This is a genomic window from Schlesneria paludicola DSM 18645 (assembly GCF_000255655.1).
Lineage (GTDB): Bacteria > Planctomycetota > Planctomycetia > Planctomycetales > Planctomycetaceae > Schlesneria > Schlesneria paludicola.
The window spans coordinates 1,054,291-1,111,961 of sequence record NZ_JH636434.1 but is presented as its reverse complement, the minus strand read 5'-3'; the positions used below and the strand labels follow the sequence as shown (position 1 = coordinate 1,111,961).

General features: G+C 55.7%; 48 protein-coding genes (1 of these 48 running past the window's edge). 21 read left to right on the top strand and 27 right to left on the bottom strand.

The annotated features are described in order from the left end of the window. From OSO_RS0105430 to OSO_RS0105415, 3 genes are all read right to left on the bottom strand, one after another. Positions 1-827: the 5' portion of a M56 family metallopeptidase gene (locus tag OSO_RS0105430; RefSeq protein ID WP_010582468.1), read on the bottom strand. Its footprint begins 967 nt before the window's first position; 827 of the gene's 1,794 nt are visible here — the first part of the coding sequence; its start codon is at positions 825-827; its stop codon lies off the left edge, out of view. 12 nt (positions 828-839) lie between these two features. Continuing rightward, positions 840-1,214, bottom strand: a complete 375-nt coding sequence (locus OSO_RS0105425) for a BlaI/MecI/CopY family transcriptional regulator (protein ID WP_010582467.1) — start codon at positions 1,212-1,214, stop codon at positions 840-842. 165 nt (positions 1,215-1,379) lie between these two features. Continuing rightward, the gene (locus tag OSO_RS0105415) at positions 1,380-2,309 is read right to left on the bottom strand and encodes an OmpA family protein (RefSeq protein WP_010582466.1); all 930 of its coding nucleotides are present in this window, start codon (positions 2,307-2,309) and stop codon (positions 1,380-1,382) included. 549 nt (positions 2,310-2,858) lie between these two features. On the opposite strand from OSO_RS0105415, the gene prfB reads away from it, so the two are divergent. Continuing rightward, positions 2,859-3,984, top strand: a protein-coding gene (gene prfB, locus OSO_RS0105395; protein ID WP_157605049.1) for a peptide chain release factor 2 whose coding sequence is annotated in 2 segments (ribosomal slippage) — positions 2,859-2,927 and positions 2,929-3,984 — 1,125 coding nt in all. Because the reading frame shifts where the segments join, the coding sequence is not laid out codon by codon here. Between the two features lie 165 nt (positions 3,985-4,149). On the opposite strand, the gene OSO_RS0105390 is transcribed toward prfB, so the two are convergent. The 4 genes from OSO_RS0105390 to OSO_RS0105365 all read right to left on the bottom strand — a co-directional run bounded on the left by OSO_RS0105390 (position 4,150) and on the right by OSO_RS0105365 (position 9,476). Then, complete coding sequence (locus tag OSO_RS0105390) at positions 4,150-5,685, bottom strand: N,N-dimethylformamidase beta subunit family domain-containing protein (RefSeq protein WP_010582462.1); 1,536 nt, start codon at positions 5,683-5,685, stop codon at positions 4,150-4,152. 121 nt (positions 5,686-5,806) lie between these two features. After that, entirely contained in the window at positions 5,807-6,397 is a 591-nt protein-coding gene (locus tag OSO_RS0105385) for a hypothetical protein (protein ID WP_010582461.1), read from the bottom strand. Between the two features lie 341 nt (positions 6,398-6,738). Next, entirely contained in the window at positions 6,739-8,175 is a 1,437-nt protein-coding gene (hpnE, locus tag OSO_RS42255) for a hydroxysqualene dehydroxylase HpnE (protein ID WP_010582460.1), read from the bottom strand. A 302-nt stretch (positions 8,176-8,477) separates the two neighbouring features. Beyond that, on the bottom strand, positions 8,478-9,476 hold the full coding sequence (locus OSO_RS0105365; RefSeq protein ID WP_029246677.1) for a malate dehydrogenase: 999 nt from the start codon (positions 9,474-9,476) through the stop codon (positions 8,478-8,480). 297 nt (positions 9,477-9,773) lie between these two features. Between OSO_RS0105365 and OSO_RS0105360 the strand changes: the two genes are divergently transcribed. The 7 genes from OSO_RS0105360 (at position 9,774) to OSO_RS0105325 (ending at position 20,380) form a co-directional block, all read left to right on the top strand. Then, the gene (locus OSO_RS0105360) at positions 9,774-11,459 is read left to right on the top strand and encodes a permease (protein WP_010582458.1); all 1,686 of its coding nucleotides are present in this window, start codon (positions 9,774-9,776) and stop codon (positions 11,457-11,459) included. Between the two features lie 235 nt (positions 11,460-11,694). Further along, on the top strand, positions 11,695-13,671 hold the full coding sequence (locus OSO_RS0105355) for a hypothetical protein (RefSeq protein WP_157605048.1): 1,977 nt from the start codon (positions 11,695-11,697) through the stop codon (positions 13,669-13,671). A gap of 249 nt (positions 13,672-13,920) precedes the next feature. Beyond that, positions 13,921-15,276, top strand: a complete 1,356-nt coding sequence (locus tag OSO_RS0105350; protein WP_010582456.1) for a right-handed parallel beta-helix repeat-containing protein — start codon at positions 13,921-13,923, stop codon at positions 15,274-15,276. Positions 15,277-15,630: 354 nt separating this feature from the next. Beyond that, complete coding sequence (locus tag OSO_RS0105340; protein ID WP_010582455.1) at positions 15,631-16,050, top strand: ExbD/TolR family protein; 420 nt, start codon at positions 15,631-15,633, stop codon at positions 16,048-16,050. Next, entirely contained in the window at positions 16,050-18,323 is a 2,274-nt protein-coding gene (locus tag OSO_RS0105335; protein ID WP_010582454.1) for a prenyltransferase/squalene oxidase repeat-containing protein, read from the top strand. The genes OSO_RS0105340 and OSO_RS0105335 overlap by 1 nt, the downstream gene beginning before the upstream one ends. Before the next feature lie 268 nt (positions 18,324-18,591). Beyond that, the gene (locus OSO_RS0105330) at positions 18,592-19,791 is read left to right on the top strand and encodes a phosphoglycerate kinase (protein ID WP_010582453.1); all 1,200 of its coding nucleotides are present in this window, start codon (positions 18,592-18,594) and stop codon (positions 19,789-19,791) included. A 217-nt stretch (positions 19,792-20,008) separates the two neighbouring features. After that, on the top strand, positions 20,009-20,380 hold the full coding sequence (locus tag OSO_RS0105325; RefSeq protein ID WP_010582452.1) for a PilZ domain-containing protein: 372 nt from the start codon (positions 20,009-20,011) through the stop codon (positions 20,378-20,380). An 8-nt stretch (positions 20,381-20,388) separates the two neighbouring features. On the opposite strand, the gene OSO_RS0105320 is transcribed toward OSO_RS0105325, so the two are convergent. Continuing rightward, entirely contained in the window at positions 20,389-21,858 is a 1,470-nt protein-coding gene (locus OSO_RS0105320) for a CPBP family intramembrane glutamic endopeptidase (RefSeq protein WP_010582451.1), read from the bottom strand. A gap of 265 nt (positions 21,859-22,123) precedes the next feature. On the opposite strand from OSO_RS0105320, the gene OSO_RS0105310 reads away from it, so the two are divergent. The 3 genes from OSO_RS0105310 to OSO_RS0105300 all read left to right on the top strand — a co-directional run bounded on the left by OSO_RS0105310 (position 22,124) and on the right by OSO_RS0105300 (position 24,722). Continuing rightward, positions 22,124-23,617, top strand: a complete 1,494-nt coding sequence (locus OSO_RS0105310; protein WP_010582449.1) for an arylsulfatase — start codon at positions 22,124-22,126, stop codon at positions 23,615-23,617. 88 nt (positions 23,618-23,705) lie between these two features. Then, positions 23,706-24,119, top strand: coding sequence for a globin domain-containing protein (locus OSO_RS0105305; RefSeq protein WP_010582448.1), 414 nt, complete (start codon positions 23,706-23,708; stop codon positions 24,117-24,119). A gap of 60 nt (positions 24,120-24,179) precedes the next feature. Next, on the top strand, positions 24,180-24,722 hold the full coding sequence (locus OSO_RS0105300) for a macro domain-containing protein (protein WP_040591972.1): 543 nt from the start codon (positions 24,180-24,182) through the stop codon (positions 24,720-24,722). 44 nt (positions 24,723-24,766) lie between these two features. On the opposite strand, the gene lpdA is transcribed toward OSO_RS0105300, so the two are convergent. The 3 genes from lpdA to OSO_RS0105285 form a co-directional block, all read right to left on the bottom strand. Next, on the bottom strand, positions 24,767-26,185 hold the full coding sequence (lpdA, locus tag OSO_RS0105295; protein ID WP_010582446.1) for a dihydrolipoyl dehydrogenase: 1,419 nt from the start codon (positions 26,183-26,185) through the stop codon (positions 24,767-24,769). Between the two features lie 400 nt (positions 26,186-26,585). After that, complete coding sequence (locus OSO_RS0105290) at positions 26,586-27,647, bottom strand: AAA family ATPase (RefSeq protein ID WP_040591970.1); 1,062 nt, start codon at positions 27,645-27,647, stop codon at positions 26,586-26,588. A 90-nt stretch (positions 27,648-27,737) separates the two neighbouring features. Next, positions 27,738-28,982, bottom strand: a complete 1,245-nt coding sequence (locus tag OSO_RS0105285; RefSeq protein WP_193378328.1) for a PQQ-dependent sugar dehydrogenase — start codon at positions 28,980-28,982, stop codon at positions 27,738-27,740. Between the two features lie 543 nt (positions 28,983-29,525). On the opposite strand from OSO_RS0105285, the gene OSO_RS42250 reads away from it, so the two are divergent. Together OSO_RS42250 and OSO_RS0105270 are read left to right on the top strand one after the other, a co-directional pair. Further along, on the top strand, positions 29,526-30,344 hold the full coding sequence (locus tag OSO_RS42250) for an HAD family hydrolase (RefSeq protein ID WP_010582443.1): 819 nt from the start codon (positions 29,526-29,528) through the stop codon (positions 30,342-30,344). A gap of 256 nt (positions 30,345-30,600) precedes the next feature. Continuing rightward, the gene (locus OSO_RS0105270; protein WP_010582442.1) at positions 30,601-31,326 is read left to right on the top strand and encodes a hypothetical protein; all 726 of its coding nucleotides are present in this window, start codon (positions 30,601-30,603) and stop codon (positions 31,324-31,326) included. Between the two features lie 70 nt (positions 31,327-31,396). On the opposite strand, the gene OSO_RS52500 is transcribed toward OSO_RS0105270, so the two are convergent. The 3 genes from OSO_RS52500 to OSO_RS0105245 all read right to left on the bottom strand — a co-directional run bounded on the left by OSO_RS52500 (position 31,397) and on the right by OSO_RS0105245 (position 33,537). Then, a complete protein-coding gene (locus tag OSO_RS52500; RefSeq protein WP_029246673.1) occupies positions 31,397-31,789 on the bottom strand; it encodes a cyclic-phosphate processing receiver domain-containing protein in 393 nt (130 codons plus the stop codon). An 89-nt stretch (positions 31,790-31,878) separates the two neighbouring features. Continuing rightward, complete coding sequence (locus OSO_RS52495; RefSeq protein WP_157605045.1) at positions 31,879-32,118, bottom strand: transposase; 240 nt, start codon at positions 32,116-32,118, stop codon at positions 31,879-31,881. Positions 32,119-32,664: 546 nt separating this feature from the next. Continuing rightward, positions 32,665-33,537 (bottom strand): EamA family transporter, encoded by an 873-nt coding sequence (locus OSO_RS0105245; RefSeq protein ID WP_010582439.1) that lies wholly within the window; start codon positions 33,535-33,537, stop codon positions 32,665-32,667. 981 nt (positions 33,538-34,518) lie between these two features. Here OSO_RS0105245 and OSO_RS42240 point away from each other — a divergent pair. The 5 genes from OSO_RS42240 to OSO_RS0105195 all read left to right on the top strand — a co-directional run bounded on the left by OSO_RS42240 (position 34,519) and on the right by OSO_RS0105195 (position 42,695). Continuing rightward, complete coding sequence (locus OSO_RS42240) at positions 34,519-35,520, top strand: sigma-54 interaction domain-containing protein (RefSeq protein WP_010582438.1); 1,002 nt, start codon at positions 34,519-34,521, stop codon at positions 35,518-35,520. A 189-nt stretch (positions 35,521-35,709) separates the two neighbouring features. Beyond that, the gene (locus OSO_RS0105230; RefSeq protein ID WP_010582437.1) at positions 35,710-35,952 is read left to right on the top strand and encodes a hypothetical protein; all 243 of its coding nucleotides are present in this window, start codon (positions 35,710-35,712) and stop codon (positions 35,950-35,952) included. Between the two features lie 1,225 nt (positions 35,953-37,177). Beyond that, positions 37,178-40,153 carry a PVC-type heme-binding CxxCH protein gene (locus tag OSO_RS42235; RefSeq protein ID WP_162130511.1) on the top strand — a complete coding sequence of 992 codons (2,976 nt, stop codon included), beginning with the start codon at positions 37,178-37,180 and terminating at the stop codon, positions 40,151-40,153. 244 nt (positions 40,154-40,397) lie between these two features. Then, the gene (locus tag OSO_RS0105205) at positions 40,398-41,177 is read left to right on the top strand and encodes a class I SAM-dependent methyltransferase (protein WP_010582433.1); all 780 of its coding nucleotides are present in this window, start codon (positions 40,398-40,400) and stop codon (positions 41,175-41,177) included. 189 nt (positions 41,178-41,366) lie between these two features. After that, positions 41,367-42,695, top strand: coding sequence for an ABC transporter permease (locus tag OSO_RS0105195; RefSeq protein ID WP_010582432.1), 1,329 nt, complete (start codon positions 41,367-41,369; stop codon positions 42,693-42,695). A gap of 109 nt (positions 42,696-42,804) precedes the next feature. On the opposite strand, the gene dnaB is transcribed toward OSO_RS0105195, so the two are convergent. The 6 genes from dnaB to OSO_RS0105165 form a co-directional block, all read right to left on the bottom strand. Next, a complete protein-coding gene (gene dnaB / locus OSO_RS0105190) occupies positions 42,805-44,169 on the bottom strand; it encodes a replicative DNA helicase (RefSeq protein WP_010582431.1) in 1,365 nt (454 codons plus the stop codon). A gap of 155 nt (positions 44,170-44,324) precedes the next feature. Continuing rightward, a complete protein-coding gene (gene rplI / locus OSO_RS0105185) occupies positions 44,325-44,828 on the bottom strand; it encodes a 50S ribosomal protein L9 (protein WP_010582430.1) in 504 nt (167 codons plus the stop codon). A 170-nt stretch (positions 44,829-44,998) separates the two neighbouring features. Next, positions 44,999-45,508 (bottom strand): single-stranded DNA-binding protein, encoded by a 510-nt coding sequence (ssb, locus tag OSO_RS0105180; RefSeq protein WP_010582429.1) that lies wholly within the window; start codon positions 45,506-45,508, stop codon positions 44,999-45,001. Positions 45,509-45,537: 29 nt separating this feature from the next. Further along, positions 45,538-45,960 carry a 30S ribosomal protein S6 gene (gene rpsF, locus OSO_RS0105175; protein ID WP_029246669.1) on the bottom strand — a complete coding sequence of 141 codons (423 nt, stop codon included), beginning with the start codon at positions 45,958-45,960 and terminating at the stop codon, positions 45,538-45,540. Between the two features lie 99 nt (positions 45,961-46,059). Further along, complete coding sequence (gene pth, locus OSO_RS0105170; RefSeq protein WP_010582427.1) at positions 46,060-46,662, bottom strand: aminoacyl-tRNA hydrolase; 603 nt, start codon at positions 46,660-46,662, stop codon at positions 46,060-46,062. 75 nt (positions 46,663-46,737) lie between these two features. Then, entirely contained in the window at positions 46,738-47,397 is a 660-nt protein-coding gene (locus tag OSO_RS0105165) for a 50S ribosomal protein L25 (protein WP_010582426.1), read from the bottom strand. A gap of 384 nt (positions 47,398-47,781) precedes the next feature. Here OSO_RS0105165 and OSO_RS0105160 point away from each other — a divergent pair, with 384 nt between their 5' ends. Both OSO_RS0105160 and OSO_RS42230 read left to right on the top strand, forming a co-directional pair. After that, entirely contained in the window at positions 47,782-49,218 is a 1,437-nt protein-coding gene (locus tag OSO_RS0105160) for a BamB-related PQQ repeat family beta-propellar protein (RefSeq protein ID WP_010582425.1), read from the top strand. Positions 49,219-49,435: 217 nt separating this feature from the next. Next, on the top strand, positions 49,436-50,044 hold the full coding sequence (locus OSO_RS42230) for an NfeD family protein (protein ID WP_010582424.1): 609 nt from the start codon (positions 49,436-49,438) through the stop codon (positions 50,042-50,044). A gap of 24 nt (positions 50,045-50,068) precedes the next feature. Here the strand turns inward: OSO_RS42230 and metF are convergent, their stop codons facing one another. After that, positions 50,069-50,959, bottom strand: a complete 891-nt coding sequence (gene metF / locus OSO_RS0105150; protein ID WP_029246668.1) for a methylenetetrahydrofolate reductase [NAD(P)H] — start codon at positions 50,957-50,959, stop codon at positions 50,069-50,071. Positions 50,960-51,320: 361 nt separating this feature from the next. Here metF and ahcY point away from each other — a divergent pair, with 361 nt between their 5' ends. Beyond that, on the top strand, positions 51,321-52,709 hold the full coding sequence (gene ahcY, locus OSO_RS0105145; protein ID WP_010582421.1) for an adenosylhomocysteinase: 1,389 nt from the start codon (positions 51,321-51,323) through the stop codon (positions 52,707-52,709). A gap of 192 nt (positions 52,710-52,901) precedes the next feature. On the opposite strand, the gene OSO_RS42225 is transcribed toward ahcY, so the two are convergent. The 6 genes from OSO_RS42225 to OSO_RS51315 form a co-directional block, all read right to left on the bottom strand. Then, complete coding sequence (locus tag OSO_RS42225; RefSeq protein WP_010582420.1) at positions 52,902-53,987, bottom strand: hydantoinase/oxoprolinase family protein; 1,086 nt, start codon at positions 53,985-53,987, stop codon at positions 52,902-52,904. Between the two features lie 32 nt (positions 53,988-54,019). Beyond that, positions 54,020-54,325, bottom strand: a complete 306-nt coding sequence (locus OSO_RS50625; protein ID WP_010582419.1) for a hypothetical protein — start codon at positions 54,323-54,325, stop codon at positions 54,020-54,022. 214 nt (positions 54,326-54,539) lie between these two features. Further along, entirely contained in the window at positions 54,540-55,022 is a 483-nt protein-coding gene (locus tag OSO_RS0105125; RefSeq protein WP_010582418.1) for a hypothetical protein, read from the bottom strand. A 48-nt stretch (positions 55,023-55,070) separates the two neighbouring features. Next, a complete protein-coding gene (locus tag OSO_RS0105120; RefSeq protein ID WP_010582417.1) occupies positions 55,071-56,042 on the bottom strand; it encodes a Hint domain-containing protein in 972 nt (323 codons plus the stop codon). A gap of 426 nt (positions 56,043-56,468) precedes the next feature. Continuing rightward, positions 56,469-56,828 carry a hypothetical protein gene (locus OSO_RS0105110; protein ID WP_157605044.1) on the bottom strand — a complete coding sequence of 120 codons (360 nt, stop codon included), beginning with the start codon at positions 56,826-56,828 and terminating at the stop codon, positions 56,469-56,471. Positions 56,829-56,848: 20 nt separating this feature from the next. Then, the coding region (locus tag OSO_RS51315) for a polymorphic toxin-type HINT domain-containing protein (protein ID WP_010582415.1) at positions 56,849-57,671 on the bottom strand (823 nt) is incomplete at its 5' end.

Here is a 57,671-nt window from a genome sequence, read left to right as displayed (position 1 = left end):
CTGGCCCACCAGGCCAACGGGTGCCACCAGAAGACTCCTCGAACGAGGATCTCGAACCACCGCATCAGATGGTCACCGCGACGAATGTGCGCCAGCTCGTGGACCAGAACCGTGTGCAACTGCTCACGATCCAGCTCTCTCAGCAGGCGGGCCGGCATCAGTAGCAAATGGCGACGCCAACCGGCACAGACGAGCGGTGGAAAGTGGGCGTGAAGGACTCGAATCGATGGGTAACTCTGTAAACCCATCCGCTTCGCGAACATTCGAGTGTCGTCGAGAAGTTCGGCGTCGGCGTCGACCGCAGCAGAAAACAGTGTGCGGAACCGACCGAGCTGTCTCCAATGGATGATCGCCCCAACGATCAAACCTGCACCCCAGGTGGCGCACAGCCACGTCTGCCAGTTCGCCGCGATCAGGATCGCCAAACTTGACACAAGGGATGCCTGACGGCGGGACGTCGACATCGGTGTCACCTCGGCTGGCTCCGTCGTTGAATCGACCATCACTCGAATCGGCCCACCTTCCTGATGCATCGGCTCCGGCCGTGACATTGTTGGTGCCAATGAGAGGTCGCCGTCCCCCGGCCGCTGCAAGGTGTCCACATCGTCAGCGAGAATCGGTGCTGCTGCACGGCTGACAGAAAATAACCGGTGATCAGGCAGCGCGACCGAGAATAGAGGGGGCGTGATCAGCTTGGCGAGTACCAGAAACCAAAGGGCATGCGCGAGTTGTGGGTTGTGCCAGAACCGTTGGATGCCAGACGTGAAAAGTGCCAGTACGCCCGCCAGGACGGTATTCGAAACGACGCCGTTCAGAACGCTGTCCATGGCCGAGTCTTCCTATTGTTCCTCAAGCAGACGCCGCAACGCCTGCTTTTCTATTGGACTCAACCGCTCAGCCTGAACCATGTGCATGATGAACGGCGACAGTGATCCGTCCGACAATTTTGCGGCCAGTTCCTGCAACTGCATCCCTGCAACCGCGTCACGCGTCACACGGGTGGAGAAGCGATGTACCGGCTCGCGACGGTCGCGCAAGACGAGCTCCTTCTCCTCCAGTCGCTGAATCAGCTTCTGCACCGTCCCGATCGCGGAAGCGCTTTCTTCCCCATACAACCGGCTCGCGATCTCTCGGGCCGTAAGCGGCTGATCGCTCCACAAGACTTTGAGGAGGACCAGTTCGGTGTCGGTAATGAATGCTTTCGGGGCGGCCACGCGCGAGCTCCATTGACATCACGTCTATGCTGATCGTAGACATGATGTCAATGGACGTCAAGGGGCGCCGGCGAATTCGAGATCTCACCTCCAATGAAAAAAGGTTCGATCGCCGCGGAAGGGCAATCGAACCTTTTTTGTGAGTTCTTTTCTGGGAGGGAGTGCTTACTGGTATTCCGGGTCCCAGGCACTGGCCACTGGCATATCCGGGGCCAGCACATAGATTTCGACGCGGCGATTCTTCTGGCGGTTTTGTTCGTTGGAGTTCGGTTCAACCGGCTGGTACTGGGCGTAGCTTGAGATTCCCATTCGGTTCTCAGAGATCCCCGCTTTCGTCAATGCGCGCTCGACAGCCAAAGCTCGATGGGCTGACAGACCAAAGTTATCGACGTGTCGCTGTGCCGTGTTCTTGTTGGACACAGGTCGGTCGTCCGTATGACCCGAGACCAGAACCTTCAGGCCGCGGGCATCACCCTGATTCATGATATTGGCGAACTCTTGCAGCACCTGCTTGGCTTTGGGCTGCAGTTCGTCGCTTCCTGAGGCGAACAACAAATCTGTCGAGAACTTGCTGACTCCGGTCTGTGGGTCGAAGTCAAAGTCTTTGTACTTGCGTCGCAGTTCTTCCAGGCGTCGATTGGAATCGGGAGACAACGGATTGCTGCCAGGCTTGTTGCTGGTGAGTAGCGTCTTCATCTTCTCTTCCAACTGACTGTTGGATGAGGCGAGATTGTCGAGCCGTGCATTGGCGGCATCCAGACTTTGCTTGGCGGCAAAGTACTGTTGCTCCATATTGGCTTTCTCGGAGGCCAATTGACCGGCCGTGGCCGCCAGCCCATTACGCTCCATCGCCAAGGCTTTGTTCTGTTGATACAGCCTTTGGGCATGAAGCTGGCTTTGCTGAAGCGCAAATCGGGGCGGCCGCGTGCGGCATCCCGACGTCGTCATGACGGTGACTATCAGGCTCGTAATGGTGCAGACTCGTGCCAGGCGATACATCGAAAGCTCCTCGGTGAAGCGTGCCATGACGCGCTCACGAAATGGCAATTGACGTGTCGCGATCCACACGGGATGCGAACAATCAACAGCCACCATGCGCGAACGCCACGGTCACCGTACGATCAGAGGCAAATTGAATCGAATTGATTGAATCGAAAAGACAGGATGCTGACGGGTGGATCTCGGTTCTGACTGTCCGCCGTTCCCGCGACGAACAATCCTCAAGACCCATTCAGGACGGGTTTATAGTGACGACCGAAATGGGTGCCAAGGGGAACCTTGAGCGAAAGCCCCGGTTCGCCCGCTGTTTTTCCTGAACATTTCGTGCTCTTCGTTGATCTCTGGCGAAAAGTGCCGATGCGATCGATCGTCCTGGCGCGTGGATACTGCTCTGTTTGTTGGTTGAAGTTTGTGCAGTACTTGTTTTCGGAGGAATTCAGCACCGCAGGTCGAACTGTTGAAGCGATGTAACGGCATTGTTGAAAGAGGTTTGTGTAAAATTCGTCTTGAAAATTACCTCGCGGACGGGTGGTCCGCAGGGGGTGCAACCGATATACTGGGAAATTCGAAATTCACTCGTCTTGACGTTGCCCATGGCGGCGCACGGCGATGCCAATTCTGCTCACCAAGGACTGAAACGTCGTCATGGACACCGAACTCAAAGACCGCTGCCAGAATCTGATCGAACGAGTCCTCCAACTGCGGGGGTCTCTTTGACTGCGATTCCAAGAATCGCCGGATTGCCGAGATCAACGACGCCATGGGTGGGGCCGGTTTTTGGGACAATCAGGAAAAAGCTCAGAAGCAAGTCAATGAACTGAAGACGTTGAATGCCGCCCTGAAGCCCATCAACGAGTTGTTCTCGGGCTCGCAGGATTTGGGCGTGCTCGTTGAGTTTGCCGAGGCGGAAGACAGCCCGGAAACGATCGCCGAGATCAATGAAACCGTCGAGCGACTGGAACAGCAGTACCAGGAAGTGGAACTGCAGGCGATGCTGTCGGCGCCCGAAGATGCAAGTTCTGCGTACGTCGCCGTTCAATCGGGCGAAGGTGGAACCGATGCACAGGACTTTGCCGAAATGCTGATGCGAATGTATCAGCGTTGGGCCGAGCAACGCGGTTTCGCGGCCGAGATCCTCGAAGTGTCACCTGCGGAAGAGGCGGGAATTCACTCGGCCACGCTCGTCATTCGCGGCCCATATGTTTTCGGTCTCTTAAAAGGTGAAACAGGCAACCATCGGCTGATTCGGATGAGCCCCTTCGATTCGGCGCACCGGCGTCAGACGTCGTTCGCAGCGGTCGATGTGACACCGGAACTGGACGACAGTATTTCGATCGAGATCGAGTGGGATGATCCGAAAGTGATTCGCGAAGACATTTGTCGAGCGAGCGGTGCCGGTGGGCAGAAAGTCAATAAGACCGACTCTGCTATCCGCCTGACGCACTTGCCGACGAATGCCGTGGTGCAGTGCCAGAACGAACGCAGTCAGCATCAAAACCGGGCACTGGCTCGAAAGATGATGGTTGCCAAGCTGTATCAGATGGAGATGGACAAGCGCGAAGCAGAAACCGCTGCTCGCCGTGGCCAGAAATCTCGAATTGGATTCGGCGGAGAAACCATTCGAAGCTATGTCCTGCATCCGGAATCGTATTGCAAGGACAACCGATCGGACTACAAAACCTCGCATCCCCAGGCGACGCTCGACGGTGATCTTGATCCGTGGATTGAAGCCTATCTGCGCTGGTGCCTGGGTGTGACCCAGGGCAAGTAGACGCGCGTCAGTTCGTCATCTGGTCATTCCCCGATGATCCGTCACACGATGATCCGTCGAAGTCTTGCTGTATCCTTCGTGACTTCGTGGTAACGCGTCTTCATTTCGAATTGAAGAGATTTGCCATGAGGTCACGAGGAAGAGCAAATGCACTACGGTGTCGATTTATGACTGGCCCAATGCCCGGCGCATAAGGTTGTGCGTGATTCGCTGCACTCGCTCGTCTGGACCGTGCGGACGGCTCCAGTGCGACCAAGGGAGCATATGTCCCGGTGGACTGGACAGTCCCTGGCACCAGAAGATCGTCGATGCGTTGAAGACAAAGTTGCCCTTGGGGCCGGGGTAAATTGTTGACGTCCAGTGCTGAGGAGTCGTTCCGCCCACAAGTGCTGTTCCTTCGCCAAGAACCTCCAGGCCCGGAAGGTCTGTTGGCGGCTCGCCGTGGTACTCCCAGCCGACCAGTCCCGGGATTCGGTCCCCGCGCTTCATTCCGGTGCCCGCGAAGATCCAGTGATCTGGCTGAGTGCAGATCCAGTCGCCCCCGCCGTTTACCGGTTCGACATTCCTTGCACCGATCAGATAGCCCTCGTCGGGCCCGCGATGGGGAAAGGGGCCGTTTAGTTTCTCGCGCAGTTCTGCATACGTGTATTTCCCGCCGTAGGGACCGCCTCGGAACATGATCCGATTGGCGTGGCCGTCAGAACTTGAACGCAATGGCGTTACCCAGCAGACAGCATTGCCCGAGAAGAACATCAGGTTGACGCCCTCATCGCGCATTTTCACGACGCTTTCATACTGTCGAATGTCCCAGTATTCGTCGTGACCGACACTCAGAAACGCCTTGCATTTCAAGCCGCGATCCGGTGTTAACAAATCGCTGTTGGAGCAATACGTCACATCATAGCCTTGTTGTTCCAGCCAGTAAGCCATGGGAAATTCGAAGCACAGCCATTCGCCTGATCCAAGCGACTGGGGGTTCTCATAAATCTGAGGGTACTTGGCGTATGGGCGATCAAAGCTGACGTCGGCCCAGGGGCCCTGGTTCCCCTTGGGATGCGTGTACACCGAATAGTGGTTGGGCCATTGATTGTAGGCCTGCCAGGTGTTGTCAGAACATTGAATCAAAATATCGGCGGGCCGGTCGTCGCGAACGATGAAGACGACGTAGCTTTGCCAGTACCCGTCGCGCGCCTCGCCTTCGATCAGGCTCAGTCGTCCCAGGTAGACCCCGCTGACCCAGTCTGTCGGAATGGTGATGGATGTGGCCGGGGTCCAATGACATTCATGAAGGTTCTTTTCGCCAGGCGTGGGGGTTGGCTGTTTAATCCCTGCGAATGGACCCAGCGTCGTCATCAGGCGCGCGCCGCGTCCGCCGTAGTAGCCGGTCCGAAAAATCTCGATCTTGAATGGTCGCGGCGGATCGGTCGAGACCATGATGTCGATCGAATCGCCCGCGGCGACACTTTGCTTCGAACAATAGCCTTCGATCCAAGGAGTCCGAAAACCATGTGTGGAATCGAGGCGGACGCGTGTCAGTTGCCAGTCGGTCGCGCCAGGTTGCGCATTTTCGCGGGCAATCAGTTGCCGGTCGCGCTGTCCCCCTGCAGGCGGCTGTTGTTCTGCGCCGGCAGCATACAGGGGACCGGTCAAGGCAGCTGCAGATCCGGCGGCAACCGATTTCATCCAGTCACGACGATCCATACGAACTTCCTATGGCGAGTGGCACAGAACTCATCAACGCGGTTGTTTCAGGTTTAACTTGCCATGAGCTTGCTCGACGAATGAAGCGAGTTCAACGACGTTGCGGCACGCTTAACGCCGTCTAGTTCACTGGCGGGGTGGGGGCAGGCGCAATTCGAGCCAGCACGCGGTGACTTCCCAGCAATTGTCCTTCGCACACAATTTCGAGAGCGTACACGCGTTCTTCCCAGGCAACGAGTGGCAGCCGAGGCAATGGCAATGCGACTTCAATGGTTTGCAGCGGATCGTGACATTCGATGGGAACTTCGGCGTTGAAAAGGACTTGATTGCCCCGCAGTTCGACGTACCGAACTTCGAAGACCTTGCGCCCGGTCAGTTCCGTGACACTGAAGTACGCATAGGGCGACCCCGCCTGCATCAGAGTGTGCAGCGGCTGGTTCTTGAGCCCGGGGGATCGGGTTGCGATATCGTCGCTGCTTGGCAGTGCGGATTGAGGCGAATCCAGAGAGGAACTTCCCGAGCCACGACCAAGTCCGCCCAAGGAACTTCCATCACCCGCCATCGGTCGTTGATTCGGCTCGACAGGGGGCGGATCGGGGGAGGGGTTGGGGGTAAAGAAGATGGTCGAGAACACGCCACAGATGATGTGCTTGCCCGTTGCCTGGTCACGATAGATGTGATCTGCCAGTAACAACGATTGCAGAATTGGCATGCTCACAAACGATCTCCAAACCCTCGACACAATTCGAGACGACAACATCGAGCCGCGTCGTCCGTCTCTCGACCATTTATTTGGTCCGTTCATTCGAACAGCGTAACTATCTCACCAGTGAAGAAGAAGTATTGGCGTCGAATATGATCAGGTTGAAGTCCAACTTTCGTGGTTCGAGAGTTATCAGACTGGTTGCGCCGTTGTGGTGATGGAGTCCGTATTGCCCAACCAGCAGCTGCGTTCGCGGCCTGTTGAAGTCACGGGGACTCGCTCCGCACAGATCAATAGATGTCCTGATAGCGTGGGCACCTACGGACCCGCCACCCTGATTCAACTGGCCGCTAGAGCCCAAACAACAGTCGAGACCCCAAGGCGGTCTTAAGATCAGGTTGCACGAGCGAATCCGTTTGACCGCAACGTCGCAATACGTTCTCTGCGGCAAGGTAGCCACTGCGGACGGCGCCTTCCATCGTCGCGGGCCAGCCGGTGTGGGTCCAGTCGCCAGCGAGTTGCAGGTTTGCAATCGACGTTTGCTGCACAGGACGCAAGTTGTCGATCTCTGGCACCGGTGAAAACACCGCCCGATGCTCTGTGACCTGTCTCGCGTGAAGCAATTTGGCGTCCTTTGTGGCCGGCCACACCGCCGACAGCTCATCCAGCACCTGCTGCTGGATTTGTTCTTTGGACTGCCCCGCCAGATTGCGGCTCGCGCTAATCACGATCTGATAATAGTGGGCATTTTCTAAGGGATCGGTGGAACTCGACGTTGAAGATGTGCTCGCGTCATGGGTTCGCGCAATGGCCGTGCGATTGAACACCCACTGACACAGTCGTTCCACCAGGACCGCATGTCGAAGTTCCGTAATGGGCCGATCGAACCAAAGGTGGATGCTGGCGATGGGGGCGGCTTGTAGGGAATTGACGCCACGGAATTCCGGTCGGGATGCCAGCTCTGGTGGAAGCACGGACATTACTCGGTGAAATGGCAGGGCGATGACAAGTTCGTCGGCGTTGATGAACTCCTGTGACGTCAGCCGAACCCCGGTGACGGATCGATTACTTAATTCGACGCGTTCCCCGGCAGACTGCAGGCGAATCGTCGTACCGCGTGAGGTCAGCCAGTCGACGAGTTGTCCTCCATACAAGTCCTCGAGCGGAACCGTGGGGATGTCGACGTACCAGCCATCACGATGCGCAAGAAAGGCGTCCACAAAGACCTTGCGCGCATGACGAACCGAGATTCGGTCGAGTGATTCGCTGAGTGCACTGACGAGCACGACCAGCCAGAACCGTTCGATCGCGGCATCGGTCTGGTGATGTTGGCGCAGCCATTCCGAGAACGGACGGGCTTCTTCTGCGTCGCTGACAGGTCTAGCCAGCGCCTTCAATCCACGCGCCAAGGCAAACTTGTCCTTCCACGAAAGATAGGACAAGCGCGCGAAGGCTGCGGTTAGATGGAAAGGCGCGGGCAACGCGTTGGCCGAAAATCGATCCACTTTGCCCTGGGGACCGATGAAGTAGAGTGTCGGCTCGCGATGAAAGTACTGGCTCAGGCCGGTTGTCTGGCAAAAATGACGAAAGTTGGTACAGCAGCCAAGTGTGACATGCTGACAGTTGTCGATCTCGACTCCGGTTGTGGGGTCGTGGAATGAGCTGGCGCGTCCGCCAAGTCGAGGACGCGACTCAAGCAGCGTGCAGGGAAAGCCCCGATCCGTCAATGCGACGGCGGCGGCCAATCCCGCCAGCCCACCGCCTACGATCACAATGTGACGCGGCATCGCCACTCCGAAAGGCGCTCGGTTAAGGTTTGAATCTAAATCTGCACTGGAGGAATCTGCTTTGGGGCAGATCCCAAAAGAGCCGGTGCGAACATGTTCTTCGCAACCGGCTCACGGGGATCAACTGCAAAAGGCAACGACGAAATTCTTGCCAGGCGGTACACCACAGCAACCACAGGTGGCATTTCAAATCTGAATTGACACGTTGCAAACCTTTGCGAACAGGCCATTGAGCCTGCGGGCGACGTTCACGAACCTGTCAGGGCAGCGTTTCGATACCACTTGCGTCGTCGGATCGTGAATTACGGAAGCAGATCGCGGACGGTATCACGTTCTTGCTTCAATTCGGCGATGGTCTTGTCGATCTGCGATTTGCTGAAGTCGTCGACTTGGAATCCAGGTGCCACGCGCCAGTTGGTTCCATCGCTGGTCAACGGGAACCCGGTGACCAGGCCCGCTTCGATTCCGTAGTGGTTTCCGTCCGACCAGACGGCGGCGCTGAAGCAGTCGCCGGCAGCGGTCGGCCGAATGACGCTCTTGACGGTATCGAGAGCGGCATTCGCGGCACTGGCGGCGCTCGATGCGCCACGGGCTTTGATGACAGCCGCACCGCGCTGCTGCACGGTGGTGATGAAATCTCCCTTCAACCAGGCGTGATCGGTAATCACGCTGGTGGCGGGCTTGCCGTCAATCTTCGCGTTGACGAAGTCTGGGTACTGTGTGGCCGAGTGATTGCCCCAGATGGCCACGTTGGAAATCGAAGCTGTGGGGCGTCCGGATTTCTGTGCCAACTGAGCGACGGCGCGGTTCTGGTCGAGACGCGTCATGGCGAACCAGCGATCTCGTGGGACGTCTGGTGCGTGCGACATGGCGATCAGACAGTTCGTGTTACAAGGATTGCCCACGACGACGATGCGAACGTCCTTCGCGGCAGCGGCCTGAATCGCCTTTCCAGTGCTCGTGAAAATGGGGCCGTTGATTCGAATCAAGTCGGCGCGCTCCATTCCCTGCTTACGGGGAACGCTACCGACCAGGATGACAAAGTTCACGTCGCGGAATGCGTCTTCCAGATGATCGCTGTCAAATTTCTTGACGCCAGCCAGGGTGGGGAATGCGCAGTCGTCAAGTTCCATCTGGATGCCATCGAGAGCCGCCATGACGGGCGGGACTTCGATCAGATGCAGAATGACGGGACGATGAGCACCAAAAATCTCGCCCGAAGCCAGACGAAACAACGTGGCGTATCCAATCTGTCCGGCGGCGCCGGTGACGGCAACTCGAATCGGGGCGGTGGCGGTCATCTCAAAAACACTCCTGATACTGAAATTCATCTTCGTCAGAATCGTCGGCGACATGACGAACACAAATCGCCCAACGATGCCTGGCACACGGTACTTCCGGGACGGCAACGGGAGGGTATCGACTCCCCGGCATGGCGGCAACTGACCACTTGCGATCCTTTCGCCAACGTCGGAAAGCCGAGTTTTTCGCGGGCGCAGCGTTGCGTCGCCTTCCTGCACCGTCAATGATAGAAAAACGCTCGCGCCCGTATGGTTTCTAACGCAATTCCCCCACGTTCTGCTCATTGGAATTCAGCATTGTCATCATCGTATCCCTTGTTCGTGCGGCGTGACCTGGACGGTTTTTTTGGACTGTTCGTTGACAACCTGATGCAATTGCTTCTGATCCTGACACTCTGCACGTTCTTGTGTGGCATGTCGGGTGAAAGTGCCTATCTCCTTTTTAAGCATATTCTGCCGGGCGCCGCGGTCAGCATTCTGCTCGGCAACCTGTTCTATGCGTGGCAGGCCCGCCGATTGGCGCTCAAAGAAGGCCGAGACGATGTCACGGCGTTACCCTACGGAATCAATACGCCGTCATTGCTCATTTACGTTTTTTTCGTGATGAATCCCGTCTTCACGAGGGCGCTCAGTGAAGGGCATACGGCGGATCAGGCGGCCGTTTTGGCGTGGGAAATGGGGCTGGTTGCTTGCGTCGGCAGTGGACTGACCGAATTCTTTGGCGCGTTCATCGCCGAATCGGTGCGACGACGCACTCCCCGAGCCGCCCTGTTGTCGACGCTCGCGGGAATTGCCATCGGGTACATTTCGATGGGCTTCACGATGCAGATCTTCCAGAAGCCAATCATTGCCATGATGCCGCTGGCGATTGTGTTGATTACCTATTTCGCCCAGATTCCGTTTCCCTGGCATCTGCCGGGGGGGATGATCGCCGTATTGCTCGGAACCGCGATCGCGTGGCTGATCACCGGGCTGACATCCGTCTGGCCCGATGCGCCGGCTCAACTGCAAGAGTCCACAATGAATGTCGGTGCGATCCAGGCCGCGATTCAGAAACTGGGCATCTACGTTCCCGAGTTCGTTGGTGGTCGCATCATTCGGTTGCTGGCCGATCCTTCGAAATGGATCGGTTTCTTGTCAGTGATTGTGCCGATGGGCCTCTTCAATCTGATCGGTAGCTTGCAAAACATTGAATCGGCCGAGGCGGGCGGCGACAAATTCAGCACGCGTTCGTCCTTGGCGGCAAATGGCATCGGGACCTTGTCCGCGGCATTTTTCGGAAGCTGCTTTCCGACGACCATCTACATTGGGCATCCCGGCTGGAAGGCGCTGGGGGCGCGGGCCGGGTATTCGACGATCAACGGTCTTGTGGTCACCCTGATCTGCTTGACCGGAACGGTGGAGCTGATCAATGCCGTGATTCCGATGGAATCGGGGATCGCAATTGTACTTTGGATTGGGATCATCATTACGGCGCAGGCATTTTCCGCGGTTCCTCGCGAGCACGCACCGGCAGTGGCGGTCGGTTTGTTTCCGGCCATTGCCGCCTGGGGATTTACGGTGACGCAAGGGGCCTTTTTCAAGTCGGGGGGCAAGACACTGCAAACGCTCTTCGTGGAAGATCCGCGTGCAAACGTCAGTGACTTCGTGTTGCATGGCATGATCTCGATGCAGCAGGGCTATATTTTCACCTGCATGATTCTGGCCGCGATTTCGGCGTTCTTGATCGATCGTCGGTTCACGGCGGCAGGAACCTGGTCATTGATCGGAGCCTTGTGCGCGGCGGTTGGGCTGACCCATGCATATCAGTTGAGTGGCAACGTCGTTGACTTTCTGTTCTGTATTTCGCAGCCGACCTTGGCGGATGCCCGCGTTTACCGCTCGTGGGACATGGCGATTGGTTACCTTTTGATGGCGGGCACCTTCTTCGCTTTCGGCGCTTATGCACGCCGCAAAGGGGAGCTGGAACGGATTGCCCATTAGGTGCGGCGATCAGCAATTCGTGCCGAATTCGGTCTTTTCTTTCCCTCAAGATTCTGATAGTTGTTTCAACGTCACCGAGAATAATTGCTGTTGGTATGGAACTTCATCGACGTCGGTTGATTTGTCCCATGTCACAGAATTGTGGTGCCTGACTTGGTCAGGAAGAGTTGCGAACGGAGTCGATGCTGAGCGGATGTCTGGTTGATCCGACAGCGAGCCAATGGAAGGCGACAACGTGCGGTTTCGGACGTGGTCACTCATTTTTCGGACGTTGCCCGAACCTTTCCGAAGCGTCGGGCTAGAGTTCCTCCGCACTGTTGAATGGATCGACAGTGGCGTCCGTCGTTTCTTGATTCAGCAGCGACAATCGCCAGCCTGGCTGTTTGTCACGCTGGTCGGAACTGTCAGTATCGCTCTGACTGTCCTTCTCTTCGCGTCGCTGACCGATCCGAACGTCGGTGGATTCAAGAAATCGACGGTCTCGACGGCCGCGCGAAGCGGGCGTGACGAGTTGCGTCGAAGTCACGACTGGTCGGCCCAGGATCGCTGGCGTGTCGTCCATTTTTTCGTTCCGAATCAACCAGCTCCTCATCCCAAAAACATTCAACTGGATACGCGCCTGTTTGCCGAGGAATCCGGCCCAAGACGCGGCATTGAACAACGATCTCGGCCGATTCGAGACGTCGTTGCGCAGCGCAATCGCGCAAGTCGTGACTTTGACGTGCGATTGGACCTGGGACGTCCGAAACAGGCGCAGCAAGAGATTCGCCTGGCGGCAGGGACAACCTTGGGTCTGGGGTCGAAGCTGTCTGATCGTCCCATGACACGTATTCGTTCCCGAGATCCCCGATTGCTTGTCCACGCCGCCTGGGAATTCTCGGCCGAGTGCGATCGCTATGCACATTTGGGCCGCCCCTATTATCGGCCGCTGCCGCCGAGCCTTCCAGATGTTCCCGTTGAAGAACCTGTCGCGCCCCCGATCAAGCCCGTACGTTTGCTTGCGCCGGAACTGACAATCGACGTCCAGCGGTATCGTTGGATCTCGACGGCGGGACTGTTTCCGCCGGGTTCGCATCTGGTGAGCCGGTCCGAACTGAGCGTCATGCCGTTTGACGAATCACGATTTCAAAGCGAACTCGTCTCGTACGGTCAGTCGGATTGGCAGCGAGCTCAACAACGCCCCAGTCAAGAATCGGACGAGGTCGTGCCTTATGCGGGCATCGGACTCTACAATCCCCTCCGAAACAAATTGCACACTTCGGATGAATATGATCAGTCGATTCCCTCCGCTGCGGATGTGGCTCTTCGACTGGAACTGATCGCACCGACAATGGTTGGACTAGGGCAACCGCAGAATTCCTCGTTGCGGGTCGGGAACCGCGGAACGGATTCCATTCCACGAATCGAGATCGAAGACTTTGTCACGCGTGGTCAGACGATTGTTGGAGCCGACCCCGACGCTGAAATGTCGACCCTGACCGATCCAGCCACGAACGCGACCTATGATTTCCTGCATCGCGAATTGCATCGGTTGAGACCGGGTGAGCGGCAGGAACTGGTGTTGAAATGGCTGGCGAATGAAACGCGCCATCAACCACGTCGCACGCGAATCATAGCGCATGCTGCCGTTTCGGCCGCAACCACCGTCAGTCGTCCGCCCGAGCCCGATCAACCCATGACATCCGTTCCGCCCGAAGCCGCTCCGGAAAAGCATCCCTCGCTTGCCTGTGATGTCCAGTATCTGGAACGCGTTCGGGTTGGTGATGAGGTTGAACTCGAAATCACCGTGCGGAACACGGGAGATACGGCGTTGCACGACGTCCGTGTGCGAATGGAACTGCCTAGCCAGCTCTCGCATCGCGATGGCAAGAATTTTCTGATCAACGCCGGAAATCTTCCCATTCAAGGCCGATATCAATCGGTACTTCGCGTCGCGGCCGTCGAAGTCGGTGATGCCGTCAACCAATTGCAGGTTGCGGCTGCTGAACGGATCGAAGCTCGTGGTGAAACCAAAATCACCGTCCTGGAACGTGCCAAGGAACCCGCTCCGGCGGCCATTCCACCGGTACCCGCGACCACGCCTGCTCCGGTGAAGGCGAAGCCGGTTCCCGCGGCTCCAAAACCGATCCCAACCCCGAGTGTCCCGGTCAATAATTGTTGCTGTCAACAGTTGTCGATGCTGGACATTGTGCCGGAATTCTGGAGCCCATAGCCGTTTGCGGCGGGCAGAATTGTGGTGGCAAAGCGTGACTGGGGCAATTCGTACCCTTTTCAGGCGGTAATCAGGTCGCAGATCGATTAGTCCAGATCGCGACTCCCACCATTTCAAGTCGATTCAACGACAAATGGATGCAGCGGAGAAGAGTCGCGGTCGAATCGACTTGTTTGGCGAGAATTCCTTAGCAGGGGTATACTCGGTTCCAAAGCGCACTTCTCTGATCACCTGTAGGAGAGTCACTCAATGGCACAGTTGTTTGGATCGCGGCGTCAATTCCTGGGTGCGTCCGCTGGCTTGGCACTTTCCTCTTGGCTGACACGTTCAAGCTCCGCTGGCGAAATTCGGGATTCGGCCGATGGTCGTCCGCCAGTTCGCAGTCCTCGCCAAACGTCGGGTGACGCGGTCAGTCAGCCGGATTGGGACGAACGTCTGACCATCACAGTCGGTCAGAATGCCGGTGATCTCATCGGAAACTCACATAAAGTTCTGCAGGCGGCGGTCGACTATGTGGCGTCGCTGGGCGGCGGAACCGTGAAAATATTGCCGGGAACCTACTCGTTGCGAGGGTCTGTTCGCCTGCGCTCGGGAGTCAGATTGACTGGCGCTGGTGACGACACGATTCTGACGAAACCGGCGTCGATCACGACGAAACTCGCCAACGATTCCGACTGGTTCGACCAGGAAATCACGCTGGTCGAACCAAAAGGTTTTGAGGTGGGCGACAGTGTTTGTTTAAAGACGAAAAACCCGCATACCGGCGGTGCGGAAATCCTCAAGCGGACGCTCGTCGCGCGCTCGGGAAATCGATTTAAACTGAATAAGGCGCTTCGGCAAAACTACTGGACCATCGGTGAATCCAGTTGTTCGACGGTGTTCCCACTGGTCACGGCCGATGAGTGCGACAATCTCGTCATCGAAAACCTGACGATCGATGGAAATCGAGCCAACAATGAGCTCCTTGATGGAAACTATGGTGGGTGTATTTTTCTGCAAGATGTGAATCAGGTACAGATTCGTAAGGTGACCGCTCGCCATAACAATGGTGACGGAATCAGTTGGCAGATCTGTCACGACGTGCTCGTGGAAGACTGTCACAGCCATGGCCACGCAGGGCTTGCGCTCCATCCTGGATCGGGTTCGCAGCGTCCACTAATGCGTCGAAACAAGTTGGAACAATGCCAGATTGGCCTGTTCTTCTGCTGGGGGGTGAAATACGGACTGGCCGAAGAAAACACGATCCTGGACATCAAAGGTCAGGGAATTTCCATTGGCCATCGCGACACCGATAACATCGTTCGCAAGAACGTCGTACGAAATAGCGGCGAAACGGGAATCCTGTTCCGACCCGAGCGGGGCCCCGGGTTTTGCGGACATCGAAATCTGATTGAACAGAACCAGATCGAGAACAGCGGCGGTGCGAATGGCGTGGCAATCGACGTCCAGGGCGGAACAGAACAGATCACTTTGCGTCAGAATGTGATCCGCGAAACACGCGAGGCGGCCCAGCGAATCGGCATTCGCATCGGCAACGAAGCGAAAGAAGTGACGCTGGCTGACAATTCATTCACAGGTCTGATGCAGGACGTGGTCCGTATCTAACGCGTTGTCAGAATCAAAAACACGGGTTCGGTGGCCGGAGCGGGGCGAGCGAAACTCGGAACGCCCCGAGGTTTCGGCAACGCCCCAAAACCTTGGCAACCCTGCCCCCGGAAGTTCGGGTTGCCTGATCGTTTCCACTCACCGAATCGTGAATGATGGTCTCTTGTCGAATTGACCGATTTGCTATGATAACTCTGTTTTCATCGGTGGATTCAGGGTTGAATCACCGGGCCAGCCATCGACTTTGACGAAAATCCGGCGTGCGATGGCCGGATCACATCAACTCGAATCGTCAATTCCAGTCCGTGACGCGGTTGCATTGACAGCCGAAAACGTCACTTGTGAGAAATCAGGATGCCTTTAAAAACGGAACCGCTGGAAGAACCTTCGATCAATCTGACGTCGATGCTGGACGTTGTGATGCTGCTGATCGTGTTTTTCATGGTGGGGACGAAGTTTTCGGAAGAAGAACGTCAAACCGCGATTCAGGTTCCCTCGGTCTCCGACAACCTCGCGATGTCGGGGCAGCCCAACGAAATCGTCGTTAATGTCACCGCAGATGGCAAAGTCAGTGTTCGCTCGGAAAGCCATACTCTCGATTCGCTCAAGACAATGCTCGAGGCGGCGCGCCAGACGTTTCCTGGACAGGGTGTCATCATTCGTGGTGACGGGCGCGGCAACTATCAGTACGTGATGGACGTCCTTTCCACCTGCAAATCGGCCGGAATTCGCAGCGTCTCGTTGGCGTATTCCCCGAATGCGAAAGGGATCTGATGCCAACTCGACTACTCGAGATGGTCATGTCGAGTGCGGCGAAGCTGTCGACGGGTGGCACGCTTTTGTATGTGGGATTGATTGCCTGTTCGATCTTCGCGGTCTTCTATCTGATTTCATTGTGGACAGCGCGCTATGGTGACAAACAGACTCTCTGGAAATCGCTGATCTTGTCACTGATGCTTCACGGATGTCTGGGTTTCGGTTGGGCAACGGTGGCTGAGAGTCGCCCGCGTCCGATTGGCCGCCCCGATGTGAAAGTGGACACAACTCCGATTCTGCTCGTCGACGAAATGGATTCGTCGCCCGTTCAAGGCAAGAATCCTCTCCCGATCTTTCATTCCGGCCCGGCGACGATGGACCGGAAGTTGACGCGAACGCCACGGAATATTGAACGGTTCAATGTCGACGGAATCGACGCCGAAATCGATTCGCCGCAAGTCGATCAACAACCGGAGACGGGCGAAGTCCCTCCGGAACTGCCCGACATGGCGTCCGTTCCCGTCGAAGAGTCGTCACCGGATTTGCAGGTCCCCGAAGTCACTCATTCCAAACCTGCGGCGGCAGAAAATACGTTGGCGGCCGAACAGCCCCAGTCGGAAGCTCGTCCCGAAGCGACGGCGGCAGTGACGCCGGCACGGCCGGGAGGCGGCCAACGGGCGGCGATGATTGACGCTCCCGATCAACCCAAATTGTCACGTGGAGCGTCGTCGCGGCTGACGCCACAGATTGATGACGGTGCCGATATGATGCTGCCGTCGGAAATCGTCGTCGATGCACTGCCGAAACCGCAAGGGGCGCCAAGTACCGAGGAAATCCGTCGTCCCGGCAGCCCTAATCCCAACCAGGGGCCCGTCGTGGATGCGACGGCTGGAGTGGGATCAGATTCCAATCCAAACGCCGCGGTTAGCACCGGTCCGCGTCGACCAGATCGAATTCAGCGTTCTCGATCGCGCTCCACCAATGACGGGCCCGACGAGATTGCAGTCCGTCCTTCCGCGCAACTTCCACAGTCCAATTCCAGTCCATCGTCCCCGCGCAACTCGACGGGCGAAGACCAATTGCTGACCGAGAAGAGTATTCTCGAACCGCAGGACGAGTCCTTTGCTCCCAAATTGGAACGTCCACAGCCGCGAGCCAGTTCCAAAGCACCCGTGCGAGCCCCAGAAACGTATGAGGCACGTTCGTCGACACAGCGAATGTCGAGTGCCTTGAAATACGGTGGTTCGGAAGAGTCTGAGCGTGCGGTTGAACGGAGCTTGAAATGGCTTTCCAGCGTTCAAGAGTCGAATGGACGTTGGTCCTCGTCGCGACATGGGGGCGGTTCGGTGGACAAGGACCCGCACGGACAGCCGCGGCTCGGTGGCGGCAAACACGCCGATTCGGGTGTCACGGGACTGGTGATTCTTTCCTTTCTTGGTGCGGGATATACGCACGAGAAAGGTGGCTATACGAACGAAGTGAAGCAGGCGATCGACTGGCTCATCAGCCAGCAACTGGAAAACGGCTATCTCGGGGGTGACGCCACTCAGTACGACCAGAACTATTGCCATGCGATCGCGACATTTGCGCTGGCCGAAGCCTATGCGATGCAAAAAGACGGGAATACGTTCCCTGAACTTCAGAATGCTGTCCGTCGTGGTGTCTACATGATCTCTGCCATGCAGAACGACGATGGCGGATGGCGTTATGGAAAGGGGGGAAAAAGCGACATGAGTATGTTTGGATGGCAACTGATGGCACTCAAAAGTGCTGTGAACGCGGGCATACCCGTCCCCGAAAAGACACGCAAAGGAATGGTCTCGTTTCTGGATTCGCGTGCCCGATTGAAGCATGCCGGAACGCATGGGGGATTGGCGGGATACAAAATCGACGATCGTCCGACACCGGCCATGACCGCCGAGGCCCTTTTTTGCCGGCAGATGTTCAGTCTTCGTGGTGATGACGCGACCAGCCTTGAGGCCGTGAAGTTTCTGCGAGACAACTTGCCTCGCCTGCGAGACTATGATGAGTATTACTGGTACTACGGCACGCTTGCGATGCACAATTCCGACGATGAATCGTGGAAAGAATGGAACGAATCGCTCCGAGACTTGCTGGTTTCGATGCAGCGACAAGAAGGCCAATTGGCCGGTAGTTGGGATCCGCGTGGTAAGTGGGCGGGAATCGGTGGCCGATTGTATTCGACGGCCCTCAGTACGATGTGCCTGGAAGTCTATTATCGGTACCAGTCAACATCGAAAAAAACTAACCGAACGACCCGCCAGCAATAGGCCGTCGTCGCGCGGATCATAGCCGCCCCGTCAGGCTTCTACTCATTGTCGAGATTGCAACCGATTGTGATGCAATCCTTTCGCGAGAGTGGCTCTAAATTATGTTTTGACGTGATCTTATGCCTCTGTTGTCGGTGCTCGTCTCCGGTCGCTTGGTTTCGTTCGCGTCGGAATCTACCATGACGTCACATTTCGGAGAGAGGCAACTTCGTCGTGTGGATGAAGTGCCGACTCGGCGAGAGTTTCTCAGGACAAAGCAAACCCGATCATGGCGAAAAAGACTATTGCGGACGTCGATGTTTCTCACAAAGCGGTGTTGATGCGGTGTGACTTCAATGTTCCCCTCGACGACCAACTTCATATCACCGACGATCGACGCATCACCGAAGCCCTTCCATCGATCCAATCGGTGCTGAAGCGTGGCGGTCGGGTGATTCTGATGAGCCACCTGGGACGGCCGGAAGGAAAAGATCCGGCAGAAGACGCAAAGTACAGCTTGAAACCCGTCGCTCAGCGATTGCAAGAACTACTCGGCTGCCCCGTTCACTTTGCCTCAGATACCGTCGGAGATGATGCCAAGGCGAAATCAAAAACGTTGAAAAACAACGAAGTCCTGCTGCTCGAAAACGTACGGTTCAACAAGGGCGAAAAAAAGGGCGATCCAGAATACGCCGCCGTCTTGGCCGCGATGGGCGATGTCTACTGCAACGACGCGTTCGGTACCTGCCATCGAACGGAAGGGTCCATGGTCGCTGTCCCCAACGCGATGGCCGGTAAGCCCAAAGTGTGCGGATTTCTTGTCGAGAAGGAAATTGCCTTCTTGTCGGACGCCATCGCCGACCCCGTTCGTCCGTTTGTGGCGATCGTTGGCGGCGCCAAAGTCTCGGACAAAATCAACGTCATTCAGAACCTGCTGTCGATCTGCGACAAGGTTCTCATCGGCGGCGCCATGGCTTACACGTTCTCGCTGGCGAAAGGGGGCTCTGTCGGTCGCAGCCGCGTAGAAAAGGACAAAGTCGAGCTGGCGAAAGAGTTGATCGCCACAGGTGGAGACAAGCTGTTGCTGCCGCTCGACACGCATTGTGGCGACGACTTCAAATCGACCTGCAACAAGCAGATCGTGCCCGCAGGAAAGATTCCCGATGAAGGCGGCTGGGAAGGATTCGATATCGGTCCCGCGACCATCGCTAAATACAGCGAAGTGATCAAGTCGTCGAAGACGGTCGTTTGGAACGGACCGATGGGCGTCTTCGAAATGCCGCCTTTCGACGCGGGCACACGCGCGATCGCCGACGCAATCGTCGCCAGCGGAGCGACCAGCATCATTGGCGGTGGCGACAGCGCGGCCGCGATTCAGGAATTCGGTTTGGCTGACAAGGTGACGCACGTGAGCACCGGCGGCGGCGCCAGCCTCGAAATGCTCGAAGGTAAGAAGTTCGTCGCCGTCGAGTTGCTCGACGACAAGTAACTTCGACGACCGACCAGCGCAGTGCTTGTTTTTGTGAATGGGGTCGTGCCGAACGGCCCCATTTGCATTTGTGAACGCGAGTTTGCCGAGCGTATCGATTGTATCGACCCGATTGTGGCGACTGTCGGAATGTCCACCCGATCTTTTCTGAAATCATGTACTAAACTGGATCGTACCGGTTGAACTGCTAGTCCCTCAGACAGATCGCGAGAGTTTCATGAACGCCCCGGACCCCTGGAGCCGACCTAGTGTCAAAGATCTGCGCGCCGTCCTCGAGAGCATCGAGCGACTCGACGTGCAAAATCTGCGAACTCAAGAACGAATTGAACTGACCGTTCCGGCCGAGATCACGACGGCACGGGGCAACACCGTGCCCGCAATGACGCGCGAGATCAGCCGATTTGGAATCGGCCTTCTTCATCGCGGTTCAATTTCGCTGGGCGAAGTGACTGTCAAGATGGCCAGCGAATCGCGCGAGTACTGTTACCGCGTTGCCGTGGAATGGTGTATGCCCTGCGAAAATGGCATGTTCATGAGCGGTGGTCGCTTTCTGAGTAAGCCGAATGCGATGGGCGGCGCGGACGAATAATTGCCTGATCAGTCGGCCATCAGGAATAACACCAGGGTGGTAACCGCGTTCACCATCCCGTGCGTAATCATGCATGGGACGAGTGATCCGCGCCATTCGCGAACCGTAGCGAGCACCATCGCGATCGTCATCAGGATGGGGATGCCAAACAGTCCTTGCGGATGAATGGCGGCGAAGATGAAGCTACTGAACAGCATCGCGAAGATCATTCGGCGCGATGAGCCTGGTCGTGATCCGCTATCGCGCAAATGCCGGTACAGCACACCGCGAAACATGATTTCTTCAGGGACGGCTGCGAAGACTGCCACGAACATGAGTTGCATTCGCATGGTCCAATTGCCACGCAAAATCGGCTCGACGATGGGATGAATGGGCGTCGCGGCCGAATCGCCCGGGGGCGCGAACTGGTTCGAGACTTTCATTAGGACCAGTGTCATCACCATCGCGCACCCTAGCAGCGGCAGTGCGGCAAGGTAACTACCCACTCCGACCAAGGGCGGCGTCCAGGCAGGAGTATCCCAGTACAAACCGAGATCGGTTCGCACATCTCTCCAACGGGTGCCCCGCATCACCGGCCAGGCCAATGCACCCAGTCCACCAATCATCGGAATGAGGATTGTGGTCATTCCCAGGTTTTCCAAATGCAGATTCGAAATCGCGAATGATAGTGCGACATACATCACTAACCAAACTGCAAATGTCTCGGCGTAGATCGCCTGCTCGCCGCGAAGGCTTCCAATGCCTCGAGATAATCGCCCCGCGAGGACAAAGCCCCACCAGGTCAGCAGCAAGACCGATCCGATGACGACCGCCGCGATGCCTGTCCCGAAGACACACAACAGCGCTACGAAGGTGCGTCGCGCTTGACCGAGTAATTGCGTTCGACCTTCCACATCAGGCGATTCCGGCGGCAACAGGGCGAGTTGACCTGACCATCCCAGTCTCTCCGGCAGTACCGTCTCGATCTCGCGCCGCTCGTCTTCAGGCCAATCGACTTTCAGGTCTTCATTTTCTGATCGAGCCACAAGCAACTTCTCAAGCAATCGAATCAATTGCTGATCCGATTCGCTCGCCCGTTCGATCATTGTGGCATCACGGTCGCGAAGTTCATCCAGTGCCTTGAGACCTTCTTTCGCTCCTGTCACTTCCCCGATCAAGACCGGTCCGATCAACTGCTGCCGCAACGTGCCGCTACTGAAGGCGGCGACCACCTGATCACGAAGACTCTCGATCGGAATGAGCCCCAGGCTCCGGGCGCCCAGCAGGTATTTCGCCTGCAACTCTTGCATCACCAGTGACGCGTCATCCGTCTCCTCATGCCGCGATGAATTGCGAGGCAAGATGAGAAAGGCGATTGTCGAAATGATCACCAGCCACGCGATCCAGGCAGTACGGGGGCCCCTTGGGCGTTCGCGTGATGTCATAATTTCGAGTGACGATCGCTCGCCGACCGATTCGTCAAATGCGTGTTCGTTCATTGGCGCTCCGAAAGTCGCTTCCTTCGTGCGCAACGAGTTGGTCACGCGAGTCCATTCTAGGCAAAGCAACGCAATTATACGCGATGTAGCCCGGAATCGACTCCGCTGCAACCATGATTTCAGACGGATTCGACGTCAAATCGGTCAATCGGCCGCCCCGGTTCAAGTCGGTTGAGTCAAACCCGTTTCTCTCGACCGATGCTTGCTCTGTTGTTGGATCGAACCGCACCGCAAAGTACGATCGTGAACATGAATGGAAACAAAGATGAATGTGCGCGTCAATCGGAGCGACAACGACATGAATGGATCGAAACGAACTTGCTTCAATGTGTTGGCCGCTTCAATCTGCCTGCTGCTTTTCACCTGGGGCGGGCGGCTGCCGCGTCTCCATGCTGCGCCGCCCAACATCATTGTCATCATTACCGATGATCAAGGTTACGGAGACTTTTCGTGTCATGGAAATCCGGTTCTCAAGACACCGCATCTCGATCGTCTTCATGACGAGGGCGTCCGATTTCTGGATTTTCATGTCAGCCCGACCTGCGCGCCGACTCGATCCGCAATCATGACCGGCCGGCACGAATTTCGAAATGGCGTTACGCACACCATCCTCGAACGCGAACGGCTCACGCTGACGGCGACGACACTGCCCCAGGTGTTGAAGACTGTCGGGTACACGACAGGCATCTTTGGAAAGTGGCATCTGGGGGACGAACCCGCCTACCGTCCCGGCCAGCGAGGATTTGATGAAACGTTTATTCACGGCGGCGGTGGAATTGGGCAGACCTATCCAGGTAGTTGCGGCGATGCACCGGGAAATACGTACTTCGATCCAGCCATCATGCACAATGGCATGTTTGAGAAAACACAAGGCTATTGCACAGATGTCTTCTTCGGGCAAGCAATGACCTGGATCAATACGGTCAAAGGGCGGCAGCCGTTCTTTTGTTACATCGCGACCAATGCCCCACACGGTCCCCTGCAGGTCCGGCCCGAAGATGAACAGCGATATCGGGGCAAGGTTGCCGATTCCAATGTGGCCAAGTTCTTCGGAATGATCTCCAACATCGATGACAACGTCGGACGTCTGCTGGCCAAACTGACGGATTGGGGGATCGAACGTGAGACCCTGGTTGTCTTCATGAACGACAACGGGGGAACCGTGGGAGTTGCGATTCACAACGCAGGCATGCGGGGCCAAAAAGGAACGCCCTGGCTTGGGGGGACCCGAGCCGCCTCATTCTGGCGCTGGCCCGGAACTCTGAAGCCGGTCGATGTCCGTTCGCCCTGTGCGCATCTCGACGTCTTTCCAACGATTGCGGAAATTGCCGAGATCAAACTCGACGGACACCTTGCGACTCAAGTGGAAGGACGCAGCCTGATGCCCTTGTTGCAACAACTGAATAGCGACTGGCCCGATCGAACCTTGTTCACGCATGTGGGACGCTGGCCAAAGGGGGCCGATCCGAACGAGTTCAAGTTTCGCAATTGCAGCGTGAGGACACCGCGCTGGCACATGGTGCGCGCGGGAGACCAAACCCAGGATCGCTGGCAGTTGTTCGATTTGATCAGCGATCCCGGCGAGCAGACCGATGTTGCGGCAACGCACCCGCAGCAGGTCGCTCAACTTGATCAGGAATATGATCAATGGTGGGAATCGGTACAATCACAACTCGTCAATGAAAAAGCTGTCGGTCCAGAGATCAACCCGTTTAAGGCCGAATACCAGAAGCAGTTCGGAATCGAGCCGGGGAAATGAATCGTCAGGGAACGCGCCCTTCCCTTGCGGGCATCGAGCACACAAAATACCCCCAACGAGACATTGTTCCACACGTGAGAGATCTGAATTGTCCACGCCTGATGAAACTGTAATTTCGAGCGTCCATGGTCTGATTGGTGATGAGGGGTTTCGCCGGTTGGTCGGTGCCTTTTATCGTCGTGTTCCAGCGGACGATATTCTGAGTGCCATGTACCCCGCGCATGATTTGGCCGGGGCGGAAGATCGCCTCTGCAGCTTTTTGATCTTTCGGTTCGGTGGCCCGGATCGCTATCTGAACGAGCGTGGTCACCCCAAGCTACGCATGCGTCACGCGCCATTTATCGTGAATCAGGCCGCACGCGATCGCTGGGTCCAGCTCATGAATCAGGCCCTGGACGAGGCTCAATTGCCGACCGCCGCAGTCGCGATCATTCAGCCGTTCCTGGCGGATGTCGCCACGTTTCTGATCAATCGAAATTCAGGCCCGGCACTGATCTCGTGACGTCCGATTGAGGATCGAGACGATCCAGGGACCTCGATGTGTGGAACGGAGACCACCGCCATGAAAGTTCAATTCGGAGCCAGCCGTCTGGAGTTGGTCCAGGACGATATCACTCGCCAAATTGTCGATGCGATCGTCAACGCGGCAAATACGGACCTGGCCGGTGGGGGAGGCGTCGACGGAGCCATTCATCGCATTGCAGGGCCGAGCGTGATGGAAGAAACCCGCATTCGCTATCCGCTCGGCTGCCCCGCGGGCGACGCCGTGGTCTCGTCGGCGGGGGAACTTCGCGCGAAGTTCATTTTCCATGCCGTCGGCCCCGTCTGGCGAGGCGGACAACAACGTGAGACCGAATTGCTACGGTCGTGCTTCCGTCGCTGTTTGGAACTGGCAGAAAAACACGAATGCGATAGCATCGCGTTCCCCGCGATCAGCACCGGCGTCTATCGATTTCCCGTCGATCTTGCGGCCGAAAACTCGCTCGATGAAATTCGCAAATCGTTCACGACGCTTGTCAGGCCGAAACTGGTGCGGATGGTGCTGTTCGACGCAGGAATCTATGGCGCCTTTGCACGCGTCCTGGAATCGTTCGTCATCGGCTGATCGCGAGGTCTACCCCCCGCGATCAGCATCAAACGAATTTCAAACTATCGCTTGGGACGATAAGAGTGAGTTGCCTGTCCGTAGACACTCTCGGCGGCTTCCATAATCGTTTCGCTCAGTGTGGGATGGGCGTGAATCGTCTCGGCTAGATCGCGTGCGACCGCCGCCGTTTCGACCGCCAAGGTCGCTTCGGCGATCATTTCACCGGCGCCGACACCCACGATTCCGACTCCCAGAATTCGCTCTGTCTTGGGGTCAACGATCAGCTTGGTGAGTCCTTCATTCCGAGCGAGCGTAATCGCTCGTCCTGACGCGGCCCACGAGAATTTCACCACCTTCACTTCGCGGTTCTTGGCGATCGCTTCGGGTTCGGTCAACCCGCACCAGGCGACTTCAGGATCGGTGAAGACAACCGCAGGAATGGCAATGTTGTCGAATTCGGCCGGACCGCCCAGCATCGCTTCGACTGCAACCTTTGCCTCACGCGTGGCTTTGTGAGCCAGCATTGGCTCGCCCGCCACGTCGCCGATCGCATACAGGTTTGCAACATTCGTATGTCGTTGACGGTCGACCTTGATGAAGCCTTTTTCGTCCACGGCAACGCCGGTTGCTTCCAGGCCGAATCCCTTGCTGTTCGGCCGACGGCCGATGGCGATCAAGACGCGACTAAATGTTTGTTCGGGGGCAACTCCTTCACCCGTCAGCTTGGCGGTGATTCCATTTTTAGCCGCCTTCAGGCCATCGACCTTGGTGTTGAGATGAATGGCCGCAAACTGCTTTTCCAAACGCTTCTGCAATGGACGAACCAAATCGCGATCGGCACCTGGCAACAGTTCTTTCGTCAATTCCACAACGGTCACTTTGGAACCGAGCGCGGCATAGAACGAACCCATCTCCAGTCCGATGTAACCACCACCGACAACCAGCAGCGTCGGCGGAATGTCGGCCAGTTCCAGTGCCCCTGTCGAATCCATCACCCGTGGATCGCCAATCTGAAACGCCGGTGGCATCGCGGGCGATGATCCCGTCGCGATGATCGCCTTCTCAAACGTCAGCTTGTCGGTTTTTCCATCGGGATGCTTCAGCTCGATCGTGTTCGCGTCCAGGAATGTTCCCCGGGCGCTGATCAAGTTCACGCCGCGCAAGCGGCACAGTTCGGCCACGCCGCCCGAGAGCTTCCCGACGACCGCCGTATTCTTCCATTCGCGCAATTTGGCGAGGTCGATTTTCGGTGGTGTGAAGGTCACACCAATCTCGGCCGATTCGTGCGTTTCGTTAATCATCTTGGCGACGTGCAGCAGCGCCTTCGAAGGAATACAGCCGCGGTTCAAGCACACACCACCAGGACGCGCACCTTCGTCGACGAGTGTCACCTTCATCCCGTGGTCGGCGGCTTCAAACGCCGCTGGATATCCACCGGGGCCACCTCCAAGAACAAGTAGTTGGGTCTGCAAGTCTGCCATCTTGATTCGATCTCGATCTCTAATCGGGTGCGAGTTGTCAGGTCTCTGTGAAATGTGGTTCTTGCCGCCGGGATGAGACCCGCATGGCAAGAGACCGATAGTCTAGTGACTTTGGATTGCCGAGGCACGCGATCAGGCAATTCTACGGGACTCGGCAGGTTCGACTGTTTTTTCCGCGAGTTTTCTCACTACCAGGCTGCTGCCTTGTAACGCCTCGGTTTCTGCCGTGCCCAAGCTCTCGCCTGAGTGGCTCCAGGAATTCCTCGTTACCAAGCTCCCGCTTGGTAACGCCTCTTCACCCCTGTATTTGCATGATGCCCTGAATTTGCGTGATGCGGAGACTCGACCGTTCTCTTTTTCTTGCCGAATTTCTGGTCGTCCTCGCCGCCTTCGCCCACAATCAAGCAGTCTTAAACACCTTGGGAAGCAGCGGGTTGATTTTTCCGTCCGCAGGGATCAGATCCACCAGCTTTTTCACGATGTCGTCAGGCTTGATCCCTTCGGCCTCGGCATTGAAATTCGTCAGGATGCGATGTCGAAGCACGGGCGAAGCGACGGCCTGAACGTCTTCAATGCTGACGTACGGACGTCCATGCAAAATGGCTCGTGCTTTGGCCCCGAGCGTCAAATACTGTCCCGCTCGCGGGCCTGCTCCCCAACTGACGTACTGCTTGACGAAGTCAGGCGACTGGTCATTCTGACGAGTCAGTCGGGCCAACTGCATGGCATAGCGGATGACCGAATCCGCAACCGGAACCCGTCTCACGAGCGCCTGAAGATTCCGCCATTCTTCGTAGCTAAGCACCTTTTCAATCGCAACTGGATCGTTGAGCGTCGTCCGGCGAATGATCTCAAATTCTTCTTCTTCCGATGGATATTCGACGCGGATCTCGAACATGAACCGATCGAGCTGCGCTTCGGGCAAGGGATACGTCCCTTCCTGTTCGATCGGATTCTGCGTGGCGAGCACGAAAAACGGCTCTGGCAATTTGTGGCGTTTCCCGCCCGTGGTCACCTGGTGTTCCTGCATCGCTTCCAGAAGCGCAGCCTGAGTCTTGGGGGGCGTACGATTAATTTCGTCGGCAAGCAGAACATTGGCGAACACCGGTCCCGGGATGAATTTGAACTCCCGCTGACCGGTGGACTTGTCCTCTTGCATGACCTCGGTGCCAGTGATATCCGCCGGCATCAGGTCGGGGGTGAACTGGATTCGGTTGAACGAAAGGTTCAAAGTTTCCGAAAGTGTCCGCACCATCAACGTTTTCGCCAGGCCGGGAACCCCGACCAGGAGCGCATGGCCGCCGGCCAACATGGCGACCAGCATCTCCTCGACGACTTTCCGCTGGCCGACGATGACGCGACCGAGTTGATCCACGATCTGATTGTAGGCAGCACCCAGTCGTTCCACCGCCGCCAGATCACCGTCTGGAGGAGGAGAATCTCCGGAGTTCGTGTCATTCACGCGATTCGCTCCTGATTCAGCAAACGATGTCTGGTCGCTCGCATCCAAGTCTCGATCTGGTCACGGTCGCAAATTGCACAACGTGAAAAATCACTTTGTCTTTTGGAACGTGTAGACACCCTTGCCGGTCTGGCTGACGATCGTGAAGTAGATTTCACCCGCTTCATCTTCGCCGAAGCTCATGATGGGCAGTGCCGCACCGGTGTACGGGATTGTACGGTTCGCGACAACGGCTTTCTTCGCTTCGTCGTATTTCAACGCCCAGATGCGACCGGATACGTAGTCGGCATAGATGTAGTGGCCGACCAGTTCGGGGAACTTTTTCCCGCGATAAACATTTCCGCCTGTGATCGACTTGCCGATGTCGTGGTTGTATTCCCAGATCGGTTCGATCAATCCCGGCGATGCGGCACTGGTGCTATTCGGGGCGAATTCGTGCTTCGCTTCCCGCAGGTTCCAGCCGTAGTTTCCGCCCTTTTGAATCAGGTTGATTTCTTCCCACAAGTTCTGGCCGACATCTGCCGCCCAAAGCACACCCGTCTGTGAATCAAACGACATGCGCCAGACGTTTCGCAACCCGTAGGCGTAAATCTCGGGCTTGGCGATTGGCAGCTTGCCCGCGAAGCGATTCACGAAAGGATTGTCTTTCGGAATGCTGTAGTTCAGACCGGGGTCTTTCTTATCGACGTCAATTCGCAGGATCTTACCGAGCAGTGTTTGCAGGTTCTGTCCATTGCCGTGAGGATCGTTGCCGGCCCCGCCGTCGCCTAACGCGATGTACAGGAATCCGTCTGGCCCGAAACAGATCGTTCCCCCCTTGTGATTCCAGTAGGGGTGGGTTTCGACAATCAGTTGTTCTTCGCTATTCGGATCAGCCTTGTTCGGGTCGTCTTTCGAGACCTTGAAGCGTGAAACCACCGTCGTGTGCGGCTTTTCCTGCGTGGTGTAAAAGACGAAGAACTCGCCGTTCGTTTTGAACTTGGGATGGAACGCCATTCCCAAGAAGCCTTCTTCGTTCTCTTTGTCGATGTAAACGACCTTCTTCGACATATCCAGGAAGACGGTGGATTCCTTCGAGTCTTCCTTGAACGAGTGAATAATCCCTTGTTGCTGTGGGACGAAGATTCGTTTGGAACCGTCGCCGGCGTTGGTCACCAGAATCGGGCGCAATGGTGCGGCCTTGCCGTCGTCGGACTCTGGCTGCCAACCAGTCCACTTCAGGTTCGGAAAGGCAACAACTGGCTCGAGCTTCAGTGGCGACTCATCAATCTGGGCTCGCAAATTCCCGCATGTCAAAACCGCGAGAACAATGGCGAGTGGAACGAGGCGTTTCATCTTGGATGAATCCTGGTCAAAGGTGTAAATCCCCATGTGGCACCTGCCGGTCCGGCGCTTCACTGTGGTGGGAAGACTGAGATACCACCGCGCTTGGCTTGAAAGCAACCGTACTGGACCGAGAACAGAATTGACAGAGGGATCAAATGGGCAAGTCGGCATTGTGAAAAAAGCGTGAAATCCTTCGGATACGCACAGAATTCACCCAGATCCCCGAACAAACTTTGACGCGGTGACGTCCGATCCGATACACCTTGCCCATCGGTTGAAAAAGGGGGACTGGCTCCGCAGGTGCCTGTCCCCCTTTTTCAACACTCTGACGACAACGGTTCACAGAATGGGATAGTCCCATCATCATCGGCAATGGGTGACTTAGTTCCTCGTACCTCCAGTAATGTCGCCCACTTTCTGCCGATGAAATTGGGCTGTCCCTCTCGCTGACGCACGACCGCCTGCGTACCAGGGGGCATTGGCCTCCTGACCTCAACAGGCAATAAGCCTGACGACCTGCCCTTATCCCGCCTTGACTTGGATTCCCGTCCCATGCCGGAAATCATCCGACCGCTGCTTTCGGACCGCCCCCCTCGCCTTGCCGTCATCGACTTCGATGGAACGCTCAGCCTGATCCGATCGGGTTGGGTGGAAATCATGGTTGGAATGATGGTGGACGTCTTGCGACCGTTGCCTGGATCAACCGAGTCCGACGAAGATCTTGTCGAGTATGTCACGAATTTCGTGTTGGATATGAACGGCGGCGCGACCGTCTTTCAGATGGAATACTTCGTGGCCCGCGCCCGCGAACGCGGCGGTCACCCCGAATCGGCCGACCACTACACCCTGCAATTCCTGAAGTTGCTGGGTGCGAAAGCTGACCATCGGATCGAACAATTGAAATCGGGAGAGCTGAAGGCCGACGACCTGCTGGTCCCAGGGGCGATTGAGTTACTGTCTGATCTCCAGGCCCGCGGTGTGCAATTGACGATGGCCAGCGGCACCCCGAAAAAAATCATTCAGCGCGAATCCGAACTGCTGGGGATTGCCCACTTCTTCGAAGGTCGCATATTTGGTCCCGAAGAAGATTGGCGTGCGTTTTCGAAACTGGCCGTCATGCGCCGGACGCTGGTCGAGGCGAACGCGGAAGGTGTGGAACTGTTAGGGGTGGGTGACGGATTCGTCGAAATCGAGAACGTCAAGGAAGTCGGCGGAATCGCGATCGGCTGCGCGACAGATGAAACGCACCGCAGTGGCCAGGTCGAAGACTGGAAGCGAGCCCGTCTGATTCGAGCCGGCGCGGACCTGATCATCCCCGATTATCGCAACTGGCACAAAGTCGCAGAAATCCTGTTCCCCAGCCGCGCCTGATGGTCGCCGTTCCCAAACTCGAGTTCCCCATTTCCCTGATTTCTCCCCGTTCTTCACATTTCCTCGTTCGTTTCGTTTTTCCTCGTTACCAAGCCCCCGCTTGGTAACGCCTCTTAATTGACAGCCTCAACAGTCTATTGAAGCCATGGCGACTGGCTCCGCCCGGATGAAAAACGCCAAGAAATCCCGATGACTAAGGTGCCTGTCCGCCTTACTTTAAATCGTCTATCAATCCTTCAGTTTGAAAAAACAACAAATGGAAAAACGCCTCAACAGGGCCAGTTTCGACTTTATTCCCGCGGCGGCGTTAAAATCCCGATTCGACGTGTTCGGCCACTTCTACTCGGTGGAGCTTTCGCGAAACGAGGTCGTGGAATGCCGAAGCGTGCTGGAAATTATCGATCAGACTCTGACACCTGACGAACTGTCCGCGGTTTCAAAGCGAAAGCCAGATGTGGTGTTCGTGATGATGAACCCCGGTTCGTCTCAACCCTTGGTTGATGTCAACAATCGAATCGTTCCTGACGAGCTTCATGAGTTGCCCATTTCGCTGGTTCCGACAAAACCCGATACGACGCAGTATCAGGTGATGCGGTTGATGCACCACTGTGCCTGGCGGCATGTCAGAGTTCTGAATCTGTCGGATCTTCGCTGTTCGAAAAGCGGCGAGTTCTTTAAGCGGTACAAGGCACTGGAGGCTGACGCCTTGTTCGAGTCACATTCCGTGTTTTCGAACCAGCGTAAGAATGAACTCGGATTGAAGCTGACCACCGACAGGTCCGTCCCCGTAATCGTTGCCTGGGGCGTGAGCGCCGAACTGGATCCGCTGATCGAGCGTTGCCAATCGAGGCTCGTCAAACACAAGATGATCAAGGGCCTGCTGAAAGACGGAACCTCAAACAAATATCTTCATCCATTGCCGTCATTGCAGTCTCAGAAACTTCAATGGGTGAGGCGAATGGTGGAGCAGTTCCACGAATAGCAGGCGGATTTGACTTCGACGGGAGACGGCATCAAGATTCCCCGTTGCGCAGTTGTTTGCGGCTGCGGTCTTACTCTTGAATTGGTTTGTTCGGGTACATCGCCAGTTCGGACGCTACAGGATACCAGTCGGCCTCAATCCAGTCGTCACCAATCGGCGCAATGCGTGTGACAGTCCATCCGGCGTCACGCATCGAGTACAGCATCGAATCCGCAGCGATACTATTTGAAGAATGTATCAGAACTGGAGCAATCGCGATTTGCGTGATCAGAAAGTTTGCTGCGTCTCTTCCGTCCCCAGGGTCTGAATCATCTGGTGAATCGGTGAACAGATCGTGATCAAGGCAGATGAGATCTGGCACATTCCTCAAAGATCGATATGCGGCAATGAAATCGACAACGGATCGTGAAATGTTCAAACGGGGCCAGCCGTGACATTTCCTGCGGGCCAACGGCCCAAGCATTCTACCAGCCCAGCCCAAAGGAGACCGTAAGGGCTCCGACGGGCTGGGTGATCGCCCCAGGCATCAAGAAGGCCTGTAAGGCCGACAATTCAATCCCAGACATCTTGTTCATCGATCTCAATATGATGCCTTCGGCAAAGTTCTCGAAATTCGTCTTGAATTGAACTTCGTGCGTGCCGTTGTTCTTGTTGTTCGATGTACAGAATCACATCTTCGAGCATGGATTCGCTGACAGAGAAAGCTCTGTATCCGGATTGCCAACTAAACTGCACGACATGATGCGGTTCTCTCTTCGCCCAATTCGAAGTTTTCCTTTTGACATGCTCCACGAGCTTCACGAAATTTGGGGATATTTAACCCAGCCCGTCGGAGCCCTTGCGGCCTCCTTTGGGCTAGGCTGCTGAACTCCAGTCTATTCGCCGCCTTGCAAGGCCAGCAGGACGCGATCGATTGCCCGATTTGGACCGCTCCTTCGCCCTTGCAGGACAAGTTGTTCCGATCGCCGGTTCTCGGGGATCGATCAAAGTGATCGCACCCTGGGGCGTGTTCCCTCCACCGCGTTGTGCAAGTGGGCAGGACTGAGATCGTACGGGCTACAATAATGCACCGCGCCCAATGCTCTTCCCAGATCAACTTTGACGATGATTCCGCCCAGCAGTTCAATCTTCCCAATCGTAGTTGACCCATCGAGATTGTCGTCGGCAATCACCATCGATCCAGACAGCATGATCATCCATGTACAGGCCGGGGATTGGCTCAATTTCTCGCGGCAAAGGAAGGGGTTGGTCTCGTCGGTGTATTCTGGGAATTTTTAATGAACCGGGAAATGTGCCTGTCCACCTTCTCTTTGAACGGTGCACGGGCACGGAGCGGCGTCACACTCCGGCCTCAGGAATCGCCTTGCTGGGGTTGGAAAATGCGACGGCACCGAATGAGGCGAGCATGACGCAGGTCACAGCCAACCATTGAGTGCCGTTTAAATATTCGTGGAGAAGAATCATTCCTGACAGAGACGCGACGGCGGGCTCCATGCTCATCAAGATTCCGAATGTTCGCACAGGCATGGCTTTGAGCGCGATCATTTCCAGGGAATAGGGAACCGCGCTCGAGAGGACCGCAACCGCCAGCGCGGTCGGCCAGTACTGCGTGTTCATCAATGTGGATCCGGTCGTCATGACGCCGAGTGGTGTAATGGCCAGAGCCGCGGCCAGCATGCCGATTGACGCGACAGTGCCGCTACCCGCTGTGGCTCCGGCTTTCTGACCGATCACAATGTACAACGCCCAGCATGCCGCGGCACACAAGGCATACAAAATCCCCTGCCACGGTAACGCGGTACCGGTATCGGCCTTGGGAAGCAGGATGATCACCCCTGCAATGGCCAACGTGATCCAGAGGAAATCGAGCTTTCGGCGCGATGAACAGACGGCCACGGCCAACGGTCCCATGAATTCAAGGGCGACTGCGATGCCAAGCGGGAGAGAGAGAAGGGCCGAACAGAAGAAGAGGTTCATGCTTCCCAGGGTTAGACCGTATAAGCCGATCACGGTGAGCGAACGTCTGGATAATCGTTCTCGCCACGGACGGCAAACGAGGCAGAGAATGAGGCTCGCGAAGCAGAGCCTGAGCGTGGCAGTGCCCGCTGCTCCCAGCGACGGTAGGAGTTGTTTGGCAATGGCGGCACCCGCTTGAAGCGAAATCATGGCCGACATCAGCAGGGCGACTGGAAACCAGATGGTGCGAGTCATGTGGGGTGTGGAATTGATCATAAAGACGGGGTCGAGAGCTTGGGGACGCAGATGGTTTTGGGATGGTACGCGGAATTTCCCCGAAGAAACAGACGGTGGCGGTCCGCAGCAACACGGGCCGGGCGACCGTACGACATCCCCTCGACGGGATTGATTTCGGTTGTCCTTCGCTGCAACGCCGTGAACGATTTTTTCGTTTCCGGCCTGAAGATCCCGAATTGATTGTCCTGTCATGAATTCAGGCGAGCAGCGAAGCGCTTTCGGATCTCCGGGCGTTGGAAATTGATCCGTGTCTGTCATTTCAAAGCGAATGAGCCGAGAGTTAACGCTTCTCGGCTCGCCGCGTCCCTCTCTTCAATGGTGCCGAAAGCCCAACCCAAAACTCATTCACGGCGGACGGCGAGTGCCAAGCTCTCGCTGCTCTCGCTTGGGAGCGTTGACTTTCATCGGAAGTGTGTGCGACGGGCCCAGACCATTTTCCTGGCCGACGTGAAACGTGAGCACATGAAGCGTTACCAAGCGGGAGCTTGGTAACGAGGGATGCGGGAACGTGGGGAATTGGGCAGATGGATCGCCCTCACAGTGCGCGTTAATCCGAGGCGCGCGAAGGTGCGGAGGTGGTGTTTTTTTAGCCACCACCAGAGACACAAGCAACTATCGTGGCAAACGTACAGAAGGGTAATTCCTAGGCGTTTTTCCCTAGATGGCATCAGGGTCATGACGCCAAATGCTGAGGTCGTTTTTCCGTGTCTCCCTACTCCATGAAACCGACGAAGATTCTGTTATTCAATGCCGACGATGTCTCCGAAGTTCCATGTATCAAATGAGTTGCTCGCATCGTGGCTTTGATGGCACCAAACGATGTGCTGAATGTGTCTGCGATTTTCCGCAAAAATGACTGGAACAGCTCAATTCATGTGCTAGACAACGTAATAGACCAAAGTGGGGCCGAAAAGTTTTCAGCGAACGTAAGAAAAACTCATGGACGCTACCGCTTCATTCTGCGACAGGACCTCCACCGACGCTTCGCCACGGAAACTGGTCGCATTCGAACTGCTACTTGCATTGCCGGGTCTTCGATCCGTCGCCCGCGTCGTGACGCGCGCGGCTCGGACCGATGCAACGACGTTCGTCATTGGTGAAAGTGGAACAGGTAAGGAACTTGTCGCACAGGCGATTCACGAACAGAGCGACCGATCACACATGCCGTTTATTCGATTGAACCTGGCTGCGGTCCCGACGGAACTGGCCGAGACGATCCTGTTCGGTCACCAGAAAGGGGCATTCACCGGGGCGTCCCATGCCTCGCTCGGGTATTGTCGCAGCGCCAACGGAGGAACCTTATTTCTGGATGAAATTGCCGAGGCGGATTTGTGCCTGCAAGCCAAGCTGCTCCGGTTCTTACAGAGCGGTGAAATACAGCCGGTTGGGGCTCACACCGTAACAACCTCCGATGTCCGAGTCGTCGCCGCCACGAATGGTGATCTGGGACGGGCCATTCAAAACAAGCGATTTCGCGAGGACTTGTTCTATCGCTTGAACGTGATCCAGATCGAGATTCCGGCGTTACGAGACCGTACCTGCGACATCGATCCTTTGATCAATCTGTTCCTGCACGACTTCAACAGCAGGTATGGACGGCACTGTGTGATCACCGATGCGGTACGCGAACGGTTTCGTGCCGCAGAATGGCCCGGCAACGTCCGGCAGCTCAAGTCGGCGATCGAAAGTCTCGTCGTGCTCGCGGAGCACGATCTGATTGGAATTCAGGACTTGTCCCCAAAACTCGTATCCCAGATCGGGACCAGGACTACTGAGTCCTCGGCCACGGATGAAGGAATCAAAGAGATCGACCGGTGGACGTACCATCTGGTCCATTCGATTTTACAACAGACGGGCGGCAATGTGTCGGCCGCCGCACAGCGACTAGGGATCAGTAAGGCGACCCTCTACCGCTGGCTCAAAAAACATCGCCTCTCGTAATTGGATTCGGCCGCCCCCTGGCCCTGGCGCTGTTCGCGAAGTGAAGTGGCTGCACATTGTCTGACGTATCGAGTTATGGATGTTCATTTGAACCATCACCACTCGCCATCGATCAGTTGCATCCCATCAATGGCATCCTTCACCGGTCGAACAGCCATCTCGTCAACGCAATGTTACCGTGGAGGATAAATGGTAGAGCATGCACAAATCGCGATTGGAACTGAGATCGTCGGCGGCGAGATCACTTCGCAATTCAGCAACGGCGAATGGCACATTCAACTCGATAGCGGCGATGGCCGTGTGATTCACGTCAGCCACATCGATCGACGAGCTGGCATTCTAAAAGCCTTGTGCCGCGCTTGTGGTTTTGATGCCTGGTTAATTCAGTCGGCCGCGACATCCGACGTCACCTCGTCCGAGCTGTTGACGTAACGAAAGGGTCTACGTGACACGCAACAGGATCACCCCTCGTCCCTCGTTGACGCGATCCTGTCCCGTATCGACCAAATGCGGCATTGCGACAATGGGGGCATCTCGACAACGCAACCGTTCACAGGCCGGAGGCTGGCTTATTTTCCTGCGGTAAAGGGATGGACTATCCTAGTCGATGGACTGTGGATTCCAGTCGAGCCGGGAAAATGTGCCTGTCTCCCCCTCTTTGGGCTGTGAACGGTTATCTCGACAATGCATCTTCCAAACGATTGGAAGATTGAATCATATTGGTGCTGACGTGGCTGGCCCAGCTCTTATGATAGGGAAGTATTCAAAGGAGGGGGGGCTCGCGGGCGACTTCTTGAACCAGGGCGATCCCTTCGTTGAATTGAAAACGGCGAGGACGATACCGGCTAAACGAGTGTTCGTAATCGATCACAGGCCGGGGACTGGCTCATTTCCCGCGGTAAAGGAAAGGCTTGCCCTAGTCGATGCACTGTGAATTCCAATTGAACCGGGAAAGTGTGCCTGTCCCCCTCACTTCGGGCATTGAATGATTGCGGAGCGTTCGAATGGTAGGTCTCATCACGCACAACATGAAAATGACGTCGATCGTCCTTGGGGAACATGCTTCGCGAACAGCTCCTATTCACGTTGATAGGAAGCGCAGTTCCCTGGTTCGGCTGGCACCGAGAGGGGAAGATGATCAACATGTTCAAGGTGTTCAACATGTTGCTCCGTGGTTGAAAACACTTAACCTTCAGCTAAATAAGGGCTTCGAGAACAGATTGCTCATCATGATCAAGGTGAGCAATTTTTTTGTGGCCGCTCGACCTCTGGTAAATTGGGAAGATGTATGCGGATTTTGATCCGCGGACGGATTCGCATCGTCTGCCCCGGCGATTCTGCTGGCTCGCGTGTCGGTTCATCGAGAGTGGGGATCAGGCAAGTGGTTCGGCCAATTGGGTCTCGTGTCGAGCCACATTGAGTCGAATCCGGGATCCACCACGTAAGCCCAAGATCCTCGATAAAAACTGACGAGACTGGGGCGTCATGCTCATTTTTTTGGTCGGACACGGCTACGATGTGGCACGCAGAACGGATGTTCGGCTGCCGATGTGTCATGCCCCATGGGAACACCGACTGCCTCCGTTTCCGCAGTCCGCTTCGGATCAAGGTTGCTCGAGCGAAAAGATTCATGAACATTCAAGGAAAGATGCAATTGATGTCTCGATGCGTTTCATACTTCATTGCTGGATTGCTGTTCACCCACGGTGTCGCACATTCCGCAGATGCACCACTTCCCCCGCAAGAAGCCGCCGACAGTATTCGTGTGCCACAAGGTTTCAAAGCGTCGTTGTTTGCCGGTGAACCTGACGTCGTGCAACCCATGTCGATCACATTCGATGATCGAGGCCGCATGTGGGTGGTCGAATGTCGCTCGTATCCGAAGTGGCAGCCTGTCGGCGCAACCGAGGGACCTGATCGCATTCTGATTCTGGAAGACACCGACGGCGACGGGAAATTCGATTCGCGAAAAGTGTTTCTCGACAAGGGTGTGAATTTCAGTTCGGTGGAGTATGGCTTCGGCGGAATCTTCGTCACGTCGATTCCCAATCTCCTGTTCATTCCAGATGCGAATGGCGATGACGTACCCGATGGTCCCGCACAGGTGCTGCTGGACGGATTCGACGTCAACGCTCGGCACAATGTCGCAAACAGTCTGATCTGGGGACCGGATGGCTGGCTGTATGGCTGCAACGGAATCCTGTCAAACTCAAGAATCGGAAAGCCGGGAACGCCTGATGCGCAGCGCGTGCCGATGAACTGCGGGATTTGGCGATATCATCCGGTCAAGCACGAGTTCGAAGTCGTTGCCCATGGAACTACGAATCCGTGGGGAGTGGCCTTCGACGAAAGGGGCGAAGCGTTCCTGACGAACTGCGTCATCGAACATGCCTTTCACGTCGTCCCCGGTGCTCGTTTCAAGCGAATGTTTGGTCAAGACTTCAATTCGCATACGTTTGAACTGATGCAGACCTGCGCCGATCACATTCACTGGGCGGGTGGAACCTGGGAAGGGTCACGTGATGCGACCGGTAAACATGGCGAAGCCGGTGGCGGACATGCGCACTCGGGCGCGATGGTTTATCTGGGTGACCAATTTCCTGCGAAGTACCGCAACACGCTGATGACGCTGAATATTCATGGCCAGCGCTTGAATTGTGACAAGTTGGAACGCAGCGGCTCAGGCTATGTTGCCAAGCACATGCCTGACTTTGCCTTGTCGGGTGACTCGTGGTTTCGTGGCATCTGCGTGAAGCAGGGGCCGGACGGAGCCGTCTATTTCACCGACTGGTCGGACACGGGCGAATGCCACAATTACGACGATGCCACGACGCATCGCAGCAATGGTCGAATCTACAAAGTGAAGTACGGAACCACACCACAAAAAAGCGTTGACTATGCCAAGTTCAGCGACGCCGATTTGATTCATAGACTGACCGGCAACGATCAAGTGATTGCCGGCATCGCACGTCGGATCTTGCAGGAACGTGCCGTGAAGGGAAAACTCGGAAGCGGTGTCGACCAGACTCTGGCCGCTCAGTTCTCAAAACAGAACGACGCCGCCAGCGGCAACACCCCTGCCGCCCTGCAACTCCTTTGGACGCTGCATGCGATCGGAAAGTTGCCATTGGTTCTGCCCAAGACGCCGGAAGCGGCCTGGCCGAAAGACGACACTGTGCGCGGCTGGATGGTGCGTCTGCAACTCGAGACGACTCCCACCTCGGCGACGCTCAATCAACTCGTCAAACTGGCGGGATCTGATCCATCGTCCTATGTTCGACTTCAGCTCGCTTCAGGATTGCAGCGGCTTTCGCTTGCAGATCGAGCCCCGATTGCACGAGCTCTGGTCAGCCATCTTGAAGATGCTGCCGACAACAATCATACGTTGATGCTCTGGTACGGGATCGAACCACTGATTGCCGCAGATGACATGGACGTACTTTCCCTGGCGCTCGAAACGAAGCTGCCCAAACTGCGGCAATTCATCGCACGACATCTTGCCACAGGCAAGACGCCTCGCTTCGCGCCGTTGTTACGATGGCTTGAAGAGCGTCACGACGATGTGCCCACGGTGCGCGATGTTCTGACCGGATTGCACGCGGGCGTCGAAGGTCGACGCGACGTGATGCCTGACGCGGGTTGGAAATCGGTCGCAACACGTCTGATGATGAACGGAGACGCCACGATCCGCGAACTCAGCCAGAGGATCTCATTGGTTCAAGGGAGTGATGAGGCCTTCGCCGCGGTCAAAGAGATCGCCAAGAACAGCAAGCTCGACACCCAAGAACGTGAACGAGCCCTCGCAGATCTGGTGACGACACGACGACCGGAAGTGGCGGACCTGTTGCTGGACTGTTTGAACGAACCAGCATTGCGTGCAACGGCCATTCGCGGACTGGCCGGATTCGATCGACCCCAAGTGGGAGACAAACTCCTGCAGCTTTACGCGTCGCTGACGGATGTGGAAAAGCTGGATGCAATCAGTACTCTGGCCGCTCGTGAGAAAACGGCTCTGTCGCTGGTGACCGCGGTCGAAGCCGAAAAACTCAACAAGAATGACTTGTCCGAGTTCGACATTCGCCAATTGCAGCGGTTCAAAGAGCCGAAGCTGAACGCACTTGTCAAAAAGCTGTTTGGTGCGACGCCATCGTCGGCCGAGCGCGCGGCTCAGATTGCGGCGATGAAACAACTGATTCTCGAAGGCAAAGCCGAATCGGCGCATCCGAGCCGCGGCCGAGCGATCTTCCAGAAGAATTGTGCATCCTGCCACACACTGTTCGGCGAAGGACGTCAGGTCGGCCCCGATTTGACGGGGGCTCAGCGCACCGATCTGGATTATGTCTTGATCAACGTCATGGACCCGAGTGCACTCGTGGGACATGCCTATCGCGTGACGATTGTGGAATTGAAGGATGGACGCGTGGTCAACGGAATCGTCAAGGCGGAAAACACCAGCACGGTGACACTCCAAACTGCCACCGACCGTGTTGTTGTCGCGACTCAGGATATCGAAACACGGCAACAGCAACCTGTCTCGATGATGCCGGAGGGGCTATTGAACCGGCTGTCGATTCAGGATGTCCGCGATCTGGTCAAATACTTGGGAAGCCCGGACCAGGTCCCATTTCCTTGATTTGCGATGCCGTTGGATGAGTCGCGTGTGGGGACTTTGCGGGTCAACGGGTAGAAGTCCTCACATAGCTGTTTCGGGACGGCTTTGGCCAGGGTGATTGAAACCAATTCCTCAATCGCCCTGGCCATTCCCTTAATTCGTTCCTTGCGTTTCGTTACACTCCGCTCCCTCACGCATCGCGATCCGATTGTCACATCGCGAATCAATCTCAACACGTCGCACGATTCGAGTCGAAGCAAACGTTATGGAAACGATCGCAGGCCATCTTTACGACTACCCCAAGTACTACGATCTGATTTTCGGTTCGGATTGGGCGGCAGAATTTAAATTTCTGAAGGCCTGCTTTGAGAAATATTCGCGTCGTCCTGTACGACGGCTGTTCGAACCCGCGTGTGGGACCGGTCGATTGGTCATTCAGTTCGCCAAGGCGGGGTACGAAATCTCGGGCAACGATCTCAATGAGAAGGCGATCGAATACTGCAACGCTCGACTGAAGCGGGCCGGGTTGCCGCAGTCGACATTTGTCGGTGACATGGCAGATTTCCACCTGAAAAAGAAGGTGGACGCGGCCTACAATATGATCAACACATTCCGTCATCTGCCCAGCGAAAAAACGGCGGAAGCGCATTTCCGCTGTGTTGCCGATGCACTCAATCAAGGGGGACTGTACTTTTTGGGACTGCATCTCACACCGAAATCTCCGGCGCAATGCACGCATGAAACGTGGTCGTCGACCCGAGGCAATCTGTCGGTCATTTCCAATCTCTGGACGATCGACACAGACTTGAAAAAGCGACAGGAACGAATCGGCGTCACGTACGACGTCTATACTCCGACGAAGCAGTTTCGAATCACCGATGAAACGATGTTCCGAACTTACAAACGCGAACAGATGTTCCGACTGCTGGAGACGGAACCCCGCTTGCGGCTGCTGGAGATGTACGATTTCCGTTATGACGTCGATTCACCGATCGATGTGACGGACGAAACTGAAGACATCATTTTTGTTCTCCAGCGCGTCTGATCCGGTGCGGGATGTTCCTCAAGACAAACGAACACCGAATCCACGTCGAACAGCGCCGCTCGAATTTTCACACAATTCCGATCAACAAGGACCCCTAAAGTATTCTGGATCGAGGGCTCGGCCGCGACATCGTCTGAGCATTGATCGGTCCAGAATGACGAACATCCGTTGTGGAAAGAGTGCGCTGCGATGCTTCGGTTCGCGTTTCGAAACCTGATGAGCCGCCCCGTTCGGTCGATCCTGGCGCTCCTTGGATTGACCGTGGCCATTGCCGGCATGGTTGGATTGTTTTCGATCGCCACGGGCATTGATGACACGGTCGGAAGTACATTTGGACGCATCCCCGGGCTGGCCGCGATGCAACCCGGAGCCCCAATCCCGCTATTTTCTCGCATGCCGATGAGTTGGTCGGACGAGATTGCTCGCCTGCCTGGAGTCCGAACCGCCCGTCCAGAAGTGTGGGCTCGAGCCCAACTGGTCGAAGGAAAGCCAACCTTCAGTCCACCGCGATTCCTTTTCGGGACCGATATCGAACGGACCGTGAATCTCAAGCAGGCCGTCTATCGGGACGACATCATTTCCGGCCGATTTTTGTCGGTTGACGATGTCGGCACCATGAACTGCGTTGTCAGCCGGACGATTGCCCAGGCGTTCCATAAGCAAGTGGGAGACCGACTTCGAATTGATGGATTCGACCTGACGATTGTCGGAATTTATCACTGTGGGTCTCTGCTGCTCGATGTGGCCATCGTGCTGGATGCCGCGGGAGTACGGCGGATCAGCAAGTTCGACGATGGCCTCATATCGTCCGTCTATGTCGAACCCGATGACACGATTCCCAAATCGGAACTGATGGAAGAAATTCGGAAGCACTTCCGTGGACGACGTGCGGATGACTGGCGGAACAACACCGCCAAGGCCTTCCCCGAGATGGCGGCGCTTCAAATGCTGAACTCCGCTGCCAAGCTTTTGACCACGGAACCCAAGCCCTCATCCGCCAGTACAACGGACTCATCACCTCTCCCGCAGTCGTCCGCAGGGGGAGCGTCAGAACCACAGATCGAAGAGGCAATCGAAGTTCGATCCGCCCAGGACTGGGGCGATAAGATCGCAGAACTCAGTTCCGATCTGGATGTGTTTCTCTATCTCATGACCGGTATCGGCGTGATCATCGCGTTGCTGAGCATTCTCAATACCATGCTGATGAGCGTCGCGGAACGGCTGATCGAGTTCGGCGTATTAAAGGCGAACGGATGGTCCGCCTGGGACGTGATGCGGCTGATCACGTGGGAGAGTGCGCTGCTCGGATTGGGCGGCGGCATTCTCGGATGTGGAGTTGGCTGGGTAGCCGTTCAGATCGTGAATGCCATTTTCCCCACCAAGTTGCATCTGGTTGCCAGTTCCGGCCTGCTCCTGTTCAGCCTGATTTTCAGCACCCTTTTGGGGATGCTTGGAGGGGTCTACCCTGCGATTTGGGCTCTGAAAATGTCACCCATGGAAGCGATTCGCCGAGGCTAGTGACACACCACTCTGCCCTGAGTTGTTTGTGAACTCAATCGGGGGCGGATGTGAACGGGCCGCAAGGGCGATGGATCGATGGGACGATCCATCGCGAGACGTGAGGTACTCAGAACTGATCCGCCGCAGCGTGATCGAAGCCACCTTCATAGTTGTCAAACCGCATCGACTCACGTTTCCATTGCAAATTGACAATACCCGTCGGTCCGGAACGATGTTTGGCAACGACGATTTCAGCCAATCCGGGGCGATCTTCAGGGTTGTAGGCGTCGGGGCGATGGAGAAACATGATGATGTCAGCGTCCTGTTCGATGGCACCACTCTCGCGCAAGTCAGCCAGCTTTGGCCGCTTGTCTTCACGCAATTCCACACCTCGGTTGAGCTGCGAAAGTGCAATCAGCGGCAGTCCGTTTTCCTTCGCGATTCCCTTCAGTCGTCGTGTGATCTGGGCGATCTGTTGTTCGCGGTTGATTCGCTTATCTTCCGGTTCGATCAATTGCAAATAGTCGATGATGACCAAGCCCAAATTGTTGCGTCGTTTCAAACGTCGGCAGATGGCGCTAATCTGTGCGACGGTTCGGCCGGGACTGTCATCGATGAACAATTGCAGTCGGCTGAGTTCCGACGATGCCTCGAGCAGCGCGTGCCGTTCATCCGGCTCAAGCAATCCCTTGCGCAGTCGATGGCCGTCCAGCTTTGCCCGAATACACAAAAAACGTTCGGCAAGTTCCAGCTTGGATTGTTCCAGACTGAAGATGATCGTTGCGGTCTCACCGGCCCCGGCCACCCACTCGGCAATGTTACACACGAACGCCGTTTTACCCATCGAAGGACGCGCGGCCACGATCACCAATTCTGCAGGCTGAAAACCGTTCGTCTGCTTGTCCAAATCGTTGAAGCCGGTCGACAGGCCGCTGATATTTCCTTCACGCCCCAGACGAGTGTTAATTCGATCGAGCGTCTCATGCATGATGTCATCCATGCTGATCTTGGAGCTCGTCTCCTGGCTTTCAAAGATTCCGAAGATGCCCTGCTCGGCGCGCTTCAGCATTTCCGCTGTATCGTCGCTGCCGTCATAACAATCGCGAAGTACGTCCGTGCAAACGATCGTCAGGCGACGTTGAATCCACTTGTCGCGGACGATCTCGGCATAGAACTTGACGTGAGCGGAGTGCGGAACCGCTTCGAGAATTTCGCTCAGATACGCCACGCCACCGACTTCTGACAGTTGGTTTCGCTCGCTCAGTTCATCCGCAAGCGTCACGATATCGACGGGCTTGCCGTCTTCACGCATTCGAACAATTGTGGAATACAACAGTTGGTGAATGTCGCTGTAGAACTGATCGGCATGCAACACATCCGCAACGTCGTCAAGCGCCGTGTTCTCAAGCAGCATACATCCAAGCACGCTTTGTTCTGCGGCCAGATTCTGAGGAGGAAGTCGCATTGAGGAAGGAGAGAACGATTCCGCCATGAATAAATTCCCTGCCGTAAAGACGTGCGATTGAACGATCCCATCATACCCACAGGCCGGGATTGTCCACGCTGATTTGCTAAGCATCAAAGACAAACGACGCGCCCAGACCGGGCGCGTCGTTCATGCCGACATTGGTTCAAACCGCCAAACTTTTACTTTTTGGCAGCGGGAACGACCCAAACCTTGATTTCCGTTTTGACGTCCGAGTGAAGTTGAATCCTCACAGTGTACATCCCCAATTCCTTGATTGGGCCATCGAGTTTGACGTGGTCGGCGTCAACCATGTAGCCTGCGGACTTGAGGGCCTTGCTGATATCGGGGCCGAGGATCGAACCGTAGAGGTGACCTTCTTCGTTCGCGTTTGCTTCGAGCGTCACGCTGTACTTGCTGATCGCATCCGACCGCTTTTGAAGCTCGGCCATCTTCTGCTTTTGCAGTGCGACCAGGTTCTCTTGATGTCGCTTGACCATTCGCTTGTTCAGTTCGGTGGCAACGGTCGCCAGCCCGTTTGGCATCAAGTAATTCCGGGCATATCCAGGCTTCACGCGAACGATGTCGCCGGTATTGCCAAGGTGTTCGACGTCTGCAGCAAGCAACAACTCGACCTGTCGCGAAACTCGGGGACGTCCAGAAGCGGTATGTGAACTACGAGCCATTTGATTGAATTCCGTTGCGCCAACTGACTGGTTATTGACTGGATTTATCGTATCCAAGGGCGATCCCGGTGATCGGCTTGGAGAAAAATACTGTTTCGACTTACCTTCAAACACCCTATCTGGACCTTGTCAAACACGCACCGCGCGGTGACCGCGCACTACAAACAGGGCTAGAAAGGTACATCGTCACTGCCGCCTGAGCTGTCATCAAACCCGGAGGAATCACTATGCGAGTCGGACGGGAATGAATCTCCACCAGACGAACCACCTCGAGGAGCATTGGAGCTCATCGGGCGACCGCCCCCAGCAGCACCTCCACCCCCACCACCCGACGGACCATCACCTTTTCCGCCGAGCATCGTCATGTTTTCGCCGACCACTCTCAGCTTGCTGCGCTTCTGCCCTGACTCGCGGTCATCCCACGTATCAAGTTGCAGACGTCCTTCGATCAGGACTGACCGGCCCTTCGCCAAGTATTCTCCAGCAATTTCCGCAGTACGGCCCCAAAGTGTGACGTCAACGAATGTCGTTTCGTCTTTCCATTGGTTGGACTGCTTGTCTTGCCAGCGGCGATTGACAGCCAAACCGAGTTCGGTGACGGCTGTGCCCCCCGTCGTGTATTTCACTTGGGGGTCACGCGTCAAATTGCCAACTAGAATGACTTTATTGAAGCTTGCCATGCTTCGACTCCTCGAGTCATGCTCGATAACTATCGCGTCTCTTCGACGACTTCTTCACCCGGAGCTCGCTCGCCGCGTGCTTCTCGATCGGCCTTCTGCTCTGGACTGTGAATCGCGCCGTCGTGTGATGTCAGGGCATCCACCATGGCGTCGAAGATGACTTTCGGATGTCGCAGAACCAACTGACGCAAGACGACTTCGTTCAGCTTGCTGAGACGAGTCAACTCGTTCATGCTGCTGCCGTCCATCTTGAAGCAGGCAAGGTAGTACAACCCCTTGCGGTGACCTTCGATGGGGTAGCACAGCTTGCCTTCCTGCCATGGTCGCGAGGCGACAACGCTGGCCCCGACGCGTTCCAGCATCCCCAGAACGGCTTGCTGCGTTCCATCGGGATCGGACGCGTAGCGATTGCTGTCGATCAGAAACATTCCCTCGTACATGTATTCGGTCAAAATGCTCTCCCCAAGTTCCTCAGTCGATTACTGCTTTTTGCTGTGATAACTGGCCTGTGAGCGGAAGTCTACCCCCGCTCTATGACGATTTGTATTCGCTTACGGACTTTTTCCCGGCGCTTCGTCGCCCCCCTCAGGAAGAGCAACATTCACGACATTCATCGCCGCCGAAATCCCATCCTTGATCCACAACTCTATCCCCGACGCCGCACCTCGAATCGCCTGATCGATTTTCGGATGCTCATCCTTCCGAAACTTCGACAAGACAAAGTTCGCGGCATCGACGCTGTCGGGCGGCCGACCGATGCCAATCCGCAGCCTGGGAACCGCATCGGAACCACAGACTTGTAGAATACTCAACAGACCTTTCTGACCGCCAGCCGATCCTGAGCCCCGAAGGCGCAGTTGGCCAACTTTCAGATTCAGGTCATCACATACCACCATCACATCGCCGAGCGAGATCTGAAAAAACTTGACGATTTGCTGAACCGAGCGACCGCTGATATTCATAAATGTCTGCGGCGCCGCGAGTAAAACTTTCTCGCCGTTGTAATTCACCTCGCTTAAGTTGGCCTCGAATCGGACTTTTGGCCGACTCGCATGCCAACGCAGCGCCAACTCTGACAACACGTCGAAACCGACGTTATGCCGCGTTCCCTCGTATGTCGCTCCCGGATTCCCCAGTCCCACGACCAATTTCATGGCTGCGTCCTGAGCCCTTCCGCGACAAAATCAATGCGAGAAAGTACAGATCTCAATCTCGCACTGACGAGGCCATTACTTCTTCTTTGCATCCTTCTTGTCATCTTTCGCATCGGCGGCGTCAGCACCCGGCTTCTTGCCAACAACTTCGGGTTCGACGGGCGAGGCGGAGGCGACTTCTTCCTGAACCTTCGCTTGAACGACGTGCACGACAATGGCGTCGGCGGCCGCGTGTGCGTGCGAACCTTCTGGCAACACCAGGTCGGAAACGTGAATCGCCTTGCCGAGTTCCAGGCTGCCGATTCGAACTTGAATCGTGTCGGGAATTTGATAGGCCAAGCAGTCGATCGTGATCGAGTGCATTGTCTGTTCCAGCACACCACCCAACAGAACACCCGGGGCAGTGCCCTTGAGTTCCAACGGTACGACGATGTTCACGCGTTCGTTCGGATCAACACGTAGCAGGTCGAAGTGCTGGATCATTCGACCGAACGTATCCCACTGGATTTCGCGAACAACGGCCTTGTCGACCTTTCCGTCAAGCTCGACATCCACGACCTTCGCACCGGACTGCAGGACGGGCATCAAAGCGTCCGCGGCAATCACGACAGCGGTCGGCGGAGCGTTGTGTCCGTAGATATTGCCTGGAACCTGACCACTCCAGCGCAGACGTCGACACGCGGCAGATCCATTTTCTGCACGCAGCTTGACGACCAGTTTTGCTTCCTTCGACATGGCAACATGTACTTTCAAGATAACGACTTACGGCTCGTCACCCGTGTCACACCGGAACTTCGTCCACGACGGCGGCTGGCGCGAGGACCGAAGAGTGTAGCGAAGCAATAAGTGACCTGCAACGCCTCGGCGGAACAGATTTCGCTCAAAGTATTAACAGAATTCTGAATTTACAGTCGAAACTGGCCACCAAAATCCTCAATTCCGTCTGGTTTTGTCCAAACAGGGCTCGTGAGTCACTGAAAATTGTAAGTTTGTCCGCAGGTACCCGAATTCGAGGACACACTTGTTAATCGTACTCAAACGAAGTCTGATTTGAGTTGGACTTCGATAAGATAAACCAATTCATATAGATTTTGTACGCCCTGATTTTTGGATACCGGAATGAGCCGACTGATTGGGTTGATGCTGGCCGTGAGCATTGTTTGGCTGGGCGCGCTCGTGTCTTTAGCGCCAGCAGCGGATTGGCCACAATTTCGCGGACCGCACGGTTCGGCCGTTGATCCGTCGAATCAATCACTGCCAACGGAAGTGGGTCCGGGGCAGAACCAACTCTGGAAGACCTCCTTGCCTCCCGGTCATTCTTCACCCATTGTCGTCGGTGATCGCATCTTTCTGACGGCTGTTCGCGATAAGAAACTGCTCACGATATCTCTGGATCGTGAAACGGGAACGATTCAGTGGGAATCAGAGGCCAGCTATGAACGACTTGAAACGATCCATCGAATTGGCAGCCACGCTCAAAGCACTCCCTGTGCAGATCAGGAATGCGTGATCAGCTTTTTTGGCTCCAGCGGCCTCTACGCGCACGATCACAGCGGTAAGTTGCTTTGGAGCCGGCCCATGGGGCCGTTTCTCAACGATTTTGGCGCCGCGAGTTCACCGATTCTCGTGGGCAATCGATTGATTCTCTGTCAGGATCATGATTTAGACTCGTTCCTGATGTGCCTGGACAAACGCAGCGGCGACATTCTTTGGAAGACGGATCGATCCGAGTTCTTGCGGAATTCATGCACGCCGATCCTGTGGAACAATGACGGCCAATTGCAGGTTGTTGTTGCCGCGACCCTGCGCGTTGTTGGATATGATTTGGAGACCGGCCAGGAAGCTTGGACGGTGCGCGGCATCTCGCGAACCGTGGTCAGTTCACCGACCGTCGGCCCTGATGGAAACCTATATTTGGCGGGATGGGCGGCGGGTGGCGATGAGGCTGAGCCGATTCGAATTGAGCCATTTGATGACGTTTTGGCGCTGAAAGACGCTGACAAGAATGGCGAGCTCGAGGAATCCGAACTTAAAGAAGGACCTGTCTATCAGCGGTTTTCCCAGGCTGACCGCAACAAGAACGGGCATTTGACGCGAGCGGAGTATGAACTGTTTCGCGGATTGTTTGATCAGGGACGAAACTTGCTACTCAGTATTCGCCCCGGTGCTGTCGGAGAAGCGACTCTGACACATGTCCGCTGGCGACACCCGAAACTCGTTCCCTTCTGTGCATCGCCACTGTTTGTGAACAACACGGTCTTCAGCGTCAAAGACGGTGGGATTTTGCAGTGCCTCAACGCCGAGACGGGCAAGCCGATGAAGCCGCTCAGGCTCGAGGCCAGCGGCAATTACTATGCGTCGCCCGTCGCGGGAGACTCCAAGATCTATCTCGCCGACGAACAAGGGCGTGTTACAGTCGTGTCAGCCCAAGCCGACTTACAAGTGTTGCATACAGCCGACTTCAAAGAGGATATTTATGCGACCCCCGCACTCGTTGATGGCCGGATCTATTTGAGGACGGGAACGCATTTGTATTGCTTTGGTGTACGTCATTGACCTCGATCCGGCAGCGTGAAAGAGTTGCCCTGAATCTTCCGATAGCTACACTTGATCAGCGGGTGGAGATGCCGTTCCCAATTCGCCCCCTCCTGCGTGAAGCGAATTCAGCGACACCGAACGACTGAGACCGCCCGAGGCATCCAAGCTTCGCTCTTCGGATGCGACGGGTTAAATCGTGAATGCGACTGCTCTTTTTCCGAGGCCCGGCTGATCTATGGACTCGAACGCAATTTTCGCCATCCTGCTGCTTTTCGTCGGGCTGGCCATTCTGGTTGCCGAGATCTTCGTGCCGTCTGGGGGGCTTCTAGGCGTCATTACGTTCATCAGCCTGCTCGTATCGCTGGTTTTCGCGTATCGAGCGTGGGGAGTCTCTCATCCAAACGTCTTCGGTGTGTTTTGCATCCTGCTGCTTCTTCTGGTTCCGACGGTGATTTCGTTCGGGTTTTACCTGCTCCCGCGCACGAAGTTTGGCAAGAAGGTGCTGCTTGAAGCACCGGAACCACAGGACCTGACGCCCTACGCGAAAGAGTCATCGCGGCTGGAAAAGCTGATCGGTCAGTTCGGCACCACAATTACCACGTTGAATCCGGGCGGACTCGTAAAGCTAGACGGGCAGCGCCTGCACGCGTTGTCCGAAGGGCTCTCCGTCGAACCCGGCGCATGGGTTCAGATTGTGGCCATCCGCGGAGCCAGTGTTGTCGTAAGGCCGGGAACGCCACCCGCTCGAACGGATTCCGCAGTAGATTCTCTCGACACCGAATTTGACGAAACGGCCGTAGAACGAGGTTCTTCGCTGGATTTTGAGTTTCCACCGACGACATGAACGCGCAAATCGTCATCAGGCGGTTCAGGCGGTGGCAAGATCCAGGCCATTCAGGATCTCCCGTCCTGCCTGGCTCTTGTTCAAGACATAGAAGTGAATACCGCTGACACCGTGACTCATCAGTTCGCGGCATTGCTTGATCGCAAAATCGACTCCGATCTCGTACTGCGCCCGCTTGTCGCTCTTGACCGACTCCAACCTTGAGGCCAGGCCGGGAGGAATTGCGGCACCACACATCGCCGTAATCCGTTGTATCCGGTCGAATTCGGTAATCGGCATGATCCCGGGGATAACCGGAATCTCGATGCCCAATTCGGTTAAACGGTCTCGGAATCGGTAAAAGCTGGAGTTGTCGAAAAACAGCTGCGTAAAAATGGCGTCGGCACCGGCCCGCACCTTGCGAACCAGATTCTCAAAATCGACTTCCAGATTTTTTGCTTCGGGATGCTTTTCGGGGTATCCCGCAACGCCAATTCCCATCTCGGGAAAATGCTCGCGAATGAGTGACACCAGCTCATTCGCATATTGGAGGCCGCCCTGGACGGCTTCGAACTTCGCCTGCCCTGCGGGGGCATCACCGCGAAGAGCCATGATATTTCGCAGGCCTTCATCCCAGGCAAACTGCAGCCACTCCAGAAGTTGCTCGCGTGTGCTTCCCACACAGGTGAAGTGCGCTGTGGCGGTTAACGAATGCTGTTCCTGAATTTCGCGGCACCATTCCACGGTTCGCTTGCTGGTCGACCCACCTGCACCATACGTGCACGAAACGAACGAGGGACGGTACGGGACCAGATCCCGCAGTGTTTGACGAAGCAGTTCGTCACCCTCAGCGGTTTTTGGCGGAAAAATCTCGATCGAGAGACCAAACCGACCACTGGAGTAGAGATCACGGATGCGTGTCGCGTTGGTGGACATGCTCAAACTTTCCACGTAGAACATTTCGGCATTTCGAGCAGGAGGTTATTCAATCGACGAGGCCTCCGCCAGTATTCTCGAAGCCGGATTTACCGAGATTCAATCGGAATGTTCGGTTGGTGGGGACAGGCTTCGGATCAGTGAAGTCGAATCCGTTGTGAATTCACTCATTGGCAGACAAGTGTGGACGCAATTACTATCATAGAGCGACCGATTGTTGTTGATATTGGTCTGAGGGCATTGCTGCTCGCCGCGAAGAATCGTCAAAGAGATTCCGGAAAGTGGCGCGTTCACCTTAGTTACGTCGAGCGTGTTCGTTGTCGCTCGACATGTATTGCGTCAGTTCAAAAGGAATATCGGCATGTCAACCGCTGAAGCGTTGAAGTCCAAAACCTCTGAAACCACGAAGTCCACAAGCGCGTCGGCAAGCCGCCTTCCCTACAAGGTCAAAGATATTGGTTTGGCCGCCTTCGGACGAAAAGAAATCGAAATTGCTGAAAACGAAATGCCAGGTCTGATGGCACTTCGCGAGAAGTACGGAACCACAAAGCCATTAAAAGGCGCTCGCATCGCCGGCTGTCTGCACATGACGATTCAGACCGCCGTACTGATTGAGACCCTGACCGCTTTGGGTGCCGACGTGACCTGGAGCAGTTGCAATATTTTCTCGACCCAAGATCACGCCGCTGCCGCCATCGCCGCCACTGGAGTTCCCGTCTACGCCTGGAAGGGGATGACCAACGAAGAGTTCGACTGGTGCATCGAGCAGACTCTGTACTTCCCAGATGGCCAACCGTTGAACATGATTCTCGACGACGGTGGCGACTTGACGATCATGGTGCACCAAAAGTTCCCGGAACTGCTCAAGGGCATCAAAGGTCTGAGCGAAGAAACCACAACCGGGGTTCACCGACTGGTCCAAATGCACGAACGTGGTGAGCTCAAGATTCCCGCGATCAATGTCAATGATTCGGTCACCAAGAGCAAGTTCGACAACCTATATGGTTGCCGCGAATCTCTGGCCGACGGAATCAAGCGCGCGACCGATGTGATGCTCGCCGGCAAGGTCTGCGTCGTTGCTGGTTATGGCGACGTGGGTAAGGGCTGCGCCATCTCCATGCAACGATACGGTGCTCGTGTCATCGTCACCGAAATCGATCCGATTTGCGCACTGCAGGCCGCAATGGAAGGTTTCGAAGTCACGACGATGGAAGATGCCGCCGCACAAGGAAATATCTTCGTCACGACGACCGGTTGCTGCGACATTATTCGCGGTGAGCATGTCGAAAAGATGCCGAACGACGCGATCATCTGTAACATCGGCCACTTTGACATCGAAATCGACGTTGCCTGGCTGGAAGAGCAAGTCAAGATTGGCAAAGCGACGAAGGTGAACGTCAAGCCAAATGAAGTTGGTGCCGTTGACCGCTATACATTCAAGGACACCGGACGCAGCGTTATTCTGTTGGCACAAGGTCGCCTGGTGAATCTGGGATGCGCAACCGGCCATCCCTCGTTCGTCATGTCGAACAGCTTCACCAACCAAACGCTGGCTCAGATTGCCCTTTGGACGGAAACCAGCAAGTACACGGTTGGCGTCCATCGCCTGCCGAAGGAACTGGACGAAGAAGTGGCTCGTTTGCACCTCGACAAGATCGGCGTCAAGCTTTCGAAGCTGACGACGAAGCAGGCCGACTACCTCGGAATGTCGGTCAATGGCCCGTTCAAGCCCGAGCACTATCGCTACTAATCGCACGCGATCGTTCGCCGACTGGGCGACGTGATCGGATTCGAAAATGACGCCCGGCTCAATGAGTCGGGCGTCGTTCTTTGGAGAACGTCTTTTCGTGGATAAGCCACGAGCGATCGAGAATCGAGTGCGCCTGATTCAACGATGGGGCGCCCCACCAGCGTCTTCATCCTCATCTTAATCGCAGGGTGATCAAGTCGACGCGGGGGCCACCATTTCAGGTCGTGTTGCAAGCTGCGCGACGGCATGCGCACAGGCCGCCGAGGCGATTTCTGGCGACGTCTGTTCAGCGAGCGAGACGATTCGTGCACTCGAGGTATGACGATTTTCGTAGACCATCTGAAATGCGAGAAAGTTTCCCGAGCCTGCGACAATCACATTTTCACATTTCGAGGGCAATCGAAGTGCGACGCGTTCAAGTGCCCCCGAAAGTCGATGCCGCTGAACGTCTGCCAAGAATTTCGCGATGTGCAGCACTTCGTCGTACGAAATTTCATGACGATCGCAACACAACATTCGTGCCAGACGGTCATAGGCCGCGGCCTTGGTTGCAGGTCGTCCATCGGCGGTTCCCAGGTCATGGGCATCTTCGGGGATGAGCCCCAATAACAAGTGAATGTCGAGGGTGGTCGCAAAGAGTTCTGCCGCAAGCGTGCAGTATCCCTCGCGGAATGGGACGCTATGAGCAACGGAGCAGAGCGGGGTTCGCCAGACGCCGGAATAGGACAATTCGCCGCTTTGCAACCGCCCAATGTCGGTCAGTCCGACCGGTACGGGTTTCCCTGCAACGAGTGGGATGATATCCGTCGTAGTCGTACCGATGTCGACCAATAGCCCCGACCCTGCTGGAATCAAGTCGCCACACCACGTTGCCAAAGCATGCCAATTGGCGGCAGACACCTTGCGCACATAGTCACGTGCAAGCCGCGGTCCTACGAAATGACCATCTGTCGTCCAGACGAAAATTCGGTCGGCCCCATCCGTCGGATTCCCAGAGGTAGCCGTATTTCGGGCCAGATCGAGTCGATTCAAACTCGATTCGACGGCCTCAAGAATGAATCGAACGCCCTCTGACTTGGTTACGAAACAGTCTGCAAGCTCCGCCGTCATTGTTAAGGCAATGCGATCGGTGTGAGGGAAGCTCTGGAAGACTTGGGTCAACTCATCCGGCAAGCGCTCAGGGACTTGCCAGATGGCAAACGGACGGCTGATTGCATGCCCGGAACCATCGGCTGCTTTGATATTCGCTCCGCCAATGTCGAGACCAAGAATCGCCATGTTGTTGCAGGCCCTCTACCTTCGCTCATTTCTCAATCGGACAATTTCTTGAGGCTCACCGGTTTTGCAATCGCGTCGCGATCTGACGCTGACAATTGATCTTCGTTTTCGCCCGTTGGCGAATCGTCTGACTTGTTGTCGGTCAATGCTTCTGAATCATCAGGGGCCGGCAATGCAGACCCCAGGATGTCGGCGGGTTCCATCGAATCCGGTACCGGGTCATTGGGATCGCCAACAACATCAATCGCGGTCACAGGCTCGCTCGTTGTGACGAATTCGTTGCAGCCTGAAGTACTTACAAGAATCGCTGCAAGAGCGAATTGAACGAATGGTCGCATGCCTTCCTCCTTGAAGGGCGTTCGGTCGGAGTGATGTGATGCCAGGGCATCGTACCGGGATTGTGAAGAAACCCTGCAAACGCGGCAACCCCGTTCTGCTGCACGCGGTGAATTCATAGTTTCAATCGATGTCACCGCGTTCGTCGAGTTCACTGGGTCGTTCAAACCAGAGTACTTTGAATGCCCCCATCCATGGTCCTCATTTTCCATTCCTCTATGCTTCGACAGGTTTCGAAAGTGCATCCCATGCATCTCTTGAAAACTTCTCATCAGCCCATACTCGCACCGCGATACCCTTGAGCAAAACCGCAATATACCATCCAGAATCTTCATCAAACTCGTCTAGTGGATGAGTGGCATTGTAGGTCACTTTACAGACAAGCTCTGCAAGCGCAACAATTGAAGCGAACTCAACTTCGTCGTCAGTGAAGCCTCGCTCTAATTGAATTTTATCCATTTTCATCGTGATCGTTCGGACATCGCTGAATATGTTGTGGCCATTTCCCCACAAATGTTGATTGTTCGCCATGCTCAAAACGTCATGGAAGAGTGGCAGTTGGTGATGGCTGTGATCCAAAACCAGCTTGAAGATTCGTGCTGCCCAGTTGGGACGCAGCTCGGACGGAATTCTCTCGAAAATGATCCGACCGGCGCGAAGGGGTTTTCCATTGGTCCAAAAACGCTCCGCAATTTCCATTCGATCACAATTCATTATTTGAAGTCCGCAGAACAAGAGGGATACATGTTAGGAAAATGTACGAACGCCGCCATCTGGGGTGAATCGAATGTACGGTGGTCGTGTAAGACGCCCACCTCGAGTGGCTGGGTTATTTGAATATTTAAGTCTTATTGTGCCCGCGCCGTTGCCGACTCCCCTAAGTGCTTTCATCAATGCCTGAGCCCTGGGATGAGCTGCGTCAAATCTAAAATCAATATCACTTCGATTTGGGGGGCCATTGGGATTGAATTTGCCCACTCGCAGATTTGTGAAGATGTTTCTACCTTCTCCTTTGGCACGGCTGCCGACAACATCTATTGTTGTATTGTATTGCTTAGCAATTGCCTTGATCTCTGCGACTTCCTTTGGCGTCAATGAGTTCGGCGGAAGGTCGTGAGGAATACCGGGATCAACGGTGCACGGTATGGCGTTGTGTACGAGGATTCCCGCCTGGGTGACTTCATAGACATGTTCGCCCCGTACTTCAATATTGTAAAGTGGGAGAGATTCGTTTCGGGCCTCGACGGACGTGACCGTAATCCAGCCTTCGCGACCCAAGACCGCGTCTCCGGCGGCCCATTCTTCCATGGGAACCCAGTCTTTAATGGCGGGTGACCAGATGGGGTGCGACTTTGAGCCTTCCAGTGTGTCACCCGTTTCGAACGTGATCCGCACCGTTTCGTCAGCCCTTCGGGTGACGAAACGGCCTGTCACGACTTCTCCGTCGCCGGTACTGAGCGGAGGGCACGGGCTGATTGTCGTGATTTCCGCAATTCCATTCAGCTCCAGTTCGGTCGAGAAGACTTTGAAGACGCTGCCGATTTCCAGGTGGCTCGATGCAACCCAGTTTCGAGGCCGGAGCAACTCGGCGTCCACGATTCCGCCATCCGTCTTGCGCCACTCCATCGTCAACCGGACCCAACTCGATTCGTCAGGCTCCGGCCATTCAAAATCGTATTCTTCGGAACGGGGATTCTTCGTTGGGATCCGATCCCCCAAAGTGACCGTCTCGATCGGAATCAGATGTGTTGCTGGAGTTTCCGTGAGACCGACGGCCGTCTGAAGATCGTGGTGATTTTCGGTGGCCGCTTCGAAGATGCCACGCTTTCATGGGACAGGCATCCCCGGTTTCCTCGGAAATCAAGCCGTTCGATCCCGAATAGATGTGTGAACACCTGTCCGTCCGATCGGCCCTCAACTCGAGAATTGCAGTGAGGAGGGGCCTCCCTCCGTCTCGGGCTCAGGAAGTCAACCACCGGTTCGCGCAGGAGGCGAATGGGACAGGGGACTTCCAACCGATGCTGACAGCGAGGAAAATCAACACCACCGGCCTGGAAAACATTTTCTGCTTCTCATCGGCTTGACAATCTCTTCTTCATAGATGTCCCCAGGGTCCACCCTTGACTCGAGCTTTGTCAACGCAACCTATTCTGGAAGGATTTCTTCCGCAAGAAAGGCTTCAATGTCGAAGCTATTCGACAAGAATCGAGCGAACCACGGAGAAAGGTCATGCATCTTTCCTTGGGCGATTTCTGCAAAAGTATCTTCAGTTTCCATCTTAAGGATGAAGTTACAAGGGGGATACTTCGCGTCCTCTTCCAGCCATGCCTCCCAGCCAAACGCTTCCGTCATTCCCACTTTCACGTGAGGAGAATCTGCGCTTGGTTCGACATCAAAAGAATTTAACTGCAATTTCGATGCAAGAGTGTTGGCAAGTTGTTCCAGCGTCCCGTCGTACCTAATCCAAACGCGGACAAATGCACCATAGACATTAGTACTGTTCAATTTAATGCTCAACATTGGGATTAATTGGCATTCGATGGCTTATACAAGATCGAAAACCCTTGTTTATTAGGCCTCAAGCCTTCAAATCCTGGAGTGTCAGCCAAGATTTTTCTGAATTTCGGATGAGCCCTAAGGTTCTTACCATAGAGTTTACGCAGAATGTCACTCTTGATCCACAGGTCAATGTCAAAGTCGGAGAGGTCAATTCGCTGATTCCATCTTGGTTTGTCTCTATTTCCTACCCTACCGGTCCTGAATGATCCTGTATAGCCCCATTTCAAATTGGGATCAATTGCACGGAGTTCTGGGAGAAGTTTTGTTTCTACCAATCTTTCGAACTTCCTCTGAAGATTAAAAAGTACTCCGTCTGGATCAGGTAACGGGACAGAACGGCCGATGCCGTAACTGTTGCTATTGTGGACGAGGATCGCGGCTTCTGTGACTTCATAGACATGCTCACCTCGTATCTCAAGATTGTAAAGTGGGACGGACTCGTTTCGGACCTCGATGGACGTGACGGTAATCCAGCCGTCGCGGCCCAAGACTGCGTCTCCGGCGGCCCATTCTTCCATGGGAACCCAGTCTTGAATGGTGGGTGACCAGATGGGGTGTGACTTCGAGCCTTCCAGGGTGTCGCCTGTTTCGAACGTCATCCGCACCGTCTCGTCGGCTCTTCGGGTCACGAAACGGCCCGTCACGACTTCTCCATCACCGGTGCTGAGTGGAGGGCACGGGCTGATTGCCGTGATTTCCGCAATTCCATTTAGCTCCAGTTCGGTTGAAAAGACTTTGAAGATGCTACCGATCTCCAGGTGGCTCGACGCAACCCAGTCTCGAGGTCGC

Coding starts and splice junctions, on each gene's coding strand:
- OSO_RS0105415 (WP_010582466.1), bottom strand. CDS start 2,309: ATGGTGGCTGTTGATTGTTCGCATCCCGTGTGGATCGCGACACGTCAA.
- OSO_RS0105390 (WP_010582462.1), bottom strand. CDS start 5,685: ATGGATCGTCGTGACTGGATGAAATCGGTTGCCGCCGGATCTGCAGCT.
- OSO_RS0105385 (WP_010582461.1), bottom strand. CDS start 6,397: ATGCCAATTCTGCAATCGTTGTTACTGGCAGATCACATCTATCGTGAC.
- hpnE (WP_010582460.1), bottom strand. CDS start 8,175: ATGCCGCGTCACATTGTGATCGTAGGCGGTGGGCTGGCGGGATTGGCC.
- OSO_RS0105365 (WP_029246677.1), bottom strand. CDS start 9,476: ATGACCGCCACCGCCCCGATTCGAGTTGCCGTCACCGGCGCCGCCGGA.
- OSO_RS0105350 (WP_010582456.1), top strand. CDS start 13,921: ATGGCACAGTTGTTTGGATCGCGGCGTCAATTCCTGGGTGCGTCCGCT.
- OSO_RS0105340 (WP_010582455.1), top strand. CDS start 15,631: ATGCCTTTAAAAACGGAACCGCTGGAAGAACCTTCGATCAATCTGACG.
- OSO_RS0105335 (WP_010582454.1), top strand. CDS start 16,050: ATGCCAACTCGACTACTCGAGATGGTCATGTCGAGTGCGGCGAAGCTG.
- OSO_RS0105330 (WP_010582453.1), top strand. CDS start 18,592: ATGGCGAAAAAGACTATTGCGGACGTCGATGTTTCTCACAAAGCGGTG.
- OSO_RS0105325 (WP_010582452.1), top strand. CDS start 20,009: ATGAACGCCCCGGACCCCTGGAGCCGACCTAGTGTCAAAGATCTGCGC.
- OSO_RS0105320 (WP_010582451.1), bottom strand. CDS start 21,858: ATGAACGAACACGCATTTGACGAATCGGTCGGCGAGCGATCGTCACTC.
- OSO_RS0105310 (WP_010582449.1), top strand. CDS start 22,124: ATGAATGTGCGCGTCAATCGGAGCGACAACGACATGAATGGATCGAAA.
- OSO_RS0105300 (WP_040591972.1), top strand. CDS start 24,180: ATGAAAGTTCAATTCGGAGCCAGCCGTCTGGAGTTGGTCCAGGACGAT.
- lpdA (WP_010582446.1), bottom strand. CDS start 26,185: ATGGCAGACTTGCAGACCCAACTACTTGTTCTTGGAGGTGGCCCCGGT.
- OSO_RS0105285 (WP_193378328.1), bottom strand. CDS start 28,982: ATGAAACGCCTCGTTCCACTCGCCATTGTTCTCGCGGTTTTGACATGC.
- OSO_RS42250 (WP_010582443.1), top strand. CDS start 29,526: ATGCCGGAAATCATCCGACCGCTGCTTTCGGACCGCCCCCCTCGCCTT.
- OSO_RS0105270 (WP_010582442.1), top strand. CDS start 30,601: ATGGAAAAACGCCTCAACAGGGCCAGTTTCGACTTTATTCCCGCGGCG.
- OSO_RS52500 (WP_029246673.1), bottom strand. CDS start 31,789: ATGCTTGGGCCGTTGGCCCGCAGGAAATGTCACGGCTGGCCCCGTTTG.
- OSO_RS0105245 (WP_010582439.1), bottom strand. CDS start 33,537: ATGACTCGCACCATCTGGTTTCCAGTCGCCCTGCTGATGTCGGCCATG.
- OSO_RS42240 (WP_010582438.1), top strand. CDS start 34,519: ATGGACGCTACCGCTTCATTCTGCGACAGGACCTCCACCGACGCTTCG.
- OSO_RS0105230 (WP_010582437.1), top strand. CDS start 35,710: ATGGTAGAGCATGCACAAATCGCGATTGGAACTGAGATCGTCGGCGGC.
- OSO_RS42235 (WP_162130511.1), top strand. CDS start 37,178: ATGTCTCGATGCGTTTCATACTTCATTGCTGGATTGCTGTTCACCCAC.
- OSO_RS0105205 (WP_010582433.1), top strand. CDS start 40,398: ATGGAAACGATCGCAGGCCATCTTTACGACTACCCCAAGTACTACGAT.
- OSO_RS0105195 (WP_010582432.1), top strand. CDS start 41,367: ATGCTTCGGTTCGCGTTTCGAAACCTGATGAGCCGCCCCGTTCGGTCG.
- dnaB (WP_010582431.1), bottom strand. CDS start 44,169: ATGGCGGAATCGTTCTCTCCTTCCTCAATGCGACTTCCTCCTCAGAAT.
- rplI (WP_010582430.1), bottom strand. CDS start 44,828: ATGGCTCGTAGTTCACATACCGCTTCTGGACGTCCCCGAGTTTCGCGA.
- ssb (WP_010582429.1), bottom strand. CDS start 45,508: ATGGCAAGCTTCAATAAAGTCATTCTAGTTGGCAATTTGACGCGTGAC.
- pth (WP_010582427.1), bottom strand. CDS start 46,662: ATGAAATTGGTCGTGGGACTGGGGAATCCGGGAGCGACATACGAGGGA.
- OSO_RS0105165 (WP_010582426.1), bottom strand. CDS start 47,397: ATGTCGAAGGAAGCAAAACTGGTCGTCAAGCTGCGTGCAGAAAATGGA.
- OSO_RS0105160 (WP_010582425.1), top strand. CDS start 47,782: ATGAGCCGACTGATTGGGTTGATGCTGGCCGTGAGCATTGTTTGGCTG.
- OSO_RS42230 (WP_010582424.1), top strand. CDS start 49,436: ATGGACTCGAACGCAATTTTCGCCATCCTGCTGCTTTTCGTCGGGCTG.
- metF (WP_029246668.1), bottom strand. CDS start 50,959: ATGTCCACCAACGCGACACGCATCCGTGATCTCTACTCCAGTGGTCGG.
- ahcY (WP_010582421.1), top strand. CDS start 51,321: ATGTCAACCGCTGAAGCGTTGAAGTCCAAAACCTCTGAAACCACGAAG.
- OSO_RS42225 (WP_010582420.1), bottom strand. CDS start 53,987: ATGGCGATTCTTGGTCTCGACATTGGCGGAGCGAATATCAAAGCAGCC.
- OSO_RS50625 (WP_010582419.1), bottom strand. CDS start 54,325: ATGCGACCATTCGTTCAATTCGCTCTTGCAGCGATTCTTGTAAGTACT.
- OSO_RS0105125 (WP_010582418.1), bottom strand. CDS start 55,022: ATGGAAATTGCGGAGCGTTTTTGGACCAATGGAAAACCCCTTCGCGCC.